This is a genomic window from Lysinibacillus sp. NPDC096212 (assembly GCF_044763105.1).
Taxonomy (GTDB): Bacteria; Bacillota; Bacilli; order Bacillales_A; family Planococcaceae; genus Lysinibacillus.
Map to the genome: position 1 here is coordinate 41358 of NZ_JBIWFQ010000011.1, position 47369 is coordinate 88726.

Annotated in this window: 44 protein-coding genes, 3 pseudogenes, 1 riboswitch and 1 other annotated feature; of the genes and pseudogenes, 18 read left to right on the forward strand and 29 right to left on the reverse strand. The window is 37.8% G+C overall.

Going from position 1 to position 47369, the window contains the following annotated elements; genetic code table 11:
* From ACIQ7T_RS12560 to ACIQ7T_RS12570, 3 genes and pseudogenes are all read right to left on the reverse strand, one after another.
* Window positions 1-376, reverse strand: a pseudogene (locus ACIQ7T_RS12560) (hypothetical protein); the annotation flags it as partial.
* Between the two features lie 492 nt (window positions 377-868).
* On the reverse strand, window positions 869-2242 hold the full coding sequence (locus ACIQ7T_RS12565) for an HD domain-containing protein (protein WP_402870722.1): 1374 nt from the start codon (window positions 2240-2242) through the stop codon (window positions 869-871).
* 574 nt (window positions 2243-2816) lie between these two features.
* Window positions 2817-3041 carry a YuzB family protein gene (locus tag ACIQ7T_RS12570; protein WP_049667962.1) on the reverse strand — a complete coding sequence of 75 codons (225 nt, stop codon included), beginning with the start codon at window positions 3039-3041 and terminating at the stop codon, window positions 2817-2819.
* A gap of 247 nt (window positions 3042-3288) precedes the next feature.
* On the opposite strand from ACIQ7T_RS12570, the gene ACIQ7T_RS12575 reads away from it, so the two are divergent.
* On the forward strand, window positions 3289-3936 hold the full coding sequence (locus ACIQ7T_RS12575; protein WP_370082788.1) for an RsfA family transcriptional regulator: 648 nt from the start codon (window positions 3289-3291) through the stop codon (window positions 3934-3936).
* Between the two features lie 46 nt (window positions 3937-3982).
* On the opposite strand, the gene lipL is transcribed toward ACIQ7T_RS12575, so the two are convergent.
* Window positions 3983-4816, reverse strand: a complete 834-nt coding sequence (lipL, locus tag ACIQ7T_RS12580; protein WP_370082790.1) for an octanoyl-[GcvH]:protein N-octanoyltransferase — start codon at window positions 4814-4816, stop codon at window positions 3983-3985.
* A gap of 157 nt (window positions 4817-4973) precedes the next feature.
* Here lipL and hemQ point away from each other — a divergent pair, with 157 nt between their 5' ends.
* Window positions 4974-5723 carry a hydrogen peroxide-dependent heme synthase gene (hemQ, locus tag ACIQ7T_RS12585; protein ID WP_370082792.1) on the forward strand — a complete coding sequence of 250 codons (750 nt, stop codon included), beginning with the start codon at window positions 4974-4976 and terminating at the stop codon, window positions 5721-5723.
* A gap of 50 nt (window positions 5724-5773) precedes the next feature.
* On the opposite strand, the gene ACIQ7T_RS12590 is transcribed toward hemQ, so the two are convergent.
* Entirely contained in the window at window positions 5774-5956 is a 183-nt protein-coding gene (locus ACIQ7T_RS12590) for a hypothetical protein (RefSeq protein WP_370082794.1), read from the reverse strand.
* 1180 nt (window positions 5957-7136) lie between these two features.
* Here ACIQ7T_RS12590 and ACIQ7T_RS12595 point away from each other — a divergent pair.
* Window positions 7137-7520 carry a cell wall hydrolase gene (locus tag ACIQ7T_RS12595; RefSeq protein ID WP_402870852.1) on the forward strand — a complete coding sequence of 128 codons (384 nt, stop codon included), beginning with the start codon at window positions 7137-7139 and terminating at the stop codon, window positions 7518-7520.
* A gap of 21 nt (window positions 7521-7541) precedes the next feature.
* The gene (gene gerQ, locus ACIQ7T_RS12600) at window positions 7542-7883 is read left to right on the forward strand and encodes a spore coat protein GerQ (RefSeq protein ID WP_142509394.1); all 342 of its coding nucleotides are present in this window, start codon (window positions 7542-7544) and stop codon (window positions 7881-7883) included.
* Between the two features lie 274 nt (window positions 7884-8157).
* Here the strand turns inward: gerQ and ACIQ7T_RS12605 are convergent, their stop codons facing one another.
* The 5 genes from ACIQ7T_RS12605 to ACIQ7T_RS12625 form a co-directional block, all read right to left on the reverse strand.
* On the reverse strand, window positions 8158-9336 hold the full coding sequence (locus ACIQ7T_RS12605) for a M20 family metallopeptidase (protein WP_402870727.1): 1179 nt from the start codon (window positions 9334-9336) through the stop codon (window positions 8158-8160).
* Between the two features lie 216 nt (window positions 9337-9552).
* Entirely contained in the window at window positions 9553-9933 is a 381-nt protein-coding gene (locus ACIQ7T_RS12610; protein ID WP_370082798.1) for a DUF423 domain-containing protein, read from the reverse strand.
* A 270-nt stretch (window positions 9934-10203) separates the two neighbouring features.
* Window positions 10204-10470 carry a YwdI family protein gene (locus ACIQ7T_RS12615; protein ID WP_370082800.1) on the reverse strand — a complete coding sequence of 89 codons (267 nt, stop codon included), beginning with the start codon at window positions 10468-10470 and terminating at the stop codon, window positions 10204-10206.
* Window positions 10467-10646 carry a uracil-DNA glycosylase gene (locus ACIQ7T_RS12620; protein WP_068985233.1) on the reverse strand — a complete coding sequence of 60 codons (180 nt, stop codon included), beginning with the start codon at window positions 10644-10646 and terminating at the stop codon, window positions 10467-10469. The genes ACIQ7T_RS12615 and ACIQ7T_RS12620 overlap by 4 nt, the downstream gene beginning before the upstream one ends.
* Window positions 10647-10787: 141 nt before the next feature.
* Window positions 10788-11465, reverse strand: a complete 678-nt coding sequence (locus ACIQ7T_RS12625) for a uracil-DNA glycosylase (RefSeq protein ID WP_370082802.1) — start codon at window positions 11463-11465, stop codon at window positions 10788-10790.
* Between the two features lie 555 nt (window positions 11466-12020).
* Here ACIQ7T_RS12625 and thiD point away from each other — a divergent pair.
* Entirely contained in the window at window positions 12021-12851 is an 831-nt protein-coding gene (gene thiD, locus ACIQ7T_RS12630) for a bifunctional hydroxymethylpyrimidine kinase/phosphomethylpyrimidine kinase (RefSeq protein ID WP_370082804.1), read from the forward strand.
* Between the two features lie 268 nt (window positions 12852-13119).
* Here the strand turns inward: thiD and ACIQ7T_RS12635 are convergent.
* Window positions 13120-13633 (reverse strand): annotated as a pseudogene (locus tag ACIQ7T_RS12635) (Rrf2 family transcriptional regulator).
* A gap of 10 nt (window positions 13634-13643) precedes the next feature.
* Between ACIQ7T_RS12635 and ACIQ7T_RS12640 the strand changes: the two are divergent.
* A pseudogene (locus tag ACIQ7T_RS12640) lies at window positions 13644-13862 on the forward strand (NAD(P)H-dependent oxidoreductase); the annotation flags it as partial.
* A 34-nt stretch (window positions 13863-13896) separates the two neighbouring features.
* Here the strand turns inward: ACIQ7T_RS12640 and ACIQ7T_RS12645 are convergent.
* Entirely contained in the window at window positions 13897-14448 is a 552-nt protein-coding gene (locus ACIQ7T_RS12645; protein ID WP_142509401.1) for an acyl-CoA thioesterase, read from the reverse strand.
* Between the two features lie 182 nt (window positions 14449-14630).
* Between ACIQ7T_RS12645 and ACIQ7T_RS12650 the strand changes: the two genes are divergently transcribed.
* Window positions 14631-14960, forward strand: coding sequence for a hypothetical protein (locus tag ACIQ7T_RS12650; RefSeq protein ID WP_370082806.1), 330 nt, complete (start codon window positions 14631-14633; stop codon window positions 14958-14960).
* A 396-nt stretch (window positions 14961-15356) separates the two neighbouring features.
* Here the strand turns inward: ACIQ7T_RS12650 and ACIQ7T_RS12655 are convergent, their stop codons facing one another.
* A complete protein-coding gene (locus ACIQ7T_RS12655) occupies window positions 15357-15719 on the reverse strand; it encodes a DUF779 domain-containing protein (protein WP_370082808.1) in 363 nt (120 codons plus the stop codon).
* Window positions 15720-15740: 21 nt separating this feature from the next.
* Window positions 15741-17261 carry an acetaldehyde dehydrogenase ExaC gene (gene exaC / locus ACIQ7T_RS12660; protein WP_402870733.1) on the reverse strand — a complete coding sequence of 507 codons (1521 nt, stop codon included), beginning with the start codon at window positions 17259-17261 and terminating at the stop codon, window positions 15741-15743.
* 277 nt (window positions 17262-17538) lie between these two features.
* Here exaC and ACIQ7T_RS12665 point away from each other — a divergent pair, with 277 nt between their 5' ends.
* Both ACIQ7T_RS12665 and bshB2 read left to right on the forward strand, forming a co-directional pair.
* Window positions 17539-17889, forward strand: a complete 351-nt coding sequence (locus ACIQ7T_RS12665; protein WP_049667947.1) for a YojF family protein — start codon at window positions 17539-17541, stop codon at window positions 17887-17889.
* 13 nt (window positions 17890-17902) lie between these two features.
* The gene (gene bshB2 / locus ACIQ7T_RS12670; RefSeq protein WP_370082812.1) at window positions 17903-18592 is read left to right on the forward strand and encodes a bacillithiol biosynthesis deacetylase BshB2; all 690 of its coding nucleotides are present in this window, start codon (window positions 17903-17905) and stop codon (window positions 18590-18592) included.
* Between the two features lie 51 nt (window positions 18593-18643).
* Here bshB2 and ACIQ7T_RS12675 read toward each other — a convergent pair whose 3' ends face one another.
* Window positions 18644-19387: a TerC family protein gene (locus ACIQ7T_RS12675; protein ID WP_402870736.1), complete on the reverse strand. Its 744-nt coding sequence runs from the start codon at window positions 19385-19387 to the stop codon at window positions 18644-18646.
* Between the two features lie 245 nt (window positions 19388-19632).
* Between ACIQ7T_RS12675 and ilvA the strand changes: the two genes are divergently transcribed.
* Window positions 19633-20895, forward strand: coding sequence for a threonine ammonia-lyase IlvA (ilvA, locus tag ACIQ7T_RS12680; RefSeq protein WP_402870739.1), 1263 nt, complete (start codon window positions 19633-19635; stop codon window positions 20893-20895).
* Between the two features lie 237 nt (window positions 20896-21132).
* On the opposite strand, the gene ACIQ7T_RS12685 is transcribed toward ilvA, so the two are convergent.
* From ACIQ7T_RS12685 to ACIQ7T_RS12695, 3 genes are all read right to left on the reverse strand, one after another.
* Window positions 21133-22098, reverse strand: a complete 966-nt coding sequence (locus ACIQ7T_RS12685) for a nuclease-related domain-containing protein (protein WP_402870742.1) — start codon at window positions 22096-22098, stop codon at window positions 21133-21135.
* Between the two features lie 257 nt (window positions 22099-22355).
* Complete coding sequence (locus tag ACIQ7T_RS12690; protein ID WP_370082820.1) at window positions 22356-23150, reverse strand: ABC transporter ATP-binding protein; 795 nt, start codon at window positions 23148-23150, stop codon at window positions 22356-22358.
* A complete protein-coding gene (locus tag ACIQ7T_RS12695) occupies window positions 23143-24171 on the reverse strand; it encodes an ABC transporter permease (RefSeq protein WP_370082822.1) in 1029 nt (342 codons plus the stop codon). The genes ACIQ7T_RS12690 and ACIQ7T_RS12695 overlap by 8 nt, the downstream gene beginning before the upstream one ends.
* A gap of 140 nt (window positions 24172-24311) precedes the next feature.
* Between ACIQ7T_RS12695 and ACIQ7T_RS12700 the strand changes: the two genes are divergently transcribed.
* Window positions 24312-24500, forward strand: coding sequence for a hypothetical protein (locus tag ACIQ7T_RS12700; protein WP_402870746.1), 189 nt, complete (start codon window positions 24312-24314; stop codon window positions 24498-24500).
* 182 nt (window positions 24501-24682) lie between these two features.
* On the opposite strand, the gene ACIQ7T_RS12705 is transcribed toward ACIQ7T_RS12700, so the two are convergent.
* From ACIQ7T_RS12705 to ACIQ7T_RS12720, 4 genes are all read right to left on the reverse strand, one after another.
* On the reverse strand, window positions 24683-25702 hold the full coding sequence (locus ACIQ7T_RS12705) for an ABC transporter substrate-binding protein (protein ID WP_402870749.1): 1020 nt from the start codon (window positions 25700-25702) through the stop codon (window positions 24683-24685).
* Between the two features lie 346 nt (window positions 25703-26048).
* A complete protein-coding gene (locus ACIQ7T_RS12710) occupies window positions 26049-26627 on the reverse strand; it encodes a TetR/AcrR family transcriptional regulator (protein ID WP_370082826.1) in 579 nt (192 codons plus the stop codon).
* Complete coding sequence (locus ACIQ7T_RS12715) at window positions 26624-28816, reverse strand: FtsX-like permease family protein (RefSeq protein WP_402870753.1); 2193 nt, start codon at window positions 28814-28816, stop codon at window positions 26624-26626. The genes ACIQ7T_RS12710 and ACIQ7T_RS12715 overlap by 4 nt, the downstream gene beginning before the upstream one ends.
* A 17-nt stretch (window positions 28817-28833) precedes the next feature.
* On the reverse strand, window positions 28834-29526 hold the full coding sequence (locus ACIQ7T_RS12720) for an ABC transporter ATP-binding protein (protein ID WP_402870756.1): 693 nt from the start codon (window positions 29524-29526) through the stop codon (window positions 28834-28836).
* 241 nt (window positions 29527-29767) lie between these two features.
* Between ACIQ7T_RS12720 and ACIQ7T_RS12725 the strand changes: the two genes are divergently transcribed.
* The 4 genes from ACIQ7T_RS12725 (at window position 29768) to trpB (ending at window position 32836) form a co-directional block, all read left to right on the forward strand.
* Window positions 29768-30013 carry a hypothetical protein gene (locus ACIQ7T_RS12725; RefSeq protein WP_370082832.1) on the forward strand — a complete coding sequence of 82 codons (246 nt, stop codon included), beginning with the start codon at window positions 29768-29770 and terminating at the stop codon, window positions 30011-30013.
* Between the two features lie 72 nt (window positions 30014-30085).
* Window positions 30086-30481, forward strand: a complete 396-nt coding sequence (locus ACIQ7T_RS12730; RefSeq protein WP_370082834.1) for a DUF1259 domain-containing protein — start codon at window positions 30086-30088, stop codon at window positions 30479-30481.
* Between the two features lie 303 nt (window positions 30482-30784).
* A riboswitch (PreQ1 riboswitch) is annotated at window positions 30785-30829 on the forward strand.
* A 6-nt stretch (window positions 30830-30835) separates the two neighbouring features.
* Window positions 30836-31318, forward strand: a complete 483-nt coding sequence (locus ACIQ7T_RS12735; protein WP_370082836.1) for a QueT transporter family protein — start codon at window positions 30836-30838, stop codon at window positions 31316-31318.
* A gap of 93 nt (window positions 31319-31411) precedes the next feature.
* Window positions 31412-31612 (forward strand) — a binding site (T-box leader).
* Window positions 31613-31672: 60 nt separating this feature from the next.
* The gene (trpB, locus tag ACIQ7T_RS12740; protein ID WP_370082838.1) at window positions 31673-32836 is read left to right on the forward strand and encodes a tryptophan synthase subunit beta; all 1164 of its coding nucleotides are present in this window, start codon (window positions 31673-31675) and stop codon (window positions 32834-32836) included.
* Between the two features lie 43 nt (window positions 32837-32879).
* Here trpB and ACIQ7T_RS12745 read toward each other — a convergent pair whose 3' ends face one another.
* A complete protein-coding gene (locus ACIQ7T_RS12745; protein ID WP_402870761.1) occupies window positions 32880-34505 on the reverse strand; it encodes a long-chain fatty acid--CoA ligase in 1626 nt (541 codons plus the stop codon).
* Between the two features lie 299 nt (window positions 34506-34804).
* Between ACIQ7T_RS12745 and ACIQ7T_RS12750 the strand changes: the two genes are divergently transcribed.
* Window positions 34805-35797 (forward strand): serine hydrolase domain-containing protein, encoded by a 993-nt coding sequence (locus ACIQ7T_RS12750; protein WP_370082842.1) that lies wholly within the window; start codon window positions 34805-34807, stop codon window positions 35795-35797.
* 314 nt (window positions 35798-36111) lie between these two features.
* On the opposite strand, the gene ACIQ7T_RS12755 is transcribed toward ACIQ7T_RS12750, so the two are convergent.
* Together ACIQ7T_RS12755 and ACIQ7T_RS12760 are read right to left on the reverse strand one after the other, a co-directional pair.
* Window positions 36112-37065, reverse strand: coding sequence for an L-threonine 3-dehydrogenase (locus ACIQ7T_RS12755; RefSeq protein ID WP_370082844.1), 954 nt, complete (start codon window positions 37063-37065; stop codon window positions 36112-36114).
* Window positions 37066-37387: 322 nt separating this feature from the next.
* A complete protein-coding gene (locus tag ACIQ7T_RS12760) occupies window positions 37388-39061 on the reverse strand; it encodes a methyl-accepting chemotaxis protein (protein ID WP_370082846.1) in 1674 nt (557 codons plus the stop codon).
* Window positions 39062-39452: 391 nt separating this feature from the next.
* Between ACIQ7T_RS12760 and ACIQ7T_RS12765 the strand changes: the two genes are divergently transcribed.
* Window positions 39453-40622: an FtsW/RodA/SpoVE family cell cycle protein gene (locus ACIQ7T_RS12765; protein WP_370082848.1), complete on the forward strand. Its 1170-nt coding sequence runs from the start codon at window positions 39453-39455 to the stop codon at window positions 40620-40622.
* Between the two features lie 168 nt (window positions 40623-40790).
* On the opposite strand, the gene ACIQ7T_RS12770 is transcribed toward ACIQ7T_RS12765, so the two are convergent.
* From ACIQ7T_RS12770 to ACIQ7T_RS12780, 3 genes are read right to left on the reverse strand one after another with little or no spacing between them, the layout of a single operon-like run.
* A complete protein-coding gene (locus ACIQ7T_RS12770) occupies window positions 40791-42143 on the reverse strand; it encodes an aspartate aminotransferase family protein (RefSeq protein ID WP_402870766.1) in 1353 nt (450 codons plus the stop codon).
* 24 nt (window positions 42144-42167) lie between these two features.
* Window positions 42168-43697, reverse strand: coding sequence for a CoA-acylating methylmalonate-semialdehyde dehydrogenase (locus ACIQ7T_RS12775; protein WP_370082852.1), 1530 nt, complete (start codon window positions 43695-43697; stop codon window positions 42168-42170).
* Window positions 43698-43721: 24 nt separating this feature from the next.
* Window positions 43722-45131, reverse strand: a complete 1410-nt coding sequence (locus ACIQ7T_RS12780) for an amino acid permease (protein WP_370082854.1) — start codon at window positions 45129-45131, stop codon at window positions 43722-43724.
* Between the two features lie 226 nt (window positions 45132-45357).
* Here ACIQ7T_RS12780 and ACIQ7T_RS12785 point away from each other — a divergent pair, with 226 nt between their 5' ends.
* A complete protein-coding gene (locus ACIQ7T_RS12785) occupies window positions 45358-46926 on the forward strand; it encodes a PucR family transcriptional regulator (protein WP_402870770.1) in 1569 nt (522 codons plus the stop codon).
* A gap of 3 nt (window positions 46927-46929) precedes the next feature.
* On the opposite strand, the gene ACIQ7T_RS12790 is transcribed toward ACIQ7T_RS12785, so the two are convergent.
* Window positions 46930-47109, reverse strand: a complete 180-nt coding sequence (locus tag ACIQ7T_RS12790) for a hypothetical protein (protein ID WP_402870773.1) — start codon at window positions 47107-47109, stop codon at window positions 46930-46932.
* Window positions 47110-47369: the final 260 nt, after the last annotated feature.

Consider the following 47369-nt stretch of genomic DNA (forward strand, 5'->3'; position numbering starts at 1 on the left):
GTTGTTCGACTTCACCCGTGGAACCAGTACTAGTCCCTTCACCATTTCCAGACTCTTTTGGTGTTTCAGGTTGTTCTCCTACACCTGTGGAACCAGTACTAGTCCCTTCACCATTTCCAGGTTCTTTTGGTGTTTCAGGTTGTTCGACTTCACCCGTGGAACCAGTACTAGTCCCTTCACCATTTCCAGACTCTTTTGGTGTTTCAGGTTGTTCTCCTACACCTGTGGAACCAATACCATCATCTTTTCCAGATTCAGCTGCAGGTGCTACAGGTTGTTCTTGCTCTACTGCAAACACTGAAATCGGTGATAATACCGTTTGGAATACGAGTAGCATTAAGATCATTGCTATGTTTAATTTTTTTAATTTCTTCATGTTTCTCTCCTTTTCTAAGTTCAGAGGGATACCTGTTGGTATTTGCTGACGACGTTGCATCCTTTCTGCATGTTGCAAAAGTATGCCACAAACAATAGGTTGGTCTCTCTTTCCTTCTATTCAGATGTCGTCATACATTCTATTAAGTACTCACGAGTAGGTATTCATGATGACTTATGTATGTTCGATGTACAATTCGAATGTATACATAGTACTTTTGTGACACCTTTAATAATCGACCTCACCCCCCTTAGGGTTTTAGGCTCATTATATAAGATGATACTAAACAATTTCTAAACAATCACGGACTTTCTATTTAAAAAATTCTAAAAAATTCTATATTATTTCCACTTTTTTCATCTTTATACACGACAAAAAAACAGTGAAAATAACTCAATTAGAGTACTTTCACTGTTTTTCACTATTTGTATGTTGAAATACTATTTAATTTAATTATTTTATATACACATTTTTATACATAAAAAAAATTTTTTAATTTTTCCCTTTTCCTTGAAGTAAGGCTAATATTTTCTTCTTAATATCGGAATGGGTACTGTTGTCTTCTAAGAAATCTAGAGGGAAATAGACTTTATGATCTCGCTTCATGCGGCCAGAAATAGAATCAACAATAATAGATTCACGCGATAGCTCTCGTAGCTCTCCATTTTTCATTTCTAAGAAAATAGGAACACGCACTTCTTCCTCTCCAGGTCGATAAAAGTCATAAGGTAAATCTGCCGTCGTATCGTGGACAAGGTAATATTCTGGATTTAAATCAGCTTGCTTGAAGAGTTCTTGGAGTTTTTGATATTTATCTAGCTCTACACCTGGGTCTAAATCGATGTATTGAAATAACTTTCGATTAACAAAACGGCGGCTTAAGTCACTTAGTATAGCATCTTCCTCTTGCATCCAAAGCTGAAAATATGTAAAAAGAATACTTTCATCTAATGCAAGATAATCCTCAAGGGTAATTGAGTTGCGGAAAAACGCTAAGAAGTGTGTAGGCTCGTGCTTAAATTTGTAGCCTGCCAAGCTTAGTTGTTTAGCTCGTTTTAAAATATTATTTAAAACAACCTCTGCACTGCGAGATACTGGGTGGAAATAAATCTGTAAATACATTTGATAGCGGCTCATTATATAATCCTCTACCGCATGCATGCCCGTCGTCTTAATAACGACCTGATTTTTTCGTGGACGCATCACTCTTAAAATACGTTCCATATCAAAATGACCATAGCTTACGCCTGTGAAATAAGCATCACGCTGCAAGTAATCCATACGATCAGCGTCTATTTGGCTTGATATTAAACTGACGACCTGCTTATTCGGATATGTTTTTTCAATTACCTGTGATACTTTCTCTGGAAAATCAGCTGATACTTTTTTTAATACTGCATTCACTTCTGTATCGCCGAGCAAAATTTGTCTTGTATAAAATTCATGATCAAGCTCAAAGACATTTTCAAAAGCGTGTGAAAATGGCCCATGCCCTAAATCGTGTAATAGGGCTGCACAAAGCACAAGCAGTCGTTCATCCTCATCCCATTCAGGACGACCTGCAAATATATCATCTACTATGCGGCGTACAATTTCGTAAACGCCAAGCGAGTGACTAAAGCGGCTATGCTCCGCTCCATGGAATACTAAAAATGTTGTACCGAGCTGGCGAATTCGTCGTAATCGCTGAAATTCTTTCGTGCCAACTAGATCCCAAATCGCTTGATCCCGTACATGCACATAGCGATGCACTGGATCCTTGAATACTTTTTCCTCTTGTAATTTAGCTTTTGCATAATGTGTCAATTGTACAGCACCCCCGTTTCCTATTTGTTCTATTATATGCGATAAATATAGGACTAGCATACATATTTCCTTTTAATTATAGAGACTATCAACCTAACTCGCTGTATTCTCGTCTTAATTTAGGATTCTATTGACCTAATTTCCATGCTCATCACCATAACGTGGGGGTTGATTTCCGTTCCAACTGGGCGCTTTCCTGGGAGTCTAACCGTCGCTTTGGCTCTTCTTTCCGTCACCTCGATGACTTTCCGTCGCTCTGATGATTTTATCCGTCGCTCCAGCTCTTCTTTCCGTCACCTCGATGGCCTTCCGTCGCTCTGATGATTTTATCCGTCGCTCTGGCTCTTCTTTCCGTCGTTTCAATGAGTCTTTCCGTCGCTCTGGTTCTTCCTTCCGTCACCACAGAGTCTTTCCGTCGCTCTGATGATTTTATCCGTCGCTCCAGCTCTTCTTTCCGTCGCTTCGATGATTCTTTCCGTCGCTCTGGCTCTTCTTTCCGTCACTTCGATGATCTTTCCGTTGCTTCAATGATTCTATCCTTCGCTTCAACTCTTCTATCCGTCGCTATATTAAAAATGCAGAAAAAACAAAAACTATCTCCAACTAGACTAGTGAAGATAGCTTTTTGTTTTACTTATTTTTTTAACTTTGCTAAAACCTTTTCCATTAGTTCTTCTTCCGTTAATGCAGCAACAGGACGGCTATTTACAAAGGTAAATGTTTTTTTACGTCCTGGGCCACAATAAGAATGACAGCCAATTTCGATGGTTGCATCAGGATCGATTTCCTTTAATTTTGGAATTAACGTTTTTAAGTTAACGGCCTGACATTCATCGCAAACTTTAAATTCGTTTGCCATTTTGTCAACAACCCTTTCTATATAGTATTTTTTTAATCAAAAAATCAAAAATTCGTCTCTATTGAACGTATGACTTTCACATAGTTAAGTATGTAGCATACGTACAAACCTACATCGGGTATTGTATCGCATTTTTCCCCTTGTATTCAAGCATAATAATTCCTTTCACATAGATGAATAAAAGGTTAAAAGATTGGTCATGCTAGTTGTAAATAAAAGTTCCAAATAAAGGTGGGAGGATTTTAATATGAGTAAAGTAAGACAAGATGCTTGGTTAGAAGAAAACGATGAATTATTAGCAGAGGCGGTTATTCGCCATGTGACGGAAGGTAGTACACAATTAAATGCCTTTGAAGAAGCTGGTGATGCTTTAAATCGTACTGCTGCTGCATGTGGTTTTCGTTGGAATGCTGTTGTTCGTAAAGAATATGAGGAACAATTATCAGAAGCCAAAAAGGAAAGAAAAGAAAGAATGCGAGTGTTAGGAGCTCCAGCAAGACGCCGTGCTTCTAGTATGTTTACAGTTAATAGTAGTGCTGCAGAGGGTAAATCGATTCCTCTATCTGCATTAAATCTTGATATTGTTATAGCCTATTTACTACGTTTACAACACTCTGGTGAAATAGGTAATGAGTCTTCAAAATGGAGACAACTAGTACACGTAACATCTGAGAAAAATAAAAAACTAGAGAAGACAATTACACAGCTAGAAGAGGAAAATAGAGCTATTCGAAAAGATTACGAGCAATTTGTTCAAATTATGAACCGTGCTAGACGACTAGTAACACTAGATGAAGAGGAAGAACGAATTGCACCTGTTTTCAAAATGGAGAAAAACGGAAATCTTGTTGTAAGTAGCACTTATACACAAGAAAATGGCGATGCGCTTAATTAGCAGCATCGCTTTTTTCTTTGAACATGGCACCCTTACTGATTATGCTTCACTTTGGTTCAAGCATTTTCTTATTCCGATCTAAAACACGTTGTAAATAAAACGCATATAGCGTCAATTCTTCATCATGAAAAGATTCAGCTCGAATGTCTTCTGCCATGTTGTGAAGAAGCTGCTGTAAACGAATAACAACGACTTCCACTGTTAATGATGCATCAATTAGTTCAGATAATGACGCCATCACATCAGGGACAATGTTTGGATACGTAAATTTTGTTTCCTCACCCTTTAGACTTTCCTCATAAAAGTCACGAATGAGTGCAGCTCGATCTGAACCGCTTCCTTCAATACATAAATAAATTTGCACTGCTACCCCTTGACGTAAGCGTCTCTGAGAAATACCAGCAAATTTCTTTCCTGCAATACTTAAATCATAGGAACCTGGACAATAGGAGCCTACAATTTCATAGGCTTCAATTTGATCCGCTACTTCAGGGAACAAGCCTTTTACTAGAGCTACCATGACATCATAGCCATCATTAATGCTTAGCGCTTCCGTTTGTTCAGATAAAACAATAGAAATATTCAGTACACCTTCATCAAGCACCACTGCTAATCCGCCTGAATTGCGTATAATAGGATCGTAGCCACGTTCTTTGAGCAAGTCCATGCCCCGCTGCACATATGGTAAACGGTGATCCTGAATACCAAGCACAACCGATGCATCATGTACCCATGTACGAATAGTTGGTGGAGAGGCTAATTGCCCAACTAACTGACATAAAGTATCGTCTGTTGCAAAGGATTCAAGTGGCGATCTTTGCTTTGCGCTAATGGATTGATCGTAAAAACGCCAAATCGGCTGTTGTAAAATACTTTTCATGATTGGAGCTCCTCTATCTACATCTATTCTCTTTAGAATACATTATCTATAGAAGGTGTCAAATTCGTGAAATGCCATCATGAACTTAGGGAATTTGTACAAACTATGATAAACTAAAATTTGAATGGTATTCACTTATAAAGGAGTGTTTTTAATAATGAATGAAGCAGCAATTACTTTAGATGGTTGGTACGCTTTACATGATTTCCGCTCAATTGACTGGGCTTCATGGAAACTAGTTTCTGCTGAGGAACGCCAAGCAGCAGTAGAAGAATTCATTGCATATTTAGAAAAATTAAACGAGGCTGATATCGCTAAAACAGGTGCTCATGCATTTTACGCAATCGTTGGTCAAAAAGCTGACTTTATGATTATGACATTACGTGAAACAATGGATGAGCTACAAGAGCTTGAAGCTGAATTCAATAAATTAGCGATCGCTGATTTTACTATTCCTACATATTCGTATGTATCTGTAGTAGAGCTTTCTAACTATTTAGCCGGTGATTCAGACGAAGATCCTTACCAAAATCCACATGTGCGTGCTCGTCTATATCCTGAACTTCCACGTGCTAAACATGTATGCTTCTATCCAATGGATAAGCGTCGTCAAGGCAATGACAACTGGTATATGCTTTCAATGGATGAACGCAAATCTTTAATGCGTTCTCACGGTATGATTGGTCGTGGCTATGCAGGTAAAGTTAAACAAATCATTACTGGTTCTGTTGGCTTCGACGATCACGAATGGGGCGTAACACTATTCGCAGATGACGTACTACAATTCAAAAAATTAGTTTATGAAATGCGTTTTGATGAAGTTTCAGCTCGCTACGGTGAGTTCGGTGCATTCTTCGTTGGAAACCTTCTTGATAACGAAAAACTTGTGAAATTCTTAACTGTCTAAAATGCTTTTAAATATAAAAATGCGAGTCCATAGTAGCGGACTCGCATTTTTTAATATTCATTTTCTTCGCTGTTCTCTGATTCCAATATTAAAATAATTGTATGAATAAAAAAGCCAGTTAGAATCATAAGAAAAACTAAATACCAATTATAAGGTTGATGATAGTATTCTGCTATACCAACGGCCATGAATGCACTTATGATAATTGCTACAAACGTACCAAAACTATGCATTATAACACTCCTTCATGAAAGCAAAAAATAATTTTCCACTTTAGTATGTCACAATTTGTTTTTAATATACTTGCAAAACATTAGATTTCATCTATTTAATCAAAAAAAATTAACAAAAAATAAGAAAGTGTCACCACAACGATGACACTTTCTTATTTTCATACCTCAAGACCTTTCATCCTTAACCTTCAAAATTAGTATGATTGTATGGATGAAAAATCCTACTACAATTATTAATATAAAGAGATACCAATGGAGTGGCTGTCCGTAAAAACTCCCTACTAAAAATGCCAGCACAGCACTCAACAAAATGCCTACCCAAACACCAATCTCCATACCCTATCACCTCACATGTATTCAATACACATGCAATTTCCTATCTCACATTCCCGATTATATTTTCTATCTCCATTTACCCATTTTTGCAAAATTTAGGATCATCACCATAACGTGGGGTTGATTTCCGTTCCGGCTAGGCTGTTTCCTGAGGACGTTGGGGCAAAAAATGTTTTCTGTGTGAAAGCGTAGCGCAGCAACAGAATGCTCATCACAAGGCGTTACCACGGGACGTGATGCTATTTGCCTTCGTTTCCCTACCCTTTTGCGCTTCGGGTCTTATCTGTGACGCTGTTTCCCAAGGAGCTCATCCTCACTCCAATCAACTTATATATGGCATACGTTTGGTGTTGAATATCTAAATTTTTAAAAATCTGGCCCTCTTTTACAGACTACTCGTTATTACTAATATATGCTTAGCATTTTTAAATTGTGAATTTCTTTCGATCAACTATGCCTCGGCATAGTTGTTGCTGTCGCTTCGCTTTCGCACAGATAAACAATGCGCTCGGAGGCTTTGTTTTCTGTGCGAAAGCGTAGTGTTAACGCAGCGGCAGCAACAAGATGTTGGTCACTCAGTCATTGCCACAGGACGTGGCGTTCTTAGACTGAGTTCCTCTATTTCAGCAGGTGTTTTGGCATCCACTGAAAAGTAACTTAGCCCCGTATTCATCTCCCCGCCTATAGTGGTGGGAGACATCTGTACCTGTCGCTTCGCTTTCGGTCAAAAGACATCTGCTGAAAAAAGTTAAAATTGAACATGTCTACAATACCATCATGCATATACTGTCTGCGAGGAGGAGTGAAAATCGCCGTTATAAAGACGAATGATGCACAAACAGCCATGTTAGCAAAGCTTACGCGCTCTGAGGCAGAAGGTGAAGGAAATTTAGGTATGCTGATGGTCGGCAATGTTGGCGTCAATCGTGTACGAGCCGATTGTTTAGATTTTACGGATGTTCGTACAATTGAACAAATGGTTTTTCAGCGTCCTGGGGGCTTTGAAGCGACACAAAAAGGCTACTTTTATCAACGAGCACGTGATCAAGATCTTCGATTAGCGAAGAGAGTTATTCAAGGCGAAAGATTCCATCCGGCGACTCGTTCGCTATGGTTTTTCAGACCTGAGGGAGATTGTCCAGCGCAATGGTATGGTCAGTGGAACACGGGAAGATTCAAAGCACATTGCTTCTTCTCGCCAACCGAAGAAGATTGTCCTCAAATCTAAAAGAAAGAAGGTTGATAACTTATGATGCCTTATTATTGGACACCGACAACGCAACAACAAATGCCTCCACAGGTAATGCCTCCACAGACGACTGGAGCACGACCACCTGGACGGGAGCAATCGTATATTGAAAATATTTTCCGTTTGAATCGCGGAAAACCTGGTACTTTCCATTTTTCCTTCGAGCATGCGGTAGAGCAAGGGAAAAACACGAAAACTGTGCGAGGCGTTGTAGAAGCTGCTGGTCGAGATCATGTTATTTTACGTGAACTCAAATCGAATCATCGTTTCCTATTCCCAATGATTTACTTTGATTTTGCTGAGTATGATGAAGAAATGGCTTATTTTAACCAAAATCCATAAGAAATAAGCTATTCAAAAATTCATATTTTCTTATATGGTAAAATCCCGCTCCTCTATATGCGAATAAAATAAGTACAGAATCGGTTTGCTCCTTCGCTCCGTTTTACTCACGCTTCGTCGCATTGCAAGTTCCGCTAGACTGCCAATTGGGTCTGGTGTTCTTGCTTGCATTGCAAATATTTTCGTATGTAACGAGGAATCTGCATGGATATTTACCATTAGATCAAAAGAATTGGCATGTTAGGATACCTCCTAGCATGCCAATTTTTATTTACTATTGGTTTTCTTGTAAAAACTGCAATGTTGCTTTTCCTAATGTTTTAGCAGCAATCAACATTGCACGTTCATCAAAGTCAAAGCGTGCATGATGGTGAGGATATGCTACTTCCCATTCTGGCTTTTTAGCACCTGTGAAGAAAAATGTTCCTGGTACATTCTCTAAATAATACGCAAAGTCCTCACCAATCATAAATGGTGGGCACGTTATTATATTTTCTACTCCAGGTATATCTGCTGCAAGTTGTGCAATAAATTCTGTTTCTTTCACATGATTATACACAGGTGGATAGCCTCTTGTATAACGATAGTCATAACTTGCACCGAATGCCAAACAAGTGGCATTTAAAATGGCCTCAAGTTCTTGCTCCATTTGTTTACGTACCTGCTCTTCAAAAGTACGGACTGTTCCAGCTAATACTACCCGTTCGGCAATAACATTGAAAGGATTAATCGCCTCCAAATGACCAATCGTTAAGACGGCTGATTTTAATGGATCAATACGTCGAGATATAATTTGCTGTGCATTAACTACAAACTGTGACGCAAGTGTAACTGCATCTATAGAATGATGAGGCTCCGCACCGTGACCACCTTTGCCATGAATCGTAATTTCCACTTTATCCGCAGCAGCCATAATTGCTCCATCTCTCACCAATATATCCCCTAACGGTGTTGGTGCCCATAAATGTGTACCGAAAATAACATCTACTCCATCTAAACAGCCATCTTCAATCATAGGCTTTGCTCCACCTGGTGCCATTTCTTCTGCATGCTGATGAATAAATACCACATTGCCCGCAATATCATCCTTTATAGCATTAAGTGCTTTAGCAAGCCCTAATAATGTTGCAGTATGACCATCATGTCCACATGCATGCATTTTACCATCCACTTTTGATTTATAAGGGACGTCATTTTCCTCCTGAATTGCCAATGCATCAAAATCAGCGCGCAGTGCCACTGTTTTACCTGGCTTCCCTCCGCGTAAAGTAGCAACAACACCACGTTCACCTACATGCCCACGAACCTCATGTCCTAATGCTCGATGAAAAGCAGCTACATAGGCTGGTGTTTCCACTTCCTCAAAGGATAATTCCGGGTATTCATGTAAATGACGACGAATCGCTACCATTTCATCATAGTTATTATCTAGTAAAGTAAAAAGCTTCTCCATATCACAAAACCTCACTTCCTATTTGTCGAACTTATTTGATAATAATAGTGTACTATAAATCCTTACAAAAACAATAGGAATTAAAACTACCTTTCTATTGAAATAATATTGTTGATGAGGAAGGAAAATTCTCTTGAAAGAGGTCTGTAATAAAACAAAAACCCCCTCACACATTGTGCAAAGGAGTAACTTAGAAAGAAAATTTATATTCAATTTTTATCGCGCATGTTTAAGGGCAGCAACTATAATTAGAACCCAGCCAGTTAAAAATAGAACACCACCAATTGGTGTGATGGCACCTAGAACTTTAACGCCGCTAATTGCCAGTACATATAAGCTTCCTGAAAAGAAGACAATACCTAGGTTAAAAAAGATTCCAGCTAAATTTAACTGCTTTACTTCACCTAGTAGTTTCGAGCTCATCAATATGCCAATCACCAGTAAAGCCGTGGCATGAAACATTTGGTACTGAACAGCTGTTTCCCAAATTCCGCGACTATAATCGTCTAGAACCTCTTTTAAAGCATGTGCACCGAATGCACCCAATGCCACTGCTAAAAAGCCGTGGAGTGCACCTGTTACGATAAATTTTTTCATGTCATTTTCCCTACCTTTTATCAATTTCACCTTGGCGAATTGTAGCTGACGCTTTGCTTTTGCTACAGAAAACATTTGCCGCTTTCGCGCAGATAAACAATGGTCCGGATTTTGAATTGTGCTTGCACAATTTATTCCTTTCAAAATCTGTGACATCCGCCGGAGGCTTTATCTTCATTCAGTAGGCGTTGGGACACCTACTGAAAAGGAACCACATCCGCATTCATTTAGCCACCTTCAGAGGTGGGAGTCTTCGCTGAATAAAGATAATTAAAAGTCAAAAATTGAATCACCATTTGCTCCGTCTTCTTCTTCAATTTTTGCCGTATATAGGCTTGTTTGCTTTGGCTCTGACACAAGCATTTGTGGCAGATGTTTTGACTGGGCTTTAGAAATGCTATCAGATGAGTCTAATACCACATCACATAATGCTCGGATTGCCGTTAAGGCTTCACGAATTTGTTGTTCGTCTCCTGCATTTTTGACACCAGATAATTGTTTTTCAAGTTGTTGAATAACGGCTTGATAAGGAATCATTGCATTCTCCCACTTTCTGCTTTTGGCACAAATTTTAGACAGTCTGTGCCAGAGGATTGTTTAACGACAACAGATGGTATTTGCTTCGTTTTAAAGCCATATGCTACACAGGCCCGTGGAGTTTGTGGGTCCCACGTTACTTTAAAATATTGACATTTGAAACAATTTACCTTCATCGTTGTTCCTCACTTTCTTCTATTAACTGTAACACGAAATGATGAGTGATGTGCATCAATTTCGCCTTGGTGTAATTGTTGCTGTCGCTTCGCTTTTGCTAAAAAATATTTACTGAATGAAGAAATACGATTTGTGCCAATCTAAGCTAGACTCCAATCAATTGGTTGCTCTCCCCATTCCACTAACTGTGTATTGATCTTGGAGTATGGTTTACTGCCGAAAAAACCTCGATAAGCACTTAGTGGACTTGGATGAGGTGCTTCTAAAATTAAATGTGGTGTTGAGTGTTTACGAATTAATTGTTTTTTACGTTGTGCTGGTTTACCCCACAGCACAAAAATAATTGGTTTATCTCTTGATGCTAATTTATCGATTACAGCATCGGTAAATTGCTCCCATCCTTGTTCTTTATGAGAATTCGCCTGACCTGCTCGAACAGTTAATACTGTGTTCAATAACATTACTCCCTGCTGCGCCCATTTTGTCAATGTTCCATTTTGAGGGATTGGACAGCCAAGATCATCTTGTAACTCTTGTAGCATATTGCGTAGGCTTGGTGGATGTTTAATTCCCGGCATGACCGAAAAGCTTAATCCATGTGCTTGGTTTGGTCCATGATACGGATCCTGACCTAAAATTACGACCTTTACATCTTGATAAGCCGTCGTATTAAATGCATTCATTATGTCATTTATCGGGGGATAAATTGTTTCTGCTGAATATTCATCTGCTACAAATTGACGTAGCTTTGTGTAATATGTCTTTTCTATTTCTTCTGCAAGTATTGCTTGCCAATCATTCAGGAATTCTTGTTTCATTGTAATATAAGCCCCTTCCTCTTCTTACAACGGTACAAAAAAATAATGTTGAATTCAAGTATCCCGTTCAATTATGCCTTGGCATAATTGTAGCTGACGCTTTGCTTTCGCTACAGATAAACAATGCGTCCAGATCGGCTTTGTGCTTAGACCTGCAGATGTTTTTTGTGCGAAAGCGTAGCGGCAGCAACGTGTTTTTGTCTGTGCGAAAGCGAAGCGACAGCAACGACAGATGTTTTTTGCGCGAAAGCGTAGCGGCAACAGCAACGATGCAGGTCAGTTAGCCTTTATCGCATGGATACAATGGTTTTAGGCTAACATCCTTATGAACTCCTTTCCGATTCTGTGACATCCGCCAGAGGCTTTAACTTCTTTCAGATGAAGAGTGAGAAAAACCCACATCCATCTCACCGTCTTTAGAGATAGGAGACTTCTACTGAAAGAAGTTAAACTGACCTTCTAAAAATATCTAACTCTGACTATTTTTATAACATCAGAATAAGACTATACTAGATGGTAATTTTAAAACTTTCATCTATAAAGGAGATATTCCACATGGCTCTTAAAAAAACTTTAACGATTGCTGGTTCAGATACATCAGGTGGCGCAGGTATGCAAGCTGATCTTAAAACATTTCAGGAGCACGGCACATATGGCATGGTGGCATTAACAGTTGTCGTAACAATGGATCCAAACGGTTGGACTCATAACGTAACGCCATTACCAACAGAGCTTTTACAAAAACAAATCGATACTGCTCTTTCAACAGGCATTGATGCCGTAAAGACCGGTATGCTATCAACAGAAGAAATTATTCGTATCGCAGGTGATGCTATCGCAAAATCTGGTACGGAAAATGTTATCATTGACCCTGTAATGGTATGTAAGGGAGAAGATGAAGTATTGAATCCTGGCAATACAGATGCCATGATTCAACATCTTTTACCATTGGCTGCAGTTACAACACCTAACCTATTTGAGGCTGGCCAATTAGCTGGAACTGGAACACCAAAAACTATCGAGGAAATGAAAATAGCCGCTCGTAAAATTCACGACCTTGGTGCCAAAGCCGTTGTGATTAAAGGTGGAAAAGCGTTAGCTACTGAAAAAGCAACTGACTTATTCTTCGACGGCGAAAAATTCTACTTATTAGAATCTGAAAAAGTAGCTTCTACTTATAACCACGGGGCTGGCTGTACATTTGCTGCTTCCGTAACAGCAAACCTCGCGAACGGTCTTTCAGTACAAGAGGCTGTAATTGAAGCAAAAGAATTCGTTTCTGCTGCAATCGCTCACGGTTGGGCATTAAATGACTATGTAGGACCAGTTATGCATGGTGCAAAATCTCGTTTTGGCGCACCACAAGTAACAGTGACAGAAATTTAAAAGCGAAAAGAGACTGGGACATAACTAGCTGATATCCAGACAAAGAGAAATCGATGTCATTCGATTTCTCTTTTTTCTTGGATTTATTGAGAAATCTATAAACGCTTTGTGCGCTTGTTTCGATACTTTTCGTTCAGAACGTAGTTTTTCAATTTTTTGATCATACGCTTGTACTTTTTCAACTAATGGAATACTGCCATTTTTGCTCCAAAAGAAAAAAGCGATTTCTCGTTATGAAAAATCACCAAATAATCTCCTTTTACTATTTCTAAAAGTTAACTTTTATTTCTTTTAAAGAGAATTCTTTTGCCTCTTCTATTTGCTTACTTGGTAAAATGCGTAGTAATTCTTGTGCTAACCATGCTATTGTCTTATTCCGTAAATAATTTCGCATTTGTTCTTCAGCCTCAAGCATTACAATATTAATAGTACAGTTCGATTGACTCGAACAAGATTCACACTCTTTGTCTGTGTCTTGATAAGCAAAGTTTGCTTTAATATTCCTACACTGAAATAATGGCTTTTCACCTTCAACAGCTCGTACAACATCCCAAAACGAAATATCTTCTGGTTTCTTATTAAGACGATAACCTCCTTTTACACCAGGTACTGAACTTACAATCCCTTCCTTAGATAACTTACCTAAAACTTTTGAGAGGTAGGTTTCTGATAACCCTTGAAAATTCTGATAAATCTTTTATCCCAATGCTTTCACTTGGTGGTACATCTATTAAATAAACAAGACTGTGTAGGGCATATTCAACCATGACACTATATTTCATTATTCACCGGGTCGTTATACAGGCAAGTGGTTCACTCTATACAAATGACGATTGGTATACTGAAGTGGAATATTCCTATAAGTACCTTAAATCAATGTTTAATTTTCTTGGAATAGAAGATTTTAAAATCCTGCGTGTCCAAGGAACAGCATTATTGAATACAGAAGATATTTTACAAAACGCACTTAATGATTCGGACCAATTATCCGTTGAATTAGCTCATAAATAACGAAAAGGCATCTGATTAGTTTCAGATGCCTCTTTTACATATAGTAGTTCTCCATCATTTCGAGCCGATAATCCCATGGATCGTTCATCGAAATGAATTGAGCCAATGCCTTACTTTCCTTTTTACGATCTGCACGCGCCTTTGCTCGTTCAGATGCCGTTTCATGTAGTTTTGTTTCCTCTACTGTTTCTGGAATAACAGATGGAACTGGGGCTGGTTTATTATTTTCATCTAATGCAACAAAGGTTAATAAGGCTGTTGCCGCTACCTTACGTTCTCCCGTTTTCAAATTCTCAGAAATGACCTTGACGAAAACTTCCATTGAAGATGTCCCTGTCCACGTTACATAAGATTCGAAATAGACAGAATCGGTCGGGCGTATTGGATGCAGGAAGTCTACAGAATCCGTTGAGGCTGTCACACAATCTCTACGACTATGCTTAGCAGCAGAAATTGAAGCTACTTGATCGATGTCACTCATTAATCGACCGCCAAACAGTGTATTATGATTGTTAATATCATTCGGAAAAACTCGACTTGTACGCATAACTCTAGAATCTTTACAATATTTAAAGTTTTTGTTCACATCTATTCCCCCTAAAAACAACTGTTTATTTCTACTATATTGCTCTATTTTTCCATAAAAATCAAATAAATTATTTGAAAATTAAGAATTTTTATTTCAGCTGTCGTTTTTTATTAATTCTCTGGACAAGATACGCTACTACTTCATATGCCATATATTAGCTGTATACGGGAGGGAGAAAAATGGCAAGACGTAGACAACAACAAGACCCAAACGGAGAAGGGAATTTCCTAGCTGGTCAAGAAGCAGGTCTCCTAGGTGAAGATACAGGTACCCAAAGTGGAGATATAACCTCTACCAAAGTAGAATTAATATCTTCAATGGTTTTGACAATAGGGTATTCACTAGCAACCCTCTCCACCATTTTAGCATTGCAGGAAGAAGAGGCAAATGAACAAGCAAGAACATCCGACGCGCAAAATCAAAGTGTACAATTTAGACAAATGCATAAGCATCTATCACATCTCAACAATCGTCTAGATTCCATTGAACGAAAACTCAACCGATATTAACAAATACATACCCCCACAAAAACCGCTAATTATAAAAAGCCGCGATTCTCCGTCATAAAAGAGAATTGCAGCTTTTTTTACTATACTATGATAATGAGCTTTCAGTCTTCTTCCCTTTTTTACAGCTATACATACCAATGTTGAAGGAACGTCATCTATTGTACCAAGATAGAATTCGTTATTACCTAGTTTAAAATTCCCTTCAACATTATGCGCTGCTTTTCCGTCAGTTAAGGAAGAAATCATGGTCAGTATCTTTTCATTTGTGAAACCGTATACAATACAAAACGACACATTTTGTACAAAATTGCTTTCACACTCATTATATTGATATATTTCTATAATTTTTTCAAGGATATTGCTTGAAAATCTTCATAGATTAAAAGATGCAATCAATTAAAAGAGCTTTATTACTTCTCCATACTCTTCTGTTGTGAATACTCTAGAGTTTGTAATAAAATGCATATTTTCAACACTATCTAAAGAAAAACTTGCACCTCTGCCCTCAATCGCATGAATAATCAATTGCGTATGCTTAAAATATTCATATTGCGCTCTATGAATGTAAAAAGGAACGTCACCTATTGTACCAAGATAGATATCGTTTTCACCAATTTTAAAATCTCCTTCTACATAACACATCGGTGCAGAGCCATCACAGCAACCTCCAGATTGATAAAACATGATAGCGCCATGCTGACTCTTAATTAACTCTATTAAATTTAAAGCCTCTTTTGTTGCAATCACTCGTTCTACCATGTTGTTATTCATCCTTTGGTATTAGAAAAATCCTTGTGCTTCTTTTTTGTAGCTCACTAAAAGACATTTAGTTTGTTGGTAGTGATCTAACATCATTGCGTGGTTTTCACGACCGATACCTGAAAGTTTGAATCCACCAAATGCAGCACCCGCTGGATATTGATGATAAGTGTTTGTCCACACACGACCAGCTTGAATAGCTCGACCTGCACGGTAAGCGATGTCACCAGAACGTGACCAAACACCAGCACCTAAACCATATTCTGTATCATTTGCAATTTCCATAGCTTCATCGAAATCTTTGAATGTAGTCACGCCAAGCACTGGACCAAAGATTTCTTCTTGGAAGATTCGCATTTTATTGTGACCTTTGAAAACTGTTGGTTTAATGTAGTTACCTCCTGCAAGGTCGCCTTCAAGAATATTTTCTTCTCCGCCTATTAAGCACTCAGCACCTTCTTCTTTCCCAAGTTTTAAGTAAGAAAGGATTTTTTGTTTTTGTTCGTTAGAAGCTTGAGCACCCATCATGACTTCTGTATCTAATGGATTACCTATTTTAATAGCTTTTACGCGTTCTAATGCAAGTTCAATAAATTTATCGTAAATGGATTCTTGAACAAGTGCACGGGAAGGACAAGTACAAATTTCACCTGAGTTTAATGCGAACATCACAAAGCCCTCAATTGCTTTATTTAAATATTCATCATCTGAAGCCATTACGTCCTCAAAGAATACGTTTGGTGATTTACCACCTAACTCTAACGTTACAGGAATAATATTTTCAGTTGCATATTGCATAATTTGGCGACCAACAGCTGTTGAACCAGTAAAAGCAATTTTTGCAATTCTTTTGTTCGTTGCAAGTGGTTTACCAACTTCAACACCAAAGCCGTTTACAATGTTAAGTACGCCTTTTGGTAAAATGTCTTGAATTGTTTCAATTAACACTAATAATGAAACTGGCGTTTGCTCAGCTGGTTTCATCACGATACAGTTCCCCGCTGCAAGTGCAGGAGCAATTTTCCAAGCAGCCATTAAGATTGGGAAGTTCCAAGGAATGATTTGGCCAACTACACCTAGTGGCTCTTGGAAGTGGTATGCAACCGTGTCGTTATCTAATTGTGTTGTACGTCCTTCTTGTGCACGGATAACACCTGCAAAATAACGGAAGTGATCAATTGCTAAAGGAATATCTGCGTTTAAAGTTTCGCGAACCGCTTTACCATTATCCCATGTTTCTGCAACAGCAATCATTTCTAAGTTTTCTTCAATGCGATCTGCGATTTTATTTAAAATAGAGGCACGCTCAGTTGCACTTGTTTTACCCCATGCATCTTTTGCTGAGTGTGCTGCATCAAGGGCAAGCTCAATATCTTCAACTGTTGAACGAGCTGCTTTTGTGAAAACTTGACCTGTTACAGGTGTTTTATTTTCAAAGTATTGACCTTTTACTGGAGGAACCCATTCGCCACCGATAAAGTTATCATATTTTTCTTTGAAATTTACTACTGCACCCGGAGTATTAGGATTTGCATATATCATAGTATCAATCTCCCCATATTTTATTTATGAAACCGCATACAAATTATAACGACACAATTTATATTAATCTGTTTCATGTGTCCTATATTGATACATCAAAATAGTTTTTTCAAGGAATTAACACTAATAATAGTGAAAAATAGTTTTTTTAAAATAAAGAAATTTCAGTATTTTATCAATAACATTTATGATTAGTTTGGCAACAAAGTCTTTCGATTTCCCTTTGTCATCTTTTTTAACTATACTTAAAGGAGAAATAATCGAGAGGAGTGTTAAGATGCAAGAAGTACAAGTAAAGACGTTGCAGGAATTATTGAATTCTTTCGCCAACAAAGACGTTTATATTCATCTTGAGACGACAAACGGTTCTTATGCAGCACACTATGATGAGAAATTTTTCAATGCAGGTGCTTTTATTCGCAATGCAAAAATCAACTATGAACTTGCTAAAGTGGTAGATGATTCACCCCATCGTGTCGGATTAAAAATGGCACATGGCTGGGTTTATGCTCAAGGCATCACACATTTTGAATTAGATGATTTAGGCCGTTTATTAATGGCTGGACTAGACTACTCAGGTAAATTGGCGATTGCACTCGAAATTAGCGAAACGCCATTTACTTACTAAGGGGGACAACTTTTTGAATTTACAACCACAACGTCATATTTTAATTGTTTACCCTCACCCAGATGATGAGGCTTTTTCAGTTGCTGGAACAATTGCCTACTATACAAAGAAAATGAATACACCTGTTACATATGCCTGTTTAACTTTAGGCGAAATGGGGCGTAATTTAGGAAATCCTCCTTTTGCAACACGTGAATCTTTGCCAGAAATTCGACGCAAGGAGCTTGTTGCAGCAGCAGAGGCTATGGGAATACAAGATTTACGTATGCTTGGTTTCCGTGATAAAACGATTGAATTTGAAGACGATGAAAAAATGGTAAAGCTTGTTGAAGGTTTAATAGAGGAGTTAATGCCTTCTCTTATCATTACATTCTTACCTGGTTTTGCAGTTCATCCTGACCATGAGGCAACAGCACGTGCTGTAGTAGAAGCTGTTCGTCGTATGCCAAAAGCCGCACGCCCACAAGTGTTAGGCTGTGCCTTTGCAAATGATACAATTGAAAAAAATGGTGAGCCACATGTTGTCAACGATATCAGTGAAATGAAGATGGATAAAATTAAAGCATTACAAGCACACGCATCCCAAACAGCTTGGATGATGCAAGAAACAGAAAAACGTGTTGATGACGGTGAGCCAATGAGTGAAAGCTGGCTTAATATTGAAAAATTCTATATTGTAAATCCTGATCAATATGTAAAATAACAATAAAACGGTTCTGTCCTCTTTCTTCTTTGAGAACAGAACCGTTTTATATTAAGCAACCTTCATTTTTTTTAAGAAATGAATACTGAAAGTAATAGCAAAAATAATAATTAATACAACAAAAAACATATAATGTGGAATGTGAATACCGATGACGCTGGCTAGCATTTTCAGTGCAATAATTCCAATAATAATAAATGCTGTTGCCTCTAATTCTGGTATTTTTTCAATAACGATTAAAAATAAGCCTGCAATAGTTCTCATCATTAAAATACCTAGCATTCCCCCGATTAGCAATATCCAAATTTGATTGGATATCGCAAAAGCAGCAAAAATCGCGTCAATTGAAAAGGCAATATCCATCAGTTCTACAGAAATAACCGTTGCCCAAAACGTTCCAAAAAGACGAACGATCAACCCTGTTTTTTTCATCTCCTTGGCACTATCCGCTTCCCCAATCTGCAGGAAATGAGCGACACATAGCCAACCTAAATACAGGGCTCCTAGCAATTTAATAAACCAAAACTCTACCAAATAAACACCTATTCCAATAAATAAAAATCTGAAAAAATAGGCCCCCAACATACCGTACATTAATGCTCGTTTGCGTTGCTTGTTTGGTAAATGCTTCACTAGCACTGCTAATACGAGAGCGTTATCTGCTGAGAGTAAACCTTCTATTATTACTAGCGTTGATATTAACCCCCAAGATACAGGGTCAGATAAGACCTCTTTCCACATTTCCCAATTGAAAAATTGAATGTATGTAGATAGAATTCCTTGAATGATTTCCAATTACATACCCTCCTACTTGTCCTAAGGTATTCTAGTATATGCTTGACCATTTTCGTTATGAGGAAATGTGTGCATCCTTTATTTCTACAAAAAATTCTCGTAGAAATTTAATTATTCTGCATTTTGTAGTTTCCTAGACGAAATAGACACCGAAAATTTAGAATTTACTAAAAATTAATAACAAAAAGCTTATAATATGTGCTATTATAGATAAATGTTTTATACGTATACGGAGGATGAATATTATGGAAGCTGCTGACACTAGAACTGTGCAGGTAGAAAATATCTTGATTGCACATCATTTCTTAAAAGACGTAGTGGTGCACACGCCGCTACAAAAAAATGACTATTTATCTGAGAAATATGGAGCTAATATTTATTTTAAACGCGAAGATTTACAGCATGTACGCTCATTTAAACTTCGTGGCGCCTATTATAAGATTAAAAAAATTGAAGAAGAGGCTCGTAAAGTTGGCGTCGTTTGCGCGAGTGCGGGTAATCATGCCCAAGGCGTAGCCTACGCCTGTGCACAATTGCAAATTCAAGCAAGTATTTTTATGCCTCAAACAACACCTAAGCAAAAAATTGACCAAGTGCGTATGTTTGGTCGTGAATATGTAGAAATTATTTTAGCTGGCGATACCTTTGATGATTCTGCAGAAAGTGCATTTGCTTACTGTGATGAACACGAAAAAATCTTTATTCACCCATTTGATGATTTTGATGTCATTGCCGGACAAGGAACCGTCGCTGTTGAAATTATGAATGACATGGAGGAACCGATTGATTACGTGTTCGGTAGTATTGGCGGCGGTGGCTTAATGTCAGGTGTTTCTGCCTATGTGAAAAACCTTTCTCCTAACAGTAAAATTATCGGTGTAGAGCCTGCTGGTGCAGGCAGTATGAAGGCTGCATTTGCAGAAGGTGGTGCAGTGGCACTTGATTGGATTGACAAATTCGTAGATGGTGCTGCAGTAAAGTGCGTCGGTAACCACACATATGACGTTTGTCGTCGCTACTTAGACGACATCGTACTAGTACCTGAAGGAAAAGTATGTACAACAATTTTAGATCTTTACAATAAACACGCTATTATCGCAGAGCCTGCTGGAGCATTATCAGTAGCAGCACTCGACTCCTATAAAGAGGAAATTAAAGGGAAATCAGTCGTTATCATCATTAGTGGTGGTAATAATGACATCGGTCGTATGCAGGAGATTAAAGAAAAGTCTTTAATTCACGAAGGCTTACTATACTACTTCATCGTTAGTTTCCCACAGCGTGCAGGTGCGCTTCGCCAATTCCTAACAAGCGTGCTAGGACCAAATGATGACATTACAACTTTCGAATATACAAAGAAAAACAACAAAGAAAGTGGTCCTGCCCTAGTCGGTATCGAGCTTGGCAATCGTGAAGACTACGAAGGATTACTCGCTCGCATGCACGAATTCGGCTTCAAATACAAAGAAGTAAACAACGACATTCAACTATTTGGCTTACTAGTCTAAAATAAAGGGTCACACTTGCTACTGCTAAAGTAAGTGTGGCTTTTTTAGGTTTATCGGGGCACTTTTGAGATTTATCGAGAACTTTTGATTGTTTATCTACCAACTTTTTTATTTATCTACCAACTTTATCGATTTATCTACCAACTTTTTTAATTTATCACCCAACTTTCCAAAAATATCGACATCTACCTTACAGGCGACACTATCTGACCGCACTGATAGTTTCTTCGCTTGCATTTAATCTAACAATTTGGCAGGAATTATATATTTTCTATTTTTATTTTCACCAACCACTTCAAACTTTAACTTTTTCAATAAGTAATGAGCTACTCTCTCTGAGTCAATATCAAAAAAATTACGAAATTGAGCATTAGAAATATTGTTTCCCATCATTAGTTGATAATCCTGTAACGCTACTAGCATCGATTTATTATCTGTTCGTTGACAATTGCTACAACACCATTTCCCAAAGAAATATTGTAAAGCATACTGATACTCACACTGCGAGCATAGCGCTCCTTTTCTTAGTTCACCCCAGTCCATTTCTGGTATCCATTGTGTTGGTTCATGCTTGTTTAAAATGAGTTCAGCGATATGCTTCAAATCTTTTTCACCTAAACAAACTTGTGAATGTCGTAAAAACAGCTGTTCTACCTTTTCTGTTAAACCACTCACATGAATAATCGGTTGCGCAGACAAACTTGACGTCATAATCATGTTCGGATTTGCAGAGACAATCATATAGACAATGGGTATATGATAGCCTGCCTTTTGAAAAATCTGACGCAAAAACCTAGCATGCCGCTTTACTTGATCAAAGGGATTTCTAAAACCATCTACTCTGCCATCAGAAGTAATTCGAATAAATTGATGATTATCTTCCATATATTCTATACGCCCAACGATATTTTTGATTTCCACTATTAAAACAAAATTTCGCGACATAAATAATGTATCAATTTGATGTATCGATCCACCAGCACTCTCAGCCTTAAGCTCTACATCATGCAATAAATAATACGCATGCTCCAAATAGATTTCCCGCCATTCTCGATCTACTCTTTGCTCGCCAACAATGCCAGCCTTTGTCCTTCCTAGCATTTCTTTAAAATAATCATACTTAGCGTGGGATTTAGATAGTCTTCTTTCGATCATTTCTAACACGAGCTGCTTCGATGAAACTTCGCGCTTTTTTAGTAACATAGTTTCACCTCCTTTAGCTAGATTATAATGCACTTTATCGAAAGAGTTTGCCTATTTATCGAGAACTTTTGATTGTTTATCGACCAACTTTTTTAATTTATCTACTAACTTTATCGATTTATCTACCAACTTTTTTAATTTATCTACCAACTTTATCGATTTATCTACCAACTTTTTTAATTTATCACCCAACTCCCCAAAATATCGACATCAAGCGAAAAACGCCCACACATTTTGTATGAGCGTTTTATCATTTATTATCCTAGTAGCGCACGGTCTGAGTTCATTTTCTCTCCGCGGATACGTTCGAACTCTGCCATCAAATCCGGGATGGTTAATTCATGCTTACGATCCTCGCCAACCTCTAAAATGATTTGACCTTTATCCATCATAATCAGTCGATTTCCTAAGTCTAATGCTTGTTGCATATTGTGCGTGACCATCAATGTCGTTAAGTTGTCTTTCTCAACTAAATATTTCGTAATACGTGTGATTAACTCTGCACGAGATGGGTCAAGCGCCGCCGTATGCTCGTCTAGTAATAAAATCGAAGGCTTCGTAAATGTTGCCATTAAAAGAGACAAAGCTTGACGCTCCCCTCCCGAAAGTAAGCCGACTTTTGCAGACAATCGATTTTCAAGATTTAAACCCAACATCTCCAACGATTCCTTGAAAAATTCCCGACGCTTTTTATCAACACCGAAGCGTATGCCTCTACTCTTATTCCGTGAGTAAGCTAATGCTAAATTTTCCTCAATCGTCATTGTTGGTGCTGTGCCAGCCATTGGATCCTGGAATACGCGACCAATATAGTGAGAACGCTTATATTCTGGTAAAGTAGTAACCTCATTCCCATCAATCGAAACCGAGCCGAAGTCTGGTGTTAGTGCGCCAGAGATCATATTCATCATAGTCGATTTACCAGCACCATTACTGCCGATAATTGTGACGAAATCCCCTGGCTTTAAGTGCAAATTAATTTCTGCAAGTGCAATTTTTTCATCAGGCGTACCTTCATTGAAAATCTTATTAATATCTTTTAATTTAAGCAAGGCGCTTTCCTCCCTGCTCAACTGTCTTTACGCTTGTCTTCTCTGCTGCGCGCTTCACCTTGCGTTTGCGCTCCTTACTCTTATTAATAAATTGAGGTAAAATTAGCGCTATGATAACAATGATAGCTGTTATTAACTTCATATCCCCTGAATCAAGGAAATCTACTCGTAATGCTAATGCTAAAATAATGCGATAAATGATGGCTCCAGCAATGACAGCGAAAGTTGTGCGCATAATCGTTTTTGTACCAAAGATTGCTTCACCGATAATAACAGATGCAAGGCCGATTACAATCATCCCAATCCCCATACTTACATCTGAGAACTTCGAATATTGTGCGATTAAAGCTCCCGAAAATGCAACAAGTGCATTAGAAATTCCTAGCCCTAGAATAATAAGTGTATCTGTATTTGCCGAGAAGCTACGAATCATACGCTTATTATCACCAGTAGCTCGAATAGCCAGGCCGATCTCTGTTTTCAAGAACCAGTCAGCAATGAACTTAATTAAAATTGTGATGATTAATACTACGATTATCGTACTCCATGTTGAAGGTAGTTGATGAACGCCGATGCCTTTTAATAGATTATTTAATGCCGTATCGATTCCTAAATTACTCCAAAATGCTTGAAACTTTGAAAATAAAGTCTCTGAATTTAATAGTGGTATATTCGGGCGACCTATCGTATTTTCTGCCGTTGATCCCATAATACGTAGATTAATAGAATACAAAGCAATCATCATTAAAATCCCCGATAATAGAGGATTAATTTTTCCTTTTGTGTGAAGAATTCCTGTCATACATCCAGCAATAAATCCAGCAACAATTGCTACTAAAGTCGCTAAGATTGGATGGTAGCCAAGCATAATCATCGTCGCCGCTGTAGCTGCCCCTGTTACAAAGCTCCCGTCAACCGTTAAGTCCGGAAAATCTAACACACGGAATGTTAAATACACACCAAGTGCCATAATTGCATAGATGATCCCTTGCTCCATCGCGCCAAATATTGCTAAAGGCATAGTTGCATCATCTCCTCATAATTTCTTAATAAATATAAATTGGCTCATCACATAATTTTGGAGTTGATTTTCGTTCCGGCTGGGCGCTTTGTTGCTGTCGCTTCGCTTTCGCACAGAGCAAAGCTTCCTGGGGGCGTCCGATGAGCCGCTTGGGCCAACACGATGTTGGTCACGAAGGCGTTATCACAGGACGTGATGCTTTTAGCCTTCGTTCCCCTGTGTGCTCGCTCCAGGGTCTCATCTGTGACGCTAATCCCCAAGGAGTCGCCCAGCCTCCACTCCAATCAACTTGTCCACATGACATACTTTTTAACAAAACTTATCGATGATGAACCATAACCTTCTCATAAATTAGTATTCTAATAAGATGAAACTAGAAAGGACTGCCCACATAATTGTGGATCAATACATAATTCATAAATGACTTCATTTTTTATTCTAAAAAGTAGATAAAGCGGGGGTAGTTTTAGTTCTCCCCCGCTTCGCTACATAAGACGATCCTGTCAGGTCATTACTTTTCTAACAGCTCTGCACCCCAAGAATCTTTAATTTCGATTCCTAAATCATCCGCTACTTTTTTATTGATTAATAGTTTTAGTTTTTGTGGGTATTGCGCTGGTATTTCAGCAGGTTTTGCTTCACCTTTTAGAATCTTCACAGCCATTTGCCCCGCTTCATAACCGATGTCATAATATTCAAAACCATATGCCGCTAAGCCACCACGTGCAACAGAGTCAAGCTCTCCTACAACTAGTGGTAATTTATTAGAATTTGCTACATCAATTACAGACTCAAGAGCCGAAACTACTGTATTATCAGTAATAATATAGAATGCATCTGCTTTACCAATTAATGATTCAGCAGCTTGTTTTACTTCTGCAGAAGTTGCTGCAGATGCCTCAGCTACTGTTAGGCCTTGCTCAGCCATAACTTTTTTCACTTCTTTTACTTGTGCTACTGAGTTTTGCTCACCAGCATTGTAAACCATACCTACTTTTTTCGCACCTAATTCCTTTAAGAATGCTACTGTTTTCGAAATAGTATCAGGATGTAAGTCGATCGTTCCTGTTACATTTTTCCCTGGCTTCTCCATCGATTCAATAAGCTGTGCGCCAACAGCATCCGTTACAGAAGTGAAGACGATCGGAATATCACTAGTAGCTGTCGCCGCTGCTTGTGCAGATGGCGTAGAGTTAGCAAAAATTAAATCTACGTTGGCACTTACTAGATTGTTTGCAATCGTCGTGTTAAGACTGTTATCCCCTTGCGCTATTTGTGACTCGAATTCAACTTTTAAGCCCGATTCTTCAATTGCTTTTTTGAAACCTTCAGTTGCAGCATTTAAAGATGGATGCTCAACAATTTGAGTAATCCCAATCTTATATGTTTTGTCATCTGCATTGCTCTCACTTGCATTATTCTTTTCTTTCTCTTTCGAATCTGATGAACTAGAGCCACCGCTACCACAAGCAGCAAGCATTAAAACTAATCCAAATAACAGGAACGAAAACTTTTTTAAATTGCTTCTCACAAATAATCCCCCCGATATTATATTATCTTTGATATTTATCACACTTTATCCAAACAAAGTGTGAACGTATCGCTATATTATCTTTATTATATCGCTTCGTCAACAACATTATGAATGTTCTGACTTTTAAATTTAACGAAATATTTAATTTTTTCACTTAATTTGTCGCTTTAAACCGCTAAACTACGCTATTTCTATAAATTGATTTCTTTTTCTAATATAACAAAAATTTTTTTGACAATTTTCGCAAAGCTATTTTTCAGAGATTTGATTTTTTAAGAAATTTATAGAAAAACCTGACATTCCCATAAGAAATGTCAGGCCTTAAAATAGTTTTTATTCACTATTACTTCTTCAAGATATCTACTAACCAACTACTTTGGGGTAACGGGATATCCGGGAAGCATACGTGAGTTTGAGCAACACCTTGAATGGCTGAATAAAAACAACCCGCGAGTGCTTTAGGATCACCATCTCGTATTACTCCCTTAGCTTGACCCTCTTTTACTAAACTTTCGAATCCCTCAGATGCGGCAAGGTCCTTAGCAACTTGTTGAATAGTATCTGGTAGATTACTTGCTATTTGCGTTTGCGCAACTAACATTAGTAATTTTGCCGATAATGGATGAGTTTTAAAGGAATCAATGATCGACGTAACTATCACATTTAAATACTCGAACGGTTGTGCAAATTCCTCTTCTGAAATACCAATAACAGCCATACTAGTTTTAGCTCGATTTAAAAGTTCAAGGTATACCTCTTCTTTAGAGCCGAAATAATGGAACAGTAATCCTTGGCTAATTCCAACTGAATCACCAATCTCTTTTGTTGTAGTTCCTTGATAACCGTTTCTAATAAACAAATCCAAGCCCGCGTTTAGAATTTGCTCTCGTCTAACTTCCTTCTGTTCGCGGCGTTTATTCATTTCATCATAACCTCCTGCAATGTTACTGCATTCATGCTTTTTTTATAGAGTAACATAATGACCTCGTATGAAACAGCAAAGATCACGAGAGAAATTGTTATTACCTTGCTATCTGGTGTCATTGGTATTGCTACTGTTGATGATTTAGCCAATAAATCAAATAAAAATTTAGTTAAAACAATAGCATAGAGTGTGCCAATTATAAATCCGATGTAGGCAATTAATCTAAAGCCCGATAATACGATACGATTGCATTCTGCATTTGTATATCCAAATGCTTTCATCATCGCCAAGTATTTACGATTAGAGGAAATAATGATTTTCATTACAATACTAATCGTTAAAATACTTAAAGCTAAGCCAATTGAGATAAATAGAAAGGATAGCGCGAAATACGTACCTTTTTGCTGAGAACTTGCGTATAATACGTCTTCAAGTTTTGAAACAAACATATGCTGCTTCCTGTCAAACTCTACATTGTCTTCAGTAAATACACCATTATATTCTTCTTTTTTTAAAAGGCCCGCCGTGATTGCAACATTGATATTACTATAAACTACTTCCCCATACACTGATTGCTCAATAGCTGTTATAGGTAGCTGATAAGCAACATTATTTATATAAATTTTCACCGTGTCACCAATAGTCAAATCATATTTTTTGCGCATCCAATCATTCACAACAATGCCTTCCTGTTTAGAAATATCTATAGTTTCCTGGTTCTGTATACTATAGAGTTTATAAAGAGAAAGACTACTAGATAATGCCATAAACTGGCCATTATTTAATACCCCACCATTCGGAAATTCTATTTTACAATCTTCTGAAAAATAAGGTGTTTCCGAGTCTGAAAAATTCATGTCCCTCGCGTCAATAAATCGAACGTTACTTTTATATTCGGAACCTTTAAATGTTAATGAGGATACCTTATCAGACATTGTTTGCAAAGAAAAAGCAATCTGCAAATTAGCGCTAGCCATGAAACCTGTGAGCAAGGCTAAAAAGACTAATAGAATATTATTTAATACGATTGCTTTAAAGGCCACTTTTTTAAAAGGACCAGTTAGCCCTATTCGCTTAACAAGAAAATTCAATTTTGCTGACTCTGCCTTATGAATCATTTCCAATGGCGGTTTACGTAAGGTAAATACGGCAACCCCAAAAGCCATTACAGAAAAGATCAGAGCGGGGATTGCTGTAAACATTATGAATTGTACAGGATCAAAATTTTGTGTAACATTCGGCACGAGAAATGTAGCATTAATCCGATTAATAAACAAAGGACTAACTACATAGGAAACTAAATATCCTACAACGGTGCCTATAAACACGAAAGGTCCTATTAGGAAATATCTTTTAGCAATTTGTATTCTAGAGTAGCCAAGTGCTTTTAAAACACCCATAGTTGGTTTTGTCTCAGTTATATTTTGAAGAACAGTAGTAATAAGCAAAACCATTACAGTTAAACCGAAGAAACTTAAGGCGCTAATTAGACAGATTTTAAACATTTTTTCTTTTGCGATTAATGTAGAAAGTACTTGCGGATTATCTTCTTTACTCACCACGGACTTTACATGTGAATCCAATAGCATTTTTTCTAGAAAGATTTGTTTCTGTTCCTCAGACACACTTTCCAAAAATCGGCCCGAATAACTTGTTTTCTCCTGTTCACCCCAACTTGTGTAAGCTTCCTCACTACATAGTATTAATGCTTGAGTAGCAGGTTTGTAGCTAACACCATTATCAGCTACCAATGGTGAAATTGCGTCCGGTAAAGTAAAAATCCCACTAATTGAATAAGTTTTATTGCCAATAGTAACTGTATCTCCTAATGCTAATTTATTCTCCTGTGAAAAATTTTTATCTATTGCAATTTCAGTTACTTTTTTTGGCGCCAAGCCTTTCAAGTATATTGGAATATCAATGTTTCGCGTATTTTGCATAATACGATATACATTTTTTTCATCATAAATGACTTTATATGTTACAGGATCATACGTAAAAGAATACTTATTTGAAAGGTCCGTAATTTCCTCTCCCTGTAGAATAAGTGTAAAGTCCTGCTGATTTTGATGTTCTAGTGCCTTCTTGATGGAGTTTGTACCTTGAAGATAGAAAACAAGTAATGTACAAATAAACACTGCACAGGCAACAACTAGTACAAGCGGATACTGTTTTTTAAATGTCATCAAATGTACTCCCCTTCTCACCATGTAATTTCTTCAACATCTAGTGGGTTAGTATTGCTAGTTACTTCTACGATTTTCCCGCTAGTCATTTTAATAACCTTTGTTGCAATTTGAGCAATACTAACATTGTGCGTTACCATAATAATTGTAAATTTCAATTGTTTTTGAAGCTGCTTCAAATAAGTTAAGATTTGTTTGCTCGTTTCTTCGTCTAATGCTCCAGTTGGTTCATCACAAAACAAAAAATCCGGTTTTTTCGCTAAAGCACGTGCAATAGACACTCGTTGTTGTTGCCCCCCTGAAAGTTCATAAGGAAGGCGTTTTTCTAATCCATGAAGTCCTACACCATCAATTATTTCAGTAATATTTTTGTTCCCTTTTAAGTCAGCACCCATTTTAATGTTAGATTCTACATTTAAAAATGGCAGTAAATAATATGCTTGAAAAATAAAAGCTGTTTTATCACGTCTAAACAACGTAAGATCTTTCTGATTTAATCCACAAATCTCGTAGTCATCGCAAGTAACGCTTCCTGAATCTGGTTGCTCTAAACCAGAAATTACATTAAGGAGCGTAGATTTACCCGATCCAGAAGGGCCAAGAATGACAACGAATTCCCCATCACCAATTGACAATGAAACTGAATTTAATGCATAAAGCAATTCACGACCATTTTGATAACTTTTAACCAAATTTTCTACTCTTAACATGTTAGACCTCCAAACATTTCGTTTATTAATTAATTAATCAATTAATAAATAAACGATATTATTGATTAATTAATTTGTCAATAACCAAAATGCTCCGTTCAATCATGCATAGTAAAAAGCCCCATCTGGTTAGATGCGACTTAATTTTTCTACAGACACTATTCCTTTTCAGTCTCCTTTTTTACATTTAATGCATATGATGCAAATGAGACTAGTGCTGTTTTCAAAAAGGAGGATTACCATGAACAATGAAGATATCGATTTAAATCAACCTTCTGAAAAGCAAAATGCAAATATAGGAGATATTGACACAATCATTTCTGATCTTTGTGACAGTCTATTCGCATTTGCTCTAGATTTTGCCTTAAATGCCTTGGAATATACAAAAGATTTAGATGGAGAATTAGAATATTCGGATGAATTCAAAAAACAACTAGACGATATAATTTTTGAAATAGGAGAAATTAAAAATGTTTTAGATGAATAATTTCAATCAGAGACCTCTACTACTTTCGCTCCAAGGCATCCTCATTAAATTAAAAAAAGCAGAGGTGTCTAAATGCAAAGCTTTCAAGATATGTGTACAAAATTTGCTCAGATTGCCAACGGAAAAGCTTCAACGGAACATGGTGTATGCTCAGTAAAACTTAATCGAAATCTTAATGTTATGATTCAAGGTCGCCCAAGTCGTAGTGCACTTCATGCTGGGATAACATTCGAATCACTTGATATATATGGAAATGCACTTAACTTAGGTGAAGTTGTAGTACTTCAAGAGGAATTACCTCCATTTGTTAAGGTACTTGCAGAAAATAATTTGATTATAAGTGCTGTTCATAATCACTGGATCTATTCAGACCCAGTTATTTTATACGTTCACTTTCAATCAATAGAGCCCCCATTAATCTTTGCCCAAAAATTTGCCCAAGCATTTAGTGTTTTAAAAAACTACTGATAACTACACTTGTTAAAAGAACTGCTTAGAACAGTTCTTTTTAATTTAACTGGATAAATCACTCATTTTTTATTTTTCACAGTTGCTTCTCATCTATAGACCAATTTCATTCCAACTGTAAAGAAGCAAGTGTACAAGCCCCCTTCTTATGGATTCAAAATTCGAATCCGGTCAAACACACACCTATCTAACTAATGAGCAACGAACAAGAGCTAAATATTACCTTTAGCACTATGAATTTCTGCGTTTTTTTTACTCATCGCTATTTACAAGTAAGCTTGAACATTGATATGATTGCATTTGCTTCACGTGGTTCGTAACCATCCCACGTAAAAAAACTAAGGAGAAATGAATATGAAAATAAAATTTTTAGCAACGAGCGGCATTATTGCAGCTCTCTACATTGCTGTTACATTATTAGTCGGATCATTTGGCTTTACAGAGGTGCAGTTCCGTCTATCCGAAATGTTTAACCATTTGGTTGCCTTTAACCCTCGTTTTGCCGTTGGGATTATTATTGGTGTATTTATCTCCAACATATTTTCACCACTCGGTATCTACGATTTAATTTTTGGTGTCGCCCATTCGATGATTACCCTTGGGTTGTTCATTCTTATTTGTAAATTTGTCAAAAATATTTGGGCACGTTTAGTCATCAATACATTTTTATTTACATGTACTATGTTTATCATTGCATTTGAATTGAACTTAGCATTAGAACTACCATTCTTCTGGACATGGTTAACTGTTGCTGCAGGTGAATTTGTTGTCTTAGCGGTCGGTGCACCGATTATGTATACATTGAATAAACGCTTAAACTTCAAAAATTTAATTTAATTTAAAAGACGGATCTTATTAGATTCGTTTTTTTATTTTCTTGGCACCAAGATATCTTGACACTATTCCGAAAATACTTTACAATTCATTTCAATAAATGCTAAGAAAAAGAATAGTAGCAAGCGGTCGTACTTAAAGAGAGCTGATGGTTGGTGCAAATCAGTAGTACATACTTGTGAATGGGCTTTGGAGCAGCCTCATCAAAAGTGAGGACGAATTTACTCCCCGTTATCGGAGTACGAAAGCGCGCAATTTTTGCGAATGAAGGTGGCACCACGGTTACTCGTCCTTTTTACAGAAGGATTGTAGTGACTTTTTTTTATGGAAAAATTAGATAAGAGGAGTCGAGAGAAGATGAGTATAGTAGTAGAGAAAAAAGGATATTTCGGTGAATTTGGCGGTAGCTTTGTTCCTGATGAGCTTCAAAGTGTATTAAATATTTTAGATGGAAACTTCCAAAAATATAAAGACGATGAAGACTTTAATAAAGAGCTAGATTATTATTTCCATGAATATGTTGGGCGCAAATCTCCACTTTATTTTGCTGAAAATTTAACAAAACAATTAGGTGGCGCAAAAATTTTTTTAAAACGTGAAGATCTTAACCATACAGGTTCACATAAAATTAATAACGTTCTTGGACAGATTTTATTGGCAAAGCGCATGGGTGCTAATCGTGTGATCGCCGAAACAGGTGCAGGTCAGCATGGTGTAGCAACAGCAACTGCTTGTGCAATGTTCGGGATGGATTGCACAATTTATATGGGCTTAGAAGATACCAAGCGCCAAGCATTAAACGTCTTCCGTATGGAGCTACTTGGTGCTAAGGTAGTAGCCGTTGATAAAGGTCAGGGGCGACTAAAGGATGCAGTGGATGCAGCATTTGCTGATTTAGTTGAAAACTACGAGACGACTTTCTATTTACTAGGTTCTGCTGTTGGACCTCACCCATTCCCTTCAATGGTCAAGCATTTCCAATCAGTCATTAGCCGTGAAAGTCGTGAACAAATTTTAGAAAAAGAAGGAAAGCTACCAGCAGCAGTACTTGCTTGCGTCGGTGGGGGTAGTAATGCGATCGGTGCCTTTGCAGAATATATTGCAGATGAAAATGTTCGCCTTATCGGCATTGAACCAGATAAAGCAGCAACATTAAATGAAGGAACACCGGGTGAATTACACGGCTTCAAATGTTTGGTACTGCAAGATGCAGAGGGCAATCCGCTACCAACCTATTCGATTGCCGCTGGACTAGATTATCCTGGAGCTGGTCCAGAGCACAGCTATTTAAAAACAACTGGTCGTGGAGAATATGTAACAGTGACGAATGAAGAAGTGCTTGAAGCATTCCAAGTGCTGTCAAAGGTTGAAGGAATTATTCCTGCACTTGAAAGCTCCCACGCAGTTGCTCATGCACTAAAACTTGCGCCAACACTATCTCCGGAAGAGAGCATTATTATCAATATTTCCGGGCGTGGAGACAAAGACGTGGAACAAGTATTCCAAATGTTAAGTAGATAACAAAATGAAAGAGCGACTTCCTTTATGGAAATCGCTCTTTTAACTATACGAATGAAGCTAATTTCGGATAAATTTCTGCCACATTATCTCGAAGCTTGGCTTTCAGAAACTTTCCAACTGATGTTTTTGGAATTTCATCTAAAAATACCACATCATCTGGTACCCACCATTTTGCAAATTGACTTTCTAAAAATGCCAGAAGCTCCTCTTCACTTGCTGACATTCCTTCCTTCAATACTACACAAGCTAGCGGGCGTTCTTGCCATTTAACATGCGGAATTGCAATAACTGCTGCCTCCAAAACTGCATCATGGGTCATTAACGCATTTTCTAAATCCACCGAGGAGATCCACTCCCCACCCGATTTAATTAAATCCTTAGTACGATCCGTTATTTTGATAAAGCCATCCTCTGTTCGTACCGCAATGTCCCCTGTATATAGCCAGCCACCTCGATACGCATCATTTGTACGTTCATCACGATAGTACTCGTGTGAAATCCATGGACCTCGAAGACGTAACTCACCCATTGTCTGTCCGTCCCATGGCACTTCTCCATGGTCATTAATAATACTCGATTCAATACCGGCCATCGTCATTCCTTGCATTGCTCGCGATTCAATACGCTTTTCAATTGGCCATTCATCCATCCAAGACATATAATTTGATAATGCTACAATCGGCGTTGTTTCAGTCATTCCATACACGACGATATATGGAATTCCATACTGCTCTTCAAATGTACGAATAAGTCGAGTAGGTGAAGCAGAGCCACCGCAACAAATAGCTCGTAGCGAACTTATATCTCGCTCACGCTTCTCTTGTTCCTGTAACGCGCCAATCCAAATTGTCGGCACTCCAGCTGTTAATGTAATCTTCTCCTGCTCCACTAAATCCAAAATGATTGCCGATGTGAATTGTGGACCAGGCAATACTTGTGTAGCACCCACATTGACACTTGCAAACGGTAAGCCCCATGCATTTGCATGAAACATTGGCACAATCGGCATCACGACGTCACGTTCAGAAATGCCCATTGAATCAGACATACTGAGCATCATACTATGTAGCACTAAACCTCGATGTGAATAAACAACCCCTTTTGGATTTCCTGTTGTAGCACTTGTATAGCACATACCAGCAGGCTCCTCTTCCCCGATATCTTCTGGGAACTCATAGTTTTCATCTGCTGCTGCTAATAAATCCTCATACGATAATGCATTCGGTAATGTCGTTTCTGGCAAAGTATCCTCATCCGTCATAATAATATAATGTTTCACTGTCTTAAGCTCAGGCGCAATGTTTTCAATAATTGGTAGCAAATCCACATCAATCATTAAAATCTCATCTTCTGCATGATTAATAATATAAATTAAATGCTCTTCTGATAAACGAATATTCACCATGTGTAAAATAGCGCCAGAACACGGTACCGCAAAATAAGCCTCTAAGTGGCGATGCTGGTTCCAGGCAAAGGAGCCAATTTTCATTCCTCTTGTCATCCCCAGCTTTGTAAGCGCATCTGCTAAGCGACGTGTCCTTTTCGCCCATTCTCCATATGTTAAACGGTGAATCTTTTGTGGGCTCGTCCGTGAAATAATAGTCTTTCTAGCAAAATAGCTTTCTGCTCGTTTAAAAAAGTTTGTTAATACTAACGGCGTCTGCATCATATAAACCATCCATCCCTTCGTCTTGTGAACTCCCTTTGTATAACCTTTGTGAAATATTAACAGCTAATTTAATTGAATACTATTAATATTTTGAATATGATTATAGTAGAAAATTATAAATTAAGCTATATATTCCAATAATTTTCTTTTTATTGTTAACTTTTTCTAAAATAACTCATTCACATACGTGGGGTTGATTTCGGTTCCGGCTGGGCCTTTCCTGGAGCGTTGGAGGGAATAATGAATAAAATTAACACTTGCATACATCAATATAAGTTTACTTAAAGGAGAGAGTAATGATGGGGTTTGACGAATGTATTAACGAAGATTTTAGTGGGGTCATATCAGTCACTCAAAATGGTAAAAATGTATACCGTAAAGCCTTTGGATACGCAGATTTACCAAATAAAGTATCAAACGAGATTGATACGAAGTTTGCAACAGCCTCAGCAGGAAAAGTATTTGTTGCCATAGCCATTTTGCAATTGATTGAACAAAGTCGATTATCTTTTGATAGTTGTATTGGGGACATCTTGAATTTTGATTTAAAGAATATTGATCCTCATATCACCATCAGGCAGTTGCTTAATCATACATCGGGAATACCCGACTATTTTGATGAGTCTGTCATGAAAGATTATGACGAACTATGGATAGATTACCCCAATTATAAAATTCGCACATCATCGGATATCATTCCATTATTTATACATAAGCCGATGATGTATCCTACAGGAGATAGATTTCAATACAATAATACAGGATTTGTTGTTCTTGGTCTTATTGTTGAGGCCATTACTGGCTCTTCATTTGATGTATATCTTAATGAACATGTTTTTATTCCTTGCGGTATGTTGAATACGGGGTATTATGAACTGGACAGATTGCCTGCTCAATGTGCGAACGGATATGTATATGATGACAGCAGGCAAGAGTTTTATACCAATATTTACAGTGTTGACGTAAAAGGAACAGGAGCAGGAGGAGCATTTACTACTGTAATCGATATTGAAAAGTTCTGGGCCAGTCTGATAAAGGGTCAATTGATATCGAAGGAAATGTTAAAAGAAATGTTAACTCCTCAAGTGAAAGAAGAATGCTATGGGTATGGGATTTGGCTGGATAAAAAAGAAGAAGGCATGTTTGATTACCACTTTGAAGGCTGCGACCCTGGTATAAGTTTTTATAGTTCATACGACAAACAACAAGATTTACTTATCACATTGGTAAGCAATTTTGGGTGTAACGTATGGAAAGTTTTCAGAGATATCAAAGGTTTGATCAAACGGTAAATACAACTATATTTTAACCCCGCCCTAAATTTAGGACGGGGTTATGCTTGTTTTAGGTTTTTAAAAATAAATAACTTTATTGTCTTTCACACAACGTAACGGCAACAAAAGGTTTTATCTGTGCGATAGCGCAACATGAGGTTGGTTGGTCATCTGTGACGCTAATCCCAAGGTTCGCCCAGCCTTCATATCCAATCAACTTATATACACGGTATACGTTTAGCAAGTGTCATTCCAATTTTAAGTGATTGCCCGTCAAAATAAAAAAAGACGAAGAAAACTAAATTCTTCGTCCGATTTTTAGGATTATTTGTTTATGAACAAGCTTTTGTTTGTAGCTTGATTTTTAATTTTTCTAGCATATCAACTGTCATTTTTGCTAGATCATACTGTGCTTTAAAGCCCCATTCTTTTTGTGCCGCTTCTATATTTAAAGAATTAGGCCAGCTATCTGCTATCGCTTGACGTACTGGATCTACATGATAATCCATACGGAAATGTGGCAAATGCTTTTTAATTTCCGCCGCAATCTCAGATGGCTCGAAGCTCATTGCAGTGATATTAAAGGCATTGCGATGAATTAGTTTGCTACTATCGGCTTCCATTACATCTACAATAGCTTGCAATGCATCTGGCATGTACATCATGTCCATGTACGTACCTTCTTGAATATAAGATGTATACTTCCCTTGCTTAATCGCTTCGTAGAAGATCTCTACTGCATAGTCTGTCGTACCACCTCCTGGAGGAGTTACGTATGAAATTAACCCAGGGAAGCGTACACCACGAGTATCTACGCCAAAACGATCGAAATAATAATCACATAATAGCTCACCAGCAACTTTATTTACCCCATACATTGTTGTTGGACGCTGTAATGTATCCTGTGGCGTGTTATCCTTCGGTGTCGACGGACCGAACGCGCCTATTGAACTCGGCGTAAAAAATTGCAAATTTAACTCACGTGAAACCTCTAACGCATTCATTAAACCACCCATATTTAAATTCCACGCTAGTAACGGATTTTTTTCTGCTGTTGCTGATAATAACGCCGCTAAATGCATCATCGTATCTGCACCAAAATCCTTCGCTAAATCATGCATTCTTTGTCCATCCGTCACGTCCAATACTTCAAACGGGCCCTTAGAATGCTCAAGCTTCCGGATATCTGTCGCTAATACATTGTCCTCTCCATAAATACTACGAAGTTTTTCTACAAGCTCAGAACCTATTTGACCTAGTGCTCCTGTAACCATTATCTTTTTCATTTCTCCAAACCTCCACCTGTGAACAATTGTACTTTCTGAAAGTACAATAATATATAACTAAACATTGGTTTAATAACACTTCTGATAAATTTCATTATATAGTGTTCATATTAAAAATACAACCGCAATATTTCCAATTTTTAAAAACAGAGCGTAAAATCCTTTATCATTAGTATATGAGGCCTATAAAATATTGTGCTAGAAAAACAAACAAAATACATATGTACGTCTCAAAAGTACATTTATAAGCAATTTTAATTTTGTTTATACTAATCAAAAAAAGAACCTTCTTTGTATGCAAAGAAAGGTCCGTTTGTTCATATTAAATTGAGAAACGCTTTACGGCTATTTGTAAAACTTTTGATACCTTATGTAACTCTTTAATATAATCATGGAATTGCTGCTGTGCGGTTAATTGATCGGCTGTTAAAGTAGCTACATGTTTAGTGGATGCTGCATTCGTATCAGAAAATGATGTTAACATTACTGCATCTTCATTAACCTTTTTCGTATGGTTGGCAATTTCTTGAATGGTTGCAGATACTTCCATTATATATGGCTTCATTGTATGTACTTTTTCTAAAATTTGATTGAAGCTTGTTGCCGTATCTCCTGTAACCTGCACACCCTTTTCAGTTGCGACTAACACACCCTCCATCATTTGCACAGCATAGCTAGAATCTAAATGAATATTTTGTACAATGGACGTAATCGTTTGGGTTGAATGAACTGTTTGCTCAGCAAGCTTGCGAACTTCATTGGCCACCACCGCAAATCCTTTACCATGCTCCCCTGCTCTAGCAGCCTCAATAGATGCATTTAAGGCTAGGAGGTTTGTTTGCGCGGTAATTTTTTCAATCACTTCAATCATTTGATCGATTGTAGCTGCTCTCTCTACAAGATTAAAAATGGCCGTATTCGATTTTTCAACCGCAAGTTTAATAGCCTGTATTTGAGTTAAATTCGCCTGTACAATTTCCGTACCACTTTCTGCATCACGCGCAGTTTTATGAGCAAAATTTTCAACAACCTGCACTTTTTCTAAAATTACTTGCACACCATTTAGCACTTCCTCTAGAGATGCTGTATTGGAAGCTAATTTTTTAGTAGAAGCAGCAGTTGAATCTGAAATAGATTGCACATCCTTTGCAATTTTTTGCGTCGTATTAGACGATTGCTCGGAAGATTCCTGCAGTTTCCCAGTCATTTCTTCAACTTCATGTGCACTATTTGATACTGTATGAAGTAGTCTTTTCACCTCTGTTGCCATCTGATTGTAAGACAATACTACCTCGCCAAGCTCATCCTGCGCCACATAACTGGCATTCGCTGTGAAATCGCCCTGCTCCGCTCGCTTTAATAATGACTTCAATTGACGTGTTGGTATATTCACAGCTTTTGTTGCTATAAATCCTATACATATTACTAACAAAACAACAAATAAACATACTCCTCCTAATAACCAATAACCAAATTGCACATCTTTCTGGTATGCCTGTTGCTGTTCATTAGCTCTCTGAACCAAATAGCTTTGAGTTTCTTCTAATAATGAATGACTTTGCTGGCTTACAGATAAATAAGACTGACCATAAAATTGTTGCTGTTCATTTTGGCCCAATTGTTTATAGTTATTAATCAATTCCACCTGCTGTGCTAGTAAGGTCTTATATTTCTTCATCTGATGGTTCGTCTTTTGATCAATTTCTAGACTTTCTAAATGATTTAATGGCTGCTCAGCGTTTTTTAAAATGACAGTCATTTCTTGATAAGCTCCGGCTGAATCCACTAAATAATCTAATTGTCGCTGTGATTCCTCTAGTTCATTTAACCACCCAATTGGTACAAGCCCTTCAGTATAACTTTCACTTGCATGCCATGACATTTTCCGTAAATAATCAACACTAAAAACACCTAGCAATACATTCGATAGTACACAAACAATCATCAGTATAAGTAACTTGTCCTTCACCATTATGTATCGAAAAAAATGCATCATCTTTGGCCCCTTCTCCAACTCTTACCAATAATAATAGTATGAAGATATAAAGCCAGTGTTATATTTTTGTAAAGATTGCACGAAGAGTTGCAAAACTATATCGATTTATCCCAACACAAAGTTATCATATTAACAACACATCCTGTTACTGCGTTTTGCTTCCGCATATAACACAGTCGTAACCTAAAGAGCTCCCATCAGAAAGCTCAAGAAATAAACCAAACGTGATTGTAGCAATTCATAAATCTACTCATATAGAATCAAATGTAAAATTAATATATTAGTAAAATTGGTTTATGATTTGTAATTTTTGTAATACTTATTTAACTTGCAACCTTCTGTATTTCCTTATCGTTGTCTATTAATAGTGTGGTAAAAAGGAGGTGTTTGAATGTTACAAATCAAAAAATTAGATAAAAGTTTAGTTATTAGCTTGGCATTGCTCGGTATCATTAGTTGTCTTTTTGTTCATTCCAGTAGTACGGTGTTCGAGCAGTATACAAGCTCGTTTATTATAAAGCAGTTTTTTTATTACCTAATCGGATTTTTAGTTATGTATGGAGTAGCAATGCTTGATATTGAACAACTACAAAAAATTGGCTGGCCGTTTTATTGGGCGATGGTCTTGTTAACATTTGCTTTATTTATTGCACCCGAAAGTATAGCTCGGACTGTTAATGAGGCGAAGCGTTGGTACCAAATTCCAGTGTTAGGATCATTTCAGCCGTCGGAGTTTTTAAAGTTCGCACTTTTAATTGTTGTCAGTAAGGTCATTGTTGCACATCGAGAGAAATATGTGCGCCCTACCTTTTTAACGGATATGCGGCTACTCTTAATCATTGCTATTATCACTCTTCCCCCTATGCTTGCTGTTTACAAGCAACCTGATACGGGCATGGTCATGCTTTATATGTCGATGATTGTACCGATGATTTTCTTTTCAGGTATACAAAAAAAATTGCTAATAATCTTTACAGCCATTCCAGTATCAATTCTCAGCGTTGTGGCTATTCTATATGTAAAATTTAATGAATTTTTTACAGACAAAATATTAAATAAAATGTCAGGGCATCAGATTTCTCGAATTAATGGATGGTTGCAGCCTAATGAATATCCGGACTCATCTTTTCAAACAAGGCAGGGATTTTCAGCAATTGGTACAGGACAGTTTACCGGAAAAGGTTACATGAACAATAATGTCTATGTCGTGGAAAAGCATACCGATTTCATTTTTGCCAACATTGCTGAAGAGGTCGGGTTCATTGGAGCGGCATTTGTTATTACTCTTTTATTTTTTGTTATTTACCGTATTGTTCTCATTACAGTAGAAGCACAGGACCCATTTATGACGCTGATGGGAGCTGGTATTTCTAGTTTATTAGCCTTCCAAATTACACAAAATATCGGTATGACCATTGGACTTTTACCTGTAACAGGTATGACTTTGCCATTTTTAAGCTATGGCGGAAGTTCACTCATATCCAATTTCATGTTAATGGGCATTGTGATGATTATCTACAATTCTTATAGCGGCTATATGTTTAAAACAACAAAGGAGTAAGGTGAAGGTGTGTATGGATGATACTTTAAAAAAGAGAATTTTATTGTTACTGTTCCTAACAGGAGTTGTTTTGTTCATACTCATAGTTCGCCTTGCATTTCTTATGCTGTAAGATAATCAAAAAGCTGTCTCAAAAGTTTTACTATGACTTTTGAGACAGCTTTTTATTTAAATTTTATGAATACTATCAATAACAGCTTTTATAATTGTATCAAGATCCTCTTGTACAACATTAAGTGGTGGAGATAATGTTAATACGTTATTGAAGCCTGCAACAGTGGCACCATTTTTACCGATAATAACACCCTGCTCCTTACATGCCGCAATAACAGCATTTACTTTATCTACTGGTAAAGGCTCTTTCGACGTTTTATCTGACACTAACTCGATGCCAATTAATAAGCCTTTGCCTCGAACATCCCCAACATTCGGGTGATTACCCAATGCTTGCTGAAGTGCTTGCAGAGTAGCAGCTCCAACCTGACTTGATCTTTCAAATAATGCTTCTTGCTGAAGAATTTCAATATTTTTTAATGCGACCGCACATGCGACTGGTGATCCACCAAATGTATTGACATGACGGAAATAACCGTATGCATCAGACTCGGTAAATGCCTCATAAATTTCCCGTTTTACCGCTGTAGCTGATAATGGTAAATAAGCACTTGTAATTCCTTTTGCCATCGTAATAATGTCTGGTTTTACACCGTAGTTCATAAATCCAAATGGCTTACCTGTTCGACCGAAGCCACAAATTACTTCGTCTACAATCATTAAAGCTCCATGTTTTTTACACACTTCTTCAATGCCCCTTAAATAGTTCTCCGGAGGCATGATGACGCCCCCACCTGTAATAATTGGCTCTAAAATCATAGCGGCTACTGTTTCACTTAGCTCCCATGTCATCGTCTTATCTACAGCCTTGACGCTTGCTAAATCTGCCGGGGCAAGTGTATCACTTTCATGTTCACGATATTGATCAGGTGGTGCTACATGGATAAAACCAGGAGATAGTGGTTCATATTTATATTTTCGTTCCGCTTGCCCAGTCGCAGCCAATGCTCCAAAAGAACTTCCGTGGTATGCACGGTAGCGAGAAACAATCTTATAGCGAGAGCTTTCCCCTTTTTGTTGATGATACTGACGCGCAATTTTAAACGCAGTTTCGTTAGCCTCTGACCCACTATTAGAGAAGAAAATAACATAATCTCCACCAAGCATTTCATTAATCTTTTCAGCCAGTTCAACTGCTGGTAAATGTCCCTGCGATAAAGGAGCATACGCATTTTTCATCATCTGCTCATGTGCAACATCTGCTAATTCCTTACGTCCATAACCCACATTTACACACCACAATCCCGCCATTGCATCAATATATTCAACGCCATCTGTATCAACAATCCTCGCACCATTTGATTTTTCTACTACATAGGTTGCTTGTGGATTGTAGGGTTTCATTGAATGCCATACATATTGTTCATCTTTCTTTAAAATATCACTTTGAAGATTTACTTGAACCATATCTATACACCCCTTTATGTTTTTTCACTTATTCGCATCGTTATTGCTTGGGAACGCAAATGAACTTGTCGTATCCTCTGTTTCATCTGGCCAGCGTTCAGAAATCGTTTTTGCTTTCGTAAAGAATCGTGCTTGGTCTGGTCCAAACATATGCCCTTCGCCAAACTTAGAGCGCTTCCATCCGCCAAAATTGTGATAGCCAACTGGAATCGGAATCGGAACATTAACGCCTACCATACCTACTTCAATTTCTTCTTGGAATTTGCGCGCCGCCGAACCGCTACCCGTAAACATCGTGACACCATTTCCAAGTTCGTGATCATTAATCAAATCAATAGCTTCTTGTAAGGTTTCAACGCCTACAACAATACGCGCAGGGCCAAATACCTCCTCTTTAAAAATAGTCATTTCTGGAGTCACATTATTTAATAATGTCGGACCAAGATAAAAGCCTTTCGACGTTTCGCATATTTTCGGATTTCGACCATCCGTCACAAGATTAGCCCCTTCCGCAATAGCACCGTCGATATATCGAAGAATAGTTTCTTTTGATTGCTGCGTAATAACTGGGCCAAAGTCTACCTCGTCATCTGTATATGGACCAACCTTTAATTTTAAAATTTTCTCTTTTAATATCTCTGTAAAGCGTTGTTCAGTATCTTTCCCGACGACAATCGCTCCTGAAATAGCCATACAACGTTGGGACGCCGCTCCATAGGCTGCACCTAAAAAGGCATTAGCCGTTTGCTCTAGGTTTGCATCTGGCATGACAACCATAAAGTTCTTCCCGCCACCAAATGCAGCAACTCGTTTATTGTGCTTCGTCCCTGTTTGGTAAATATACTCCGCAACAGGTGTTGATCCAACAAATGAAATTGCTTGTATCTCTTTATTTTCAAGCAGTTCATTAACCGCTTCTTTATCACCATTCACGACTGTCCAAATTCCATCTGGCAGTCCTGCCTCTTTCCATAAGTTACTTAAATATAAGGCTGACATTGGCACACGCTCAGACGGTTTTAAAATAACTGCATTTCCTACCGCAACTGCCATACTTGTAATCGCCAGTGGCACCATAACAGGGAAATTAAATGGAGCAATGGTTGCAACAACTCCAAGTGGAGCTTTTGCAGAAAAGGCATTAATATCGCCGCCTACATTAACCGAGTATTCCCCTTTCAGCATTTGTGGGGCACTTATTGCCATATCTACAGATTCAATGCCACGAACAATTTCGCCCTTAGCATCTTCCTTCGTTTTCCCACTTTCCTCACAAATTATTTTGATAAGCTCATCTTGTCTTTCCACTAATAACTGACGGAAACGATGCAAAACCTCAACCCGTTTACCAATCGATGTCTTTTTCCATGCAGGGAAAGCTACCTTCGCTTGCTGGATAGCCTGCTTCACCTCATCTCTAGTCGCTAACGGAACTTGCGCGATGACCTCTCCTGTTGTTGGATTATAAACTTCCGAGTAACAGCCACTAGTACCTGCTGTTTCAACCCCATTAATAAAATGTGATAGCGTTTTCACTTTTTGCTGAACTGTCATAATTTTCCCACTCCTCGTTTATTGTTATTCAAAATCCAATTTTTCCTTTTGAAAAATAGAACTTGCTTCATCTACTGGGTTAGGTGACTTTTTCTTTTGTGTAACTATATAGAAAATCATCACTACTGCCACTACAATACATGTAAATAAAATTTGAGAACGCATCGATTCAATAAAGAACATAGCGACTAGCAAAGCTGTGATAACCAATATTGTGAAATACGTTAAATATGGGAATAACCACATTTTCACTTTTAATAGCTCGGGATTTTCTTTCTCAATTTTCCGTCGCATTTTTAATTGTGAAAAAGCAATGATTAAGTAAAGAATCAACGTGATTGCACTACATGAACTAAGTAAAAACATAAATACTTTATCTGGTGAAACATAGTTCATAATAACGGCAATATAAGAGAAGAATGTCGCTGTTAATATGGCATTAACAGGTGCTCCCTTTTTATTTAATTTCAAAAATGCTTTTGGGGCCTCCCCTTTCTCCGCTAAAGAAAATACCATTCGAGATGTAGCGTAAAGCGCGGAGTTTAAGCACGATAAAACCGCTGTTAAAACAACAAAATTCATGATTTGCGCAGCTGCTGGAATACCGATATAATCCAAAACTGCTACATAGGGACTTGTTAAAATATCTGAGGAATGCCAAGGTAATAATGTGACAACTACCGTTATTGATCCAACGTAGAAAATCAAAATACGCCAAGTAATTGAATTTGTAGCTTTTGTCACCGCTGCTAACGGTTCGTCAGATTCCCCTGCTGCAATAGCAACAATCTCCGTTCCCATAAAGGAGAAAATAACAATCACTACGCCCATCAAGACAGCACCAAAACCATTTGGTAAAAAGCCACCCTCACCGATTAAATTGGCAGTACCTACTGCATCAAAATTAGGTGCGATACCGAAAATAATAAATGCACCAAGTGCCAAAAAAGCTATAATACTTGTAACCTTAATAAGAGAGAACCAATATTCAAATTCACCAAAAGCTTTTACGGAAACAACATTTGTTAAAGTAAGTGCTACGGTTAATAAAAGACTTAGTAGCCATAAAGGGATTCCATCATACCAATATTGAATAATCGCAGCTGCTGCTGTTGCCTCTAAAGCAATGGCGACAACCCAGAAAAACCAATATAACCAGCCAATCATAAAACCAGCCCACGGACCAATTGCTTCATGTGCATAATGCGCAAAAGATCCACTTGTTGGATTGACAGCTGCCATTTCTCCAAGCATTCGCATGACAAGAATAACGATAATGCCCGCAAAGATATAAGATAAAATTGCGCCAGGGCCGGCTAAGTTAATTACTGAGCCACTTCCCATAAATAGACCGGCTCCGATAACCCCCGCAATAGCGATCATCGTCATATGCCTTTTCTTTAACCCTCTTTGTAAATGCGTCTGTTGCTCCATATCAGCCCACCTCTTTTATTAGATTGGAATACCGCTTACAAAAATTTTACATGTTACATAGAAACGAAGTAATAGACAAACTGTAAAATTCTATGCATTTGTTTTAAACATAATGTAAAATAGACTAAACATTCTTAAAATATGATATTTCGGTTTATTTAAGCAAAAACAACGCATCAATAAGAAATCTAGAAAAAGGTCTATGTTAAAAGGAATGGGGATAAAAATGAGTCAATTTAAGCTTCAAGTGAAGGATGTGTTAGAAAATACATACTTCCAAAGTGCAGAGGTCGTAGCTGGTGAAGATGGCTTATTACGCATTGTAAAATGGGCCCATGTTATCGAAATTATACAAGTAGATAATTTTCTAGCTGGTGATGAATTAGTTTTAACAACAGGGATCAGCCTTCAGCACAGCATAGAGAACTTTATCTTTTTCGTAGAATCCTTAATCAAAAAAAATTGCGCGGCATTGTGCATTGAATACGGGACTTCCATACAAACCATCCCAGAAGTAATTGTAACCCTTGCTAACCGTCACAGCTTCCCTATTATCGTTTTTCATGACACGGTTCCTTTCGTCCGTATTACACAAGATTTACATAGTCAAATTATGAACCAACAATATTTAATGATCTCTACTTTAGAATCCTACTCTCAAACATTAAATAAAAACGCTCTATTAGGGCAGACCTCAGAAGAAGTCTTACAAAATATGTATCATAAATTAAAGACACAAATTATCTTTTCTATTAAAGGTCGAGAGCCTATCTTTTTTCCAAACATCCCGCATCATAAGCGCCAACAACTTTTAACGATGAAAAAATCAGCACCAGTATTTAAAAATGAACCCATCTTTATTTTTGATCAACATTATGCAGATTTAACGCTCTTTAGAGAGGATGGTCTATTTTCGGAGTTCGAATTACTTATTTTAGATCGTACAGCTACTGCGTTAGCGCAGCTGTTAATGAGAGAATTTTATATTGAAGAAAAAAGGGACATTGAGGATGCCTCTATTTTAGCGGATTGGATCGATCAAAAACTATCGAAAGAGGAAATTTATAAATTTATCGTAACCCATCATTCTAACTATAAACTTACTAGCGGAGCCATTTTTATTTTAGCAACTCCTAATGCAATTTCTAAGGTGCAGGAGGATATTGTCTATAGTAAGCTCTACTATCGAAACCTTTTTGAGCAAAATGGATTTATAGCATTTTTATTCGAAAGAAAAAGCTATGTCATCTTTATTTTACTCCATAAGAAAGATAGCAAATCGAGTCGCGAAGTATTAAATACGTTAGTTTCTTCCGTTCAGAAAACCGATTTTTATAAAAAACAAATGGCACAAGGTTATCAAATCGCCATTGGCAAAGTCGTTGCAGACGTAGAAGAAATGCCAAAGAGCTATCAAATGGCACTCGAAACATTGTATATTTGCAGTAAAGTACAAACAACATCTTATTTTTACGATGATTTACATCTGTATCACCTCATCTATAAATTACAGATGCAAGTCAATTTACAGGAAGTGATTCAAGACTATTTACAGCCTGTCATTGAATACGACAAAAAATATAACAGTAAGCTATTAGAAACTCTGCAGGTATACTTACAAACGAATGGCTCCAAACAACAAACAGCCAACCAACTGTTCATCGTTCGCCAAACGCTCTACCATCGTTTAAAAAAGCTTGAAAGTCTCTTAGGAGAAAATTTCATGAAGGGCCATAATCGGATTACGCTTGAATTTATGTTGCTTGCTAATTCTTTAATTGAGGAGAAAAATTAATTTCTAGTTGTTGATTGGATTGGCGGCGTTGTTCGCCTGGTTGGCGGCGTTGTTCTCTGGGTTAGCGGCGTTGGTCGCCGGGGTAGCGGCGTTGGTCGCGGGTTTAGCGGCGTTGGTCGCCGGGTTGGCGGCGTTGTTCGCCGGGTTGGCGGCGTTGGTCACCGGGTTAGCGGCGTTATTCACCGGGTTGGCGGCGTTGGTCGCCTGGTTGGCGGCGTTGTTCTCTGGGTTAGCGGCGTTGGTCGCCGGGTTAGCGGCGTTGGTCGCGGGTTTAGCGGCGTTGGTCGCTGGGTTGGCGGCGTTGTTCTCTGCGTTAGCGGCGTTGTTCGCGGGTTTGCGGCGTTGTTCGCCGGGTTTGCGGCGTTGTTCTCCGGGTTCGCGGCGTTGTTCACGGGTTTAGCGGCGTTGTTCGCGGGTTTATCAGCGATGTTCGTAAGTTTATC

What these genes read in the sequence shown, in the direction of transcription:
- ACIQ7T_RS12565 (WP_402870722.1), bottom strand. Translation starts at nt 2,242, where the DNA reads ATGCTAGTCCTATATTTATCGCATATAATAGAACAAATAGGAAACGGG.
- ACIQ7T_RS12570 (WP_049667962.1), bottom strand. Translation starts at nt 3,041, where the DNA reads ATGGCAAACGAATTTAAAGTTTGCGATGAATGTCAGGCCGTTAACTTA.
- ACIQ7T_RS12575 (WP_370082788.1), top strand. Translation starts at nt 3,289, where the DNA reads ATGAGTAAAGTAAGACAAGATGCTTGGTTAGAAGAAAACGATGAATTA.
- lipL (WP_370082790.1), bottom strand. Translation starts at nt 4,816, where the DNA reads ATGAAAAGTATTTTACAACAGCCGATTTGGCGTTTTTACGATCAATCC.
- hemQ (WP_370082792.1), top strand. Translation starts at nt 4,974, where the DNA reads ATGAATGAAGCAGCAATTACTTTAGATGGTTGGTACGCTTTACATGAT.
- ACIQ7T_RS12590 (WP_370082794.1), bottom strand. Translation starts at nt 5,956, where the DNA reads ATGCATAGTTTTGGTACGTTTGTAGCAATTATCATAAGTGCATTCATG.
- ACIQ7T_RS12595 (WP_402870852.1), top strand. Translation starts at nt 7,137, where the DNA reads ATGTTAGCAAAGCTTACGCGCTCTGAGGCAGAAGGTGAAGGAAATTTA.
- gerQ (WP_142509394.1), top strand. Translation starts at nt 7,542, where the DNA reads ATGATGCCTTATTATTGGACACCGACAACGCAACAACAAATGCCTCCA.
- ACIQ7T_RS12605 (WP_402870727.1), bottom strand. Translation starts at nt 9,336, where the DNA reads ATGGAGAAGCTTTTTACTTTACTAGATAATAACTATGATGAAATGGTA.
- ACIQ7T_RS12610 (WP_370082798.1), bottom strand. Translation starts at nt 9,933, where the DNA reads ATGAAAAAATTTATCGTAACAGGTGCACTCCACGGCTTTTTAGCAGTG.
- ACIQ7T_RS12615 (WP_370082800.1), bottom strand. Translation starts at nt 10,470, where the DNA reads ATGATTCCTTATCAAGCCGTTATTCAACAACTTGAAAAACAATTATCT.
- ACIQ7T_RS12620 (WP_068985233.1), bottom strand. Translation starts at nt 10,646, where the DNA reads ATGAAGGTAAATTGTTTCAAATGTCAATATTTTAAAGTAACGTGGGAC.
- ACIQ7T_RS12625 (WP_370082802.1), bottom strand. Translation starts at nt 11,465, where the DNA reads ATGAAACAAGAATTCCTGAATGATTGGCAAGCAATACTTGCAGAAGAA.
- thiD (WP_370082804.1), top strand. Translation starts at nt 12,021, where the DNA reads ATGGCTCTTAAAAAAACTTTAACGATTGCTGGTTCAGATACATCAGGT.
- ACIQ7T_RS12650 (WP_370082806.1), top strand. Translation starts at nt 14,631, where the DNA reads ATGGCAAGACGTAGACAACAACAAGACCCAAACGGAGAAGGGAATTTC.
- ACIQ7T_RS12655 (WP_370082808.1), bottom strand. Translation starts at nt 15,719, where the DNA reads ATGGTAGAACGAGTGATTGCAACAAAAGAGGCTTTAAATTTAATAGAG.
- exaC (WP_402870733.1), bottom strand. Translation starts at nt 17,261, where the DNA reads ATGATATATGCAAATCCTAATACTCCGGGTGCAGTAGTAAATTTCAAA.
- ACIQ7T_RS12665 (WP_049667947.1), top strand. Translation starts at nt 17,539, where the DNA reads ATGCAAGAAGTACAAGTAAAGACGTTGCAGGAATTATTGAATTCTTTC.
- ilvA (WP_402870739.1), top strand. Translation starts at nt 19,633, where the DNA reads ATGGAAGCTGCTGACACTAGAACTGTGCAGGTAGAAAATATCTTGATT.
- ACIQ7T_RS12685 (WP_402870742.1), bottom strand. Translation starts at nt 22,098, where the DNA reads ATGTTACTAAAAAAGCGCGAAGTTTCATCGAAGCAGCTCGTGTTAGAA.
- ACIQ7T_RS12695 (WP_370082822.1), bottom strand. Translation starts at nt 24,171, where the DNA reads ATGCCTTTAGCAATATTTGGCGCGATGGAGCAAGGGATCATCTATGCA.
- ACIQ7T_RS12700 (WP_402870746.1), top strand. Translation starts at nt 24,312, where the DNA reads ATGAGCCGCTTGGGCCAACACGATGTTGGTCACGAAGGCGTTATCACA.
- ACIQ7T_RS12710 (WP_370082826.1), bottom strand. Translation starts at nt 26,627, where the DNA reads ATGAATAAACGCCGCGAACAGAAGGAAGTTAGACGAGAGCAAATTCTA.
- ACIQ7T_RS12715 (WP_402870753.1), bottom strand. Translation starts at nt 28,816, where the DNA reads ATGACATTTAAAAAACAGTATCCGCTTGTACTAGTTGTTGCCTGTGCA.
- ACIQ7T_RS12720 (WP_402870756.1), bottom strand. Translation starts at nt 29,526, where the DNA reads ATGTTAAGAGTAGAAAATTTGGTTAAAAGTTATCAAAATGGTCGTGAA.
- ACIQ7T_RS12725 (WP_370082832.1), top strand. Translation starts at nt 29,768, where the DNA reads ATGAACAATGAAGATATCGATTTAAATCAACCTTCTGAAAAGCAAAAT.
- ACIQ7T_RS12730 (WP_370082834.1), top strand. Translation starts at nt 30,086, where the DNA reads ATGCAAAGCTTTCAAGATATGTGTACAAAATTTGCTCAGATTGCCAAC.
- ACIQ7T_RS12735 (WP_370082836.1), top strand. Translation starts at nt 30,836, where the DNA reads ATGAAAATAAAATTTTTAGCAACGAGCGGCATTATTGCAGCTCTCTAC.
- trpB (WP_370082838.1), top strand. Translation starts at nt 31,673, where the DNA reads ATGAGTATAGTAGTAGAGAAAAAAGGATATTTCGGTGAATTTGGCGGT.
- ACIQ7T_RS12745 (WP_402870761.1), bottom strand. Translation starts at nt 34,505, where the DNA reads ATGATGCAGACGCCGTTAGTATTAACAAACTTTTTTAAACGAGCAGAA.
- ACIQ7T_RS12750 (WP_370082842.1), top strand. Translation starts at nt 34,805, where the DNA reads ATGGGGTTTGACGAATGTATTAACGAAGATTTTAGTGGGGTCATATCA.
- ACIQ7T_RS12755 (WP_370082844.1), bottom strand. Translation starts at nt 37,065, where the DNA reads ATGAAAAAGATAATGGTTACAGGAGCACTAGGTCAAATAGGTTCTGAG.
- ACIQ7T_RS12760 (WP_370082846.1), bottom strand. Translation starts at nt 39,061, where the DNA reads ATGATGCATTTTTTTCGATACATAATGGTGAAGGACAAGTTACTTATA.
- ACIQ7T_RS12765 (WP_370082848.1), top strand. Translation starts at nt 39,453, where the DNA reads ATGTTACAAATCAAAAAATTAGATAAAAGTTTAGTTATTAGCTTGGCA.
- ACIQ7T_RS12770 (WP_402870766.1), bottom strand. Translation starts at nt 42,143, where the DNA reads ATGGTTCAAGTAAATCTTCAAAGTGATATTTTAAAGAAAGATGAACAA.
- ACIQ7T_RS12775 (WP_370082852.1), bottom strand. Translation starts at nt 43,697, where the DNA reads ATGACAGTTCAGCAAAAAGTGAAAACGCTATCACATTTTATTAATGGG.
- ACIQ7T_RS12780 (WP_370082854.1), bottom strand. Translation starts at nt 45,131, where the DNA reads ATGGAGCAACAGACGCATTTACAAAGAGGGTTAAAGAAAAGGCATATG.
- ACIQ7T_RS12785 (WP_402870770.1), top strand. Translation starts at nt 45,358, where the DNA reads ATGAGTCAATTTAAGCTTCAAGTGAAGGATGTGTTAGAAAATACATAC.